Below are 55,517 nucleotides of genomic sequence, written 5' to 3'. Positions count from 1 at the left end.
GTCTTCAACGCCACCCCGTCGGCGCGCACCCAGGTCGTGGAGTCGCTGGCGGGGCAGGCGGTGTCGCTCCATCCTGTGCAGGCTGCGTCCGGCGATCCGGTCGTACGTGAGTCCGCGTTCGACCCGGCCACCGGCACGCTGAGGGTGCCGGGCCGCACGGTGGCGGTGTTCGTGTGTGTGATGCGATAGACGTATGGAGCCGCGCGAGCTGCGCGCGTTCGTGGCCGTACGCCCGGACGCGCTCTCCCGGCTGGAGTGGGTGGCCTTCCCACGCTCCGGCAGCCCCGCCTGGCTCGACGAGGTGACCGCGATCCTGCGCAGCCACGGCCTGGCCCTCGGGCCCGCCGCCCCCGAGGGCCAGGCGCTGGTCCCCGAGGTCAAGCCGGCCATGGTCAGCGCCGGGCAGGCCTTCGCGCCGGCCCAGGTCGTGGGCGGGTTCCGCGAACCCGGCTTATAGCGACCATAAGCTCCCGCGATGGCCTACCAGGAAGGACCTGGGGCCGGCCGCGGCTTTACCCCCGTGCACAGCGCAACCATCGATCAGCAAGGGGTGAAGGAAATGACCGCAGAACTGTCGGGCATCGGGGCTCTCATCACCGGAGGCAACAGCGGCATAGGGCTGGCCACGGCCCGCGCGCTGGTCCGGCTCGGGGCCGAGGTGGTCCTGTCGGGCCGGAACGCGGCACGGGGCGAGCAGGCCGTGGCGGAGCTGCGCGAGCTGGGCGGCACGGCCCATTTCGTGGCGGCCGAGCTGCATGACCAGGAGTCCGCCCGCTCGCTGGCCCGCGCCGCGACCGATCTGCTCGGCCATGTGGACGTCCTGGTCAACAACGCCGGGGTCTACCCGTTCGGCCCCACGGACCAGATGAGCGAGAAGGACTTCGACTGGGTGTACGGGCTGAACGTCAAGGCCCCGTACTTCCTGGTGGCCGAGCTCGCTCCGGCCATGGCCGAGCGGGGGCACGGCGCGATCGTCAACGTGACCACGATGGCGGCGGAGTTCGGCGTGGCGGGCATGAGCCTGTACGGGTCGAGCAAGGCCGCCGTGGTGCTGCTGACGAAGTCGTGGGCGGCGGAGTTCGGACCGCGTGGCGTGCGGGTCAACGCGGTGAGTCCGGGGCCGACCCGTACCGAGGGCACCGCCGGCATGGGTGAGGACCTGGACCAGCTCGCGTCGGCCGCTCCCGCCGGCCGTCCGGGGACGCCGGAGGAGGTCGCCGAGGCGATCGCGTTCCTGGCGTCGCCGCGGGCGAGCTTCATCCACGGGACGACGCTCCACGTGGACGGCGGCCGCACGGCCGTCTGACGCGCAGGAGTCCGGTCGGGCGCGGGGTGCCGCGTCCGACCGGCGCCCTTGGGAAATCCTGCACCGGATATGGGTGCGACTTCCCGCGTAGGGGGAACAGTAACCAGGAATGCACATCACTGGCGTTGGCGGTCGCCACAGCGCAGACTGGATGGACGGCGATCGCGTGGAGCAGTGGAGCACCCGTGGACAATCAGCTTGATCACATGCCGGTCCTGTCCCGTGGCAGACATCGCAACCCGAAACGCGGTGCCTGCTTCATGGAGCTGGCCTCCTACCTGGCAGGCGAGCGGTGGAGCGACCATCCCGCCTGCACCCACCCGTTGCTGGCCGCCCTCGCCCGCCTGGTCAACGACAACACCAGCGACGAAAGCCGCGCCAAGCTCGTCCGGCTCGTGCCGTCCATCATCGGCCTGGCCAGCGACGACCTGAGGGTGGACGCGCAGATCGCGCTGCGCTGCGCCACGACGGCCCTGCCGGTGGCGGCGGCCGAGCGCCAGCTCGCGCTGGCGGTGTCGGTGCTGGCGGCGGAGGAGATGCTGGCCCGGCTCGACGGGGCCCCGTCGGGACGGCTCAGTCAGCTGAGCCTCCGGGCGATGCAGGAGGTGCCGCACGCGGCCGAGCAGGCCCGCCGCTTCAGCCGCGCGGCCAGGATCACGGAGAAGGGTTTCCGCCGGTACGCCGCGCCGAACGCGGTGCAGCTGTCGGTGGTGGGCATCGTCCAGGCCTGCATCCCTGACCCGGACGCGCTGCTGCGAAGGCTGCTGGAAGGGGCGATCGACGACTGCACCGCCCTCATCCGCACCCCGGAGCCCGCCACCTCGGCCCCGATCCACGCCTGAACGGCTTCTCACGGCGCCCGCCGCTGCGGGCGCCGCCGCCTATGCTTCGAACAGCTCGGCGGGGTCGAAAGACACCGGGAAGGGCTTGGTCAACGTCAGCACCTCTCCCGCCTTGGCCTGGCCGACCGTCTCATAGCCTTCCGGGCCCAGCTCGAGCACCTCGACGTGCGGAACGTCGGTCCCTTCGATCTCGACCCTGATGAACACCTCGATGCCGGCTTTGGCGTATTTGGGGGGCTTGATCTCGTAGTCTCGTCGGCGATTGCTCGGCCCGGGGCTGACGACCTCGGCCACCGCCACCACCTCTGAGGCCGGGATGACGGCCGGATTTGCCATGGCCAGATCACGGGGAACCACTGCCACGTCCGGAATGAGGCTATCCTCCCCTACCCGCACGCCGACCGTCTCCAGCACCACAAGATCAGACTTCGCGGCCTTGGCCGCCGCAGTCAGGACAGCGCGCAGGCCACCGGCGCATACTGCATGCAGCGGCCTAGGCACAGGACTCACCACAAAACTCCCGTCGATCAGCTCAATGCGCTCCCCGGACTCGGGCAGCTTCAGCCAGTCCTCGACGGTGTAACCGGTGTCTTCAGCGACTGGGAACAGGGCGATCCGCCTGGGGGGTGGATGTGCGGCCAGCCAGCCTTCCATCGGCAGAGCACTCATGTCGTCTCCCATAAACCGAGTCTCGCATGCCGCATCCGCTCGCGGCCATACGCGTTCACGCGATCACACCGAGTGACGCGACGACATTACGCTAGCTTGACCCACCGGGCGCCCCGTTCACAAAAACCCGCTTCTTCGCAGGTCAGGGAAGCCTCGCCTTCGTTGCGGATCTTGGGGACATATGCCTACATTGCCTGACGAAATATCAGGAGGCATTTAATGACGATTGAGCTGACTCGGCCTTATTCGCCGGAAAAGCACCACAGCCACCGGGATGTCAACGGTGGATGGTTGAGGCCGGCGGTGTTCGGGGCGATGGACGGGCTGGTGTCCAATCTCGCGTTGATCGCCGGGGTCGTGGGCGCGGCCGGAGCGGGGCGGGGAGCGGTGCTGGCCGGGGCCGCGGGACTGATCGCGGGGGCGTGCTCCATGGCGGCCGGTGAGTACACGTCGGTCAAGTCGCAGACCGAGTTGATGCGGGCGGAGATCGCCGTCGAGCGGCGGGAACTGGTCCGCAATCCGGAGGGTGAGCAGGCGGAGCTGGCGGCGCTGTACCGGGCGCGGGGGCTGGACGACGACCTCGCGCGACGGGTGGCCGCGGGGCTGTCGGTCGATCCCGAGCAGGCATTGCGGGTGCACGTGCGCGAGGAGCTGGGCGTGGATCCCGACGATCTGCCCTCGCCTTACGTGGCCGCCGGGTCGTCGTTCTGCGCGTTCGCGACCGGGGCGCTGGTGCCGCTGGTGCCGTTCCTGTTCGGGGCGTCCGGGCTGGTGCTGGCCGTGGTGGTGAGCGTGCTGGCGCTGTTCGGGTTCGGGGCGGCGGTGGCGCGGATGACCGCGCGGCCGTGGTGGCTGGGCGGGTTGCGGCAGCTCGCGCTGGGTGTGGCAGCCGCCGCCGTGACCTTCGGCCTCGGGCACTTGCTGGGCGTCACCGTCTCATGACGCGCCAGAGGTTCATGGACGGGTGGCGGCGGCCAGCTTGACGCCGAGGGCGATGAGGGCGACGCCGGTCAGGCCGTCCACGATCCTGCGTACGGCGGGCCTGGCGAACACCTTGCGCAGCGTGCCCACCACGTTGGCCACCACCAGGAACCACACGACCGTCCCCGCCAGCGCGATCACCGACAGCACGAGGGTCTGCCCCACCGAGCCACCGGAGCCGACGAACTGCGGCACCAGCGCCACGAAGAACAGCGCCGCCTTGGGGTTGAGCACGTTCGTGAACAGGCCCTCCGCGAACGCCGCCCACGTGCTGCGCCGCCCCGGGCCGGGCAGGTCCAGCATGAGCCGGCCGCCCTTGCGCAGGGCGGAGCACAGCGCCCTGGCCCCGAGGTACAGCAGGTAGGCGGCACCGGCCACCTTCACCACGGTGAACGCCATCGCCGAGGCTGCCAGCAGCGCCCCGATGCCGGTGGCGGCGGCCACCACCCACACGAACACGCCCACGGCGATGCCCGTGGCCGCCGCCATGCCGTGCAGGCGCCCGGAGACGGCGGAGCGGCGGACGACGACCGCGAAGTCCGGGCCGGGCGACATCGCCCCGAGCAGCACGATTCCCCCGAAACCCACGATCTGCACCATAGAGGTCATGCCGTCCACCTTACGAGCACCCGCCCCTCCGGGATCAAGGTGGACCGCTCCCATGTCCAGGTCGGCACGGTGATCATCTCGGCGGGACGGTCGAGGGCGACGGGCGTGTCGAGGAGCGCCGAGTGCGGGGTGAGCGGCAGGCCGCCCTCGGGGATGACGACGGTCTCGAGCGGTGTGCGCAGGGTCGGGCCGTCCGGCTCGTCGAGGTCGCTGCGCACCCAGGTGTCCTCCCCGTCGAAGGACGTGAACGCCAGCGCCCCGCCGGGGGCGGCGCTGGAGTGGCGCAGCGCCCCGGCGGGCAGCCATCCGTGGTGCCCGGCCCGGTAGGTGATGCCGGAGACGCACAGCTCGCCCTCCAGCAGCACGAACTCCTCTCCCGCCAGGTAGTGCCCGCGTTCGGTGCGGGCCCAGCCCGGCGGGAAGCGCACAAGCCAGGCCGAACCCTCCAGCGGGGCCTGCCGCACCGGAAGGTTGGAGCCGGGAATCAGGAAGTCGCGGGCGGCCGGCTCCGCGTCGAGCAGGTCTACCAGCACGTCAGCGCCTGCGCCGCCACTTCTTGAAGATGGAGCGCATGGTCAGCGCCAGCACGATGACCACGATCTGGCCGCCGATGACGATGCGGTTGACGTCGACCGCGGGCCGCCACTGCACGTCGCCGTCCTTGAGCACGAACACGCCCGCGGGCGTGGCGCTGAGGCCGAAGCCGCCGCCGCTGCCGCTGCCGCTCTCGTCGCCCTTCTCGTCCTTGCCCTGCCCCTGCCCTCCGCCGCCTCCGTGGAGGACTCTGGCGACCGGGATGACGACGAGGTCGCCCTGCTGGATCGGCTCACCGAAGACGCGTCTGACGGTCGTGGTGTCCTGCGCCTGCTCGACCACCTTCATGATGTCCATTCCCCCATCGTTACCACGGATCGCCCGCCTGGCCACCTCAGTCGAAGGTGGTGGAGATCTCGTGCCAGCCGCCCGGCGCGATCTTCGCGGCCGGCTCCGGCCCCCAGGAGCCCCGCTCGTACGGCAGCGGCCGATCCGGCAGGTCGAGCACCCGATGGACGATCCGCCACGACTCGTCCACCAGGTCGAACCTGGCGAAACGCCGCGGGTCGCCGCTGATGGCGTCGGTCAGGATGCGCTCGTAGGCGGCCTCCAACGGCCCGAGCACCTTGGTGAAGTCGACGCTGACCGGCACCGGCCTGGTGTGCTGCTTGCCCGGCTCCTTGGCCAGCAGGTCGAAGGTGACCCCGGCGTCCGGCTGGAGCCGGAACCTGATGAGGTTGGGGCTTGGGGGCGCGTCGCCGCCGCGGAACATCGTCACCGGCGGCCTGCGCAGCTCGGCGACGATCTCCAGGTCGGTGGTCGGCAGCGCCTTGCCCGAGCGGATGCACCACGGCACGCCGGCCCAGCGCCAGTTGTCGACGTAGGCGCGCAGGGCGACGAACGTCTCGGTCGTGGAGCCGGGGCGCACACCATCGGTGTCGAGGTAGCCGTCGTACTGGCCACGTACGACGTCCGACGGGTCGATGGCCTGGACGGCGCGGAGCACCCGCCACTTCTCGTCGAGCTGGGCCCGGGCGTCGGTGGACGGCGGCGGGTCCATGGCGAGGATGGCCAGCAGCTGGAGCAGGTGGTTCTGCACCACGTCGCGGACGGTGCCGTTGGCGTCGTAGAAGGCGCCCCGGTCGCGCACGTCGAAGTCCTCGGCCATGGTGATCTGGACGCTGCGGACGTGGCTGCGGTTCCAGATGGGCTCGAGCAGGGTGTTGGCGAACCTGAAGACCATGAGGTCCTCGACCGGCTCCTTGCCCAGGAAGTGGTCCACGCGCCGCAGGTGGTCCTCGTCGAAATGCTTGAGCAGCTCGTCGTTGAGCGCGCGGGCGGAGTCGAGGTCGTGGCCGAACGGCTTCTCCACGACGAGCCTGGCGTTCTGGTGGAGCCCCACCCCGGCCAGCCCCTCGGCGACCGCGGCGAACAGCGACGGCGGGACCGCGAGGTAGTGGACGAGGAAGCCCTTGCCCGCCACCTCCTCGCGAAGCTTGGCGAACGTCTCGGGGTCGCGGTAGTCGCCCGCGACCAGCCGCAGGTTGCCTGCCAGCTTGTCGAAGGCCGCGTCGCGCACGCCGCCGACGGCCTCGCGGGCGTGCTCGCGCAGCGCGTCGAGGTCCATGTCGGTCTTGGCCACGCCGATGATGGGCACGTCGAGGCGGCTGTCGGCGGTGAGGCGGTAGAGGGCGGGCAGGAGCATCTTGCGCGCGAGGTCGCCGGTGACGCCGAACAGCACCACGGCCCCCGCCCGCTCCGTGCCGTGCGCGTGCCCTCCCTTGGACGTATGTCCCATGTCAGACGCGCCTTCCGCGCAGCTCGCGGTACTTCCGGACGAGCTGCTCGGTGGAGGCGTCGGGGAACGTGGTGGGCGGCTCGTCCGAGGTGAGCGCGGGCGCGAGGTCGAGCGCCATCTTCTTGCCGAGCTCGACGCCCCACTGGTCGAAGGAGTCGATCCCCCAGATCGTGCCCTCGACGAACACGATGTGCTCATACAGCGCCACGAGCTGGCCGAGCGTCGAGGGGGTCAGCTTGGGGACGAGGATCGTGGAGGTGGGCCGGTTTCCCGGCATCACCTTGTGGGGCACGATGTCGGGCGGGGTGCCCTCGCCGGCGATCTCCTCGGCCGTCTTGCCAAACGCCAGCGCAGACGTCTGGGCGAAGAGGTTGGCGGTGAGCTGGTCGTGCATGCCCTCGCGGTCCTCGAACGGCTCGGCGAAGCCGATGAAGTCGGCCGGCACGAGGCGGGTGCCCTGGTGAAGGAGCTGGTAGAACGCGTGCTGCCCGTTGGTGCCCGGCTCGCCCCAGAAGATCTCGCCGGTGTCGGCCGAGACGGGGGTGCCGTCGGCCCGCACGGACTTGCCGTTGGACTCCATGGTGAGCTGCTGCAGGTAGGCCGGGAAGCGGTGCAGCCGCTGGCTGTACGGCAGCACGGCGCGGGTCTCGGCGCCGAAGAAGTCGTTGTACCAGATGCCGAGCAGGCCCATCAGCACCGGCAGGTTGTCCTTGAACGGGGCGGTGCGGAAGTGCTCGTCGATGGCGTGGAAGCCGGCGAGCATCTCGCGGAACCTGCCGGCCCCGATGGCGATCATCAGCGACAGGCCGATGGCGCCGTCGTAGGAGTAGCGGCCGCCGACCCAGTCCCAGAAGCCGAACATGTTGTCGGTGTCGATGCCGAACTCGGCGACCTTCGCGGCGTTGGTGGAGACGGCCACGAAGTGCTTGGAGACCGCGTCCTCGCCCAGGGCCTCGACCAGCCAGCGGCGGGCGACCCTGGCGTTGGTGAGCGTCTCGAGCGTGGTGAACGTCTTGGAGCTGACCACGAACAACGTCGTCGCCGGGTCGAGGCCGGCGAGGTTGCCGGTGATGTCGGCCGGGTCGATGTTGGAGACGAACCTGGCGGCGATGCCCGCGTCGGCGTAGTCGCGCAGCGCCTCGTAGGCCATGGCGGGGCCCAGGTCGGAGCCGCCGATGCCGATGTTGACCACGGTCTCGATCGGCTTGCCCGTGGCGCCCTTCCACTCCTTGGACCTGACCCGGTCGGCGAAGGCGCTCATCTTGTCCAAGACGGCGTGCACGTCGGCGGTCACGTCCTGCCCGTCCACGACCAGCTCGGCGTCTCGGGGCATGCGCAGCGCCACGTGGAGGACGGCGCGGCCTTCACTGACGTTGATGTGCTCGCCGCCGAACATGGCGGAGATCCTGTCGCGCAGCCCCGCCCGCTCGGCGAGGGCCACCAGCAGCTCGATCGTCTCCTCGGTGGCGCGGTGCTTGGCGTAGTCGAGGTGAAGGTCGCCGGCGGTCGCGGTCATGCGCTCGGCCCGGCCTGGGTCCTCGGCGAACAGCTCGCGCAGCTGCTTGCCCGCCAGCTCCTCGTGGTGCTTGCCGAGAGCCGCCCACTCCTGGCTCTGGGTGATATCGCCGTTCACGCTTCCTCCTCGTGTCGCCAAACCGGATCACCATCGTGCCGTAACCCTGTACCCACCGAGATTGATTCCGCGCATGGCGCAGCGGACTCTTTGACGACCTCAGTGGGATTCGCGGCCCACGTGGTCGCCGCTGGAGCCGACGAGGAAGTCGAGGTCGGCGCCGCGGTCGGCCTGGGTGACGTGCTCGACGTAGAGGCGTTCCCAGCCGCGTACGGGCTTGGCGTGGCCGTTCATCGCGGGCTGTCTGGCGGCCAGCTCGGCGTCGGGGACGTCGACGTCGAGCCGCCTGGCGGCCACGTCGAGCACGATGGGGTCGCCGGTGCGCACCTTCGCCAGCGGGCCGCCGGCCGCCGCCTCGGGCGCGGTGTGCAGGACGACCGTGCCGTACGCGGTGCCGCTCATGCGGGCGTCGCTGATGCGCACCATGTCGCGCACGCCCTTCTCCAGCAGCTTGGCGGGCAGCGGGAGGTTGCCGACCTCGGGCATGCCGGGGTAGCCCTTGGGGCCGCAGCCGCGCAGCACCAGCACCGAGGTCTCGTCGATGTCCAGGTCGGGCGAGTCCAGCCGGGCGTACACGTCCTCGATGCTGTCGAAGACCACGGCCCGGCCGCGGTGCCGCAGCAGCTCGGGCGAGGCGGCGGCGGGCTTGATCACCGCCCCGCCGGGGGCGAGGTTGCCGCGCAGGACGGCGATGCCGGCGTCGGGCAGCAGCGGGTTCGCGCGGCGGCGGATGACGCTCTCGTCCCAGATCTCGGCGCCCGCGACGTGCTCGGCGAGGGGCCGCCCGGTGACGGTGATCGCCTCCGGGTCGAGCAGGTCCTCGACCTCCTTCAGCACGGCCGCGAGGCCGCCCGCCCTGAACAGGTCGTCCATCAGGTGCCGCCCGGCCGGCTGGAGGTCCACGAGCAGCGGCACGCCCGAGCCCGTGCGGTCGAAGTCGTCCAGGGCGAGGTCCACGCCCAACCGGCCGGCGATGGCGAGCAGGTGGACGACGGCGTTGGTGGAGCCGCCGACGGCGGCCAGGGTCACGATGGCGTTGAGGAACGAGCCCCTGGTCATCACCTGGCTCGGCCTGCGGCCCTGATGGACCAGGTCCACGGCGAGGCGGCCGGTCTCGTGGGAGCGCTCGAGCAGGCGGCTGTCAGGTGCCGGGGTGCCCGCGGTGCCGGGCAGCGTCATGCCGAGCGCCTCGGCCATGCAGGCCATGGTGGAGGCGGTGCCCATCGTGTTGCAGTGGCCGCGGCTGCGGATCATGGACGACTCGGACTCCAGGAACGCCTCGCGGGAGAGCGTGCCGGCGCGTACCTCCTCGCTCAGGCGCCACACGTCGGTGCCGCAGCCGAGCGGCGCGCCGCGGAAGTGGCCGGTCAGCATGGGGCCGCCGGGCATCACGACGGCGGGCAGGTCCACGGAGGCCGCGGCCATGAGCAGCGACGGGATGGTCTTGTCGCAGCCGCCGAGCAGCACCACGCCGTCGATGGGGTTGGCGCGCAACATCTCCTCGGTGGCCATGGCGGCCAGGTTGCGCCAGAGCATGGCGGTCGGGCGCACGTTGGTCTCGCCGAGCGAGACGACCGGCAGGTTGAGCGGGACGCCGCCGGCCTCCCAGACGCCGTGGGCGACGCTCTCGGCCACCTCGTTCAGGTGGGAGTTGCACGGGGTGAGGTCGGAGGCGGTGTTGGCGATCGCGATGTGCGGCTTGCCGCCCTCGAACGCCTCGCGGGGCAGGCCGCGCCGCATCCACGCCCGATGAATGTAGGAGTTGCGGTCATTTCCCGAATACCAGAGCGAACTCCTCAAAGCCATGTACGGCACCCTATCGGGCGATTTATGGATTCAGCACGTCCTGTGGAGGAAGCTGCAGGGACATGGACCATATCGACGCGTACTGGCGGGCGGCGAACTACCTGTCCGTCGGGCAGATCTACTTGCTGGACAATCCGCTGCTCAGCGAACCGCTGCGGCCGGAGCACATCAAGCCGCGCCTGCTCGGCCACTGGGGCACCACGCCCGGGCTGAACTTCTGCTTCGCCCACCTCAACCGGGTGATCAAAGAGCGGGACCAGGACATGATCTACATCGCCGGTCCCGGGCACGGCGGGCCCGCCGCGGTGGCGCACTCGTGGCTGGAGGGCTCGTACTCGGAGCGCTATCCGGACGTCTCTCAGGACGTGGAGGGCATGCGGCGGCTGTTCCGCCAGTTCTCCTTCCCCGGCGGGATCCCGAGCCACGTCGCCCCCGAGACGCCCGGCTCGATCCACGAGGGCGGGGAGCTGGGCTATTCGATCGCGCACGCGTACGGAGCCGCGTTCGACAACCCGGACCTGGTGGTGGCGTGCGTCATCGGCGACGGCGAGGCCGAGACGGGCCCCCTCGCGGCGAGCTGGCACTCCAACAAGTTCCTCGACCGCGACCGCGACGGCATCGTGCTGCCCATACTCCACCTGAACGGCTACAAGATCGCCAATCCGGCGGTGCTCGCCCGCATCCCCGAGACCGAGCTGCTCAAGCTCATGGAGGGGTACGGCTACCGCCCTCACATGGTGGGCCCCGACCACGGGGAGATGGCACGCGCGCTGGACACCGCGTTCGACCAGATGGCCGCCTACAAGCGCGGCGAGGCCGACCGGCTGCCGATGATCGTCCTGCGCACGCCGAAGGGGTGGACGGGGCCGCGCGAGGTGGACGGCAAGCAGGTCGAGGGCACGTGGCGGGCGCACCAGGTGCCGCTGGCGAAGGTCCGCGAGAACCCGACCCACCTGGCCATGCTCGAGGAGTGGATGCGCTCGTACCGGCCGGAGGAGTTGTTCGACTCCGGCGGCAGGCCCGTGGAGGGGATCCTCGACACCGTGCCGCGCGGCACGCGCAGGATGAGCGCCAACCCGCACGTCAACGGCGGCGAACTGCTCGTGCCGCTGCGGCTGCCCGACTTCCGCAGGCTGGCGGTCGAGGTCAAGTCCCCCGCCACGCAGTCGAGCGAGCCGACGCGCGTGCTGGGCGGGTTCCTGCGCGACGTGATCGCCGCGAACCCCCGGACGTTCCGGCTGATGGGCCCCGACGAGACCGAGTCGAACCGGCTGTCGGAGGTGTTCGAGGTCACGGACCGGGCGTGGGGCGCCGAGATCCTGCCGACGGACGAGAACCTGGCCCCCGGCGGACGGGTGATGGAGGTGCTGAGCGAGCACCTGTGCCAGGGCTGGCTGGAGGGCTACCTGCTGACCGGCAGGCACGGGCTGTTCAACTGCTACGAGGCGTTCATCCACATCGTGGATGCCATGTTCAACCAGCACGCCAAATGGCTGGAGTCGTCGCACAAGATCCCGTGGCGGCGGCCGGTGGCGTCGCTGACGTACCTGCTGTCGTCGCACGTGTGGCGGCAGGACCACAACGGGTTCAGCCACCAGGACCCGGGCTTCCTCGACGTGGTGGTGAACAAGAAGGCCTCAGTGGTACGCGTCTACCTGCCGCCGGACGCCAACACCCTGCTGTCGGTCGCCGACCACTGCCTGCGCTCACGCGACTACGTCAACGTGATCGTCGCGGGCAAGCAGCCGGTGCTGGACCTGTTCACCATGGACGAGGCCATCGCGCACAACACCCGCGGCCTGGGCATCCTGCCCTGGGCCTCCACCGACGACGGCACCGAGCCGGACGTGGTGCTGGCCTGCGCGGGCGACGTGCCCACGCTGGAGACGCTGGCCGCCGCCGCGCTGCTGCGCGAGCACATACCCACGCTGAAGGTACGGGTGATCAACGTCGTGGACCTCATGCGGCTCCAGCAGCCGTCGGAGCACCCGCACGGCATGCCGGACGCCGAGTTCGACACCCTCTTCACCACGGACAAGCCGGTCATCTTCGACTTCCACGGCTACCCGTGGCTGATCCACCGGCTCACCTACCGCCGCCGCAACCACGGCAACATCCACGTGCGCGGCTACAAGGAGGAAGGCACCACGACGACGCCGTTCGACATGGCCATGCTCAACGACATCGACCGCTACCACCTCGTCATGGACGTCATCGACCGCGTGCCGGGGCTCGGCGCCACCCAGGCGCATCTGCGCCAGCGCATGAGCGACACGCGGCTGCTGGCGCGCACCTACACGCGCGACCACGGCGAGGACGCCCCGGAGATCAGGTCGTGGACGTGGCCGGACGCATCCTCGTACTGAACACGGGCTCGTCGTCCATCAAGTACGAGCTCGTGGACATGCGCACCCGGGAACGCCCGGCCAGGGGTCTGGTCGAGCGCATCGGCGAGGAGCGGGGGCGGCTCACGCACCACGCCGGGGACGGGCCGCCGTACGTGCGGGAAGGCCCGTTTCCCGGGCACGGCGAGGGGCTGGACGCGGTCATGGAGGCCTTCGAGATGGCCGGACCGGAGCTGGACCCCGTCGCGGTCGGGCACCGCGTCGTGCACGGCGGGACCAGGTTCACCGAGGCGGTGCTCATCGACGACGAGGTGATCGGCGCGATCGAGGAGCTGGCGCCCCTCGCCCCCCTGCACAACCCGGTCAACCTCACCGGCATCCGGGTCGCGCGCACGGCCTTCCCCGGAGTGCCGCAGGTGGCGGTGTTCGACACCGCGTTCCAGCTCACGCTGCCGCCGGAGGCGTACACGTACGCGGTGCCGCGCGACTGGCGCGAGCGGCTCGGCGTGCGGCGCTTCGGCTTCCACGGCACCTCCTGCGCGTACGTCTCCCGCCGCGCCGCCGCCTTTCTCGGCCGCGACCTGGCCGGGCTGAACCTGATCGTGCTGCACCTGGGCAACGGCGCCAGCGCGACCGCGATCTCCGGTGGGCTCAGCGTCGACACCTCGATGGGCATGACGCCCCTGGAGGGACTGGTCATGGGCACGCGCTCGGGCGACGTGGACCCCGCGCTCGGCGGCTACCTGGCGCGGGTGGACGGGATGGACGCGCGGCGGGCGGAGAGCGCGCTCGACCGCCACGGCGGCCTGCTGGCGCTCGCCGGGACGGGGGACATGCGTGAGGTACGCGCCCGCGACGACGCCGAGGCCCGGCTGGCCCTGGCGGTCTACACCCGGCGCATCCGCAAGTACGTCGGCGCCTACTACGCGCTGCTCGGGCGGGTGGATGCGATCGTGTTCACCGGCGGGGTCGGGGAGCACGACGCCGCCACGCGCGCCGAGTCCCTGGCCGGGCTGGACCGCCTCGGCATCGCCGTGGACCCGGCGCTCAACGCGGCCGCCTCGCCGGACGAGCGGGCGGTGTCGCCGCCGGGCGCGGAGGTGGCCGTGCTCGTCATCCCCACGGACGAGGAGTGGGAGATCGCCCGCCAGGCCGTCGCCCTGATCGGGCCATGACGGGCCGACCGGTCACAACGGGCTGATCGGGTCATGACGAGCGCGCGGGATGGCGGGCACCCAGAACTCCACGGACGTACCCTCGCCGGGCGCGCCGCGGATGTCCCACCAGCCGCCCGCCGTCTCGGCCCGCTCACGCATCTCGATCAGCCCGAAGTGCCCGTCCTGGCTCTCCCGGTTCGCGACCCCGATCCCGTCGTCGCGCACGCGCACGTGGATGCCGCCGTCGAGCGAGGCCAGCCGCACGCTGACGGAGTTCGCCCCGGCGTGCTTGCGCACGTTCGTCAGGGCCTCCTGGCAGATGCGGAACACGGTGATCGCGGCCTCGGCGGGCGGCTCGCCGCTCAGATCGTGCGCCAGCTCGTACGCCATGCCCGCCATCTCCCGCTCCAGGTACGCGGCCAGCCCCTCCACCAGCCCGTCGCCCGGCGGGCGTAACCGGAAGGCCAGGTCGCGCAGGCGCCCCACGGCGGACTCGACGGCGTCGTCAAGCGCGCGGACGGCGGCGGCGTCCTCCTCGGGCAGCCGCTCCCCGAGGGCGCGCAGCCGCATCCCGACCGCGATCATGGCCTGGATCGTGTCGTCGTGCACGTCGGAGGCGATGCGGCGGCGCTCCCGCTCCTGGGCCTGGACGAGGTGGGCGAGCAGCAGGCCGCGCTCGTCCAGCGCCCTGGCCATGCTGCGCCGCTCGGTCAGGTCGCGCGTCACCTTCCCGAATCCGCGCAGGTCGCCGTGCTCGTCGTACAGGGCGGTGATGACCACGCTCGCCCAGAACCTGGTGCCGTCCTTGCGCACCCGCCACCCCTCCTCCTCCCACCGGCCGTCGGAGGCGGCCGTCTCCAGCTCCATGGGAGGCTTGCCGGCCGCCACGTCCTCGGGCGGGTAGAAGACGGAGAAGTGGGTGCCGATGATCTCCTCGGCGGTGTACCCCTTGATGCGTTGAGCTCCGGCGTTCCAGCTCACGATCCTGCCGCGGGGGTCGAGCATGAAAATGGCGTAATCGCGGATGCTCTGGACGAGCAGCCTCATATCCTCTTGTGGGAGATCATCCACGGCCATACCGCAGCTTTTCACGACACAGCGTGAGGTCTCAAACCGCCTTCGCGATCAGGGCTCGCAGCGGTGGCTCTGGACCGGGGCGAGGCTGGGCGCCAGCTCGCACCACACCACCTTCCCTCCGTCGCGGGGCGAGATCCCCCAGCCGGTGGACAGCAGGCCGACGACGTGCAGCCCCCAGCCGTTCGCCGGACCCGGCTCGCGCGGCTCGGGCAGCCGCTCCCCGGCGTCGCCCACCTCGACGCGCACCTGCGACGCGCTGCCCCTCATCCGCAGGGACGGCGGGCCGTCGCCGTGCACGAGCGCGTTCGTCACGAGCTCGGACACCACCAGCAGGACATCCTCGTGATGGCCCTGGTAGCCGAACTCGGCCAGGGCCCGCCGGGCGATCCGGCGCGCCGCCGTGATGCTGCCCATCTCCTTCGGCAGGGGCGTGTCCACCTGGTACGGCCCCACCTCCTCGCTGCCCACCCCTTTACTCTCGGGTAACGCGGCACCCGATCACGAGACGCAACCGCTCCAAGCCGCCTGGTACGGCTGGGGGACGCGAGATGGTGCAAATGCATCAGTCGAGCAGCCCGTCCCTGCGGGCGAGCGCCACCGCTTCCAGCTTGGACCTGGCACCGAGCTTCTCCAGGACGTGCTGTACGTGGTTGCGCGCCGTGTTGCGGGCCACGCCGAGGCGTTCGCTGATCTCGAGCGTGCCGGCGCCCTCTGCCAGGAGGAGCAGCGTCTCCCGCTCGCGAGCCGTCAGCGCCGCACCCAGCAGCCCCGCCCGTCCGGTCAGCCGGTCGAGCATCCCCGGCAGCAACCCGGGCGCGAGCACCACCCCGCCGGCCGCCACCTCCCGCACGGCCGACTCCAGCTCCCCCAGCCGGGACGACTTCACCACCAGCCCGGCGCCCCCGGCCGCCACCACCCTGGCCGCCACCGAAGCGGTCGCCTCGCCGGTCAGCACCAGCACTCGCGCCTTGGGCGCCGCCGCGGCGAGCCTCTCGATGGCCCCGATCCCGTCACCGTCGGGCAGGCGGCGGTCGAGCAGGACGACGTCGGGCTGGAACCTCCCGGTCTCGGCCACGGCCCCGGCGATGGTCCCCGTCTGAGCCACCACCTCGAAGCCGGGCGCCCTACCGAGCGCCAGCCCGATGGCCTCGGCCACCATGGCGTGGTCCTCGACGAGGACCACCCGGATCGTGGGGGGAATCGCCATCCTTCGTCATGCCTCTGTCCGTGGGTCCTGCTCCCGCACGGGCCGCCCCGGGGGAACGGCCGGCGCCACGAGAAGTCTCCCACGACCCACCGCCGGCCGCACGACCTCGCGCCGCTCCGCTCGCCCCCTCGGCTCTCGACCCGACCAGGTCCCCCGGCTCTCCCCTCAAAGGGCCACCATGCACAAGCGGGCGTAGAAGGGTGGCTTCCCGGTCACTTGCTGAATACCTGGCGCCCCTGGAACTTCGGGCGCTTGGTCTCCCAGTACTTCCAGCCCTCCACCCTGGCGGGCACGTTGGCGATCCCGCTGGCGACCTCGACGTCGCGGCACGTCCCGAGCTGCGACCAGGCCGACCAGCCGATGCGGTAGCCGAAGACCCGGTACCACAGATTGCCGTACTTCCCTTTGCTGATCTCCCGCGAGTATTCGTGGCCGATGAAGACCATGTGCCGCTCTTCGAGGTGCGGAAGCCCCATAAGGCGCAATTGCCGGACCACGTCCGCCGTGGTGAACTTCTCGGTGAACGTCCATAGCCTCTCATTCTCGGTCTCCAGGAACGCGCGTATTTCGTGCTCCCTGGTGACCGACACCGTCATCGTGCCGCCGGGGCCGTCGATGAAGCGGGTCCGGGGCAGGAAGAAGTTTCGCGGCGAAATCATATTGACCTTGAAGAAGAGATGCTCGTTGCACCTGCCGTGGGGCACGGCAATGTGGGGGAAGGGACGGACGGCGGTGGCCGTCTCCTTCGATGTCGCCGTCTCCGTCGCGGTCGCGGTCGTGGTGACAGTCGGGGTAGGAGTCGCGGTCGGGGTAGGAGTCGCCGTCGCCGTTGGGGTTGGGGTTGGGGTTGGGGTCGGGGTCCGGGTCGGAGCCGCCATCACCGCCGGGGACGGGATCGGGATCGGGGCCGGGGACGGGATCGCGACCCCGACGCGGATGTAAGAGTCGTCGTCCGCGGTCGCCGCCGGGGTCGAGGTCGCGACCAGAGCCATCGAAAGGGAGCCATATATCGCCCTTTTCATCGCGTGACGTGCCATAGGCCGGGTGGGCGTGGCTGTGGCTTTTGTCCGGGAATTGGGCGTGAACATATACCTTTCCTCTCGAAATCTGTCGCAATTGACCCGGGGGCTGTAATGCGGCCCATACCTGCCCGCCAAGCGGGCCGAACAAGATCGATACGATGTTCGCAGTAGCCTCGAGCCATGCGCACAACGCCACGCCGATGGCAAATTCCCCGTGCCCGGAAAGAGCCGGTGAAAAAGTGTCATTACCGGGCCGCGTCTTTGACAAAAGACGCATCATGGCGACCTGGCGCCACGATGGCCTGTCGCGCGGTTCGCGACGCCCCTCGTCGCCCAGGAGAGTTCGGCCGCGCGTGAAATCTGAGACTTCCTCCCAGATTTTCGAGGAGAATATCGGTTGTGTCCTCCGCGTCGTCAGTGCTGCGTCTTGGCCGGGCCGTCGTGTTCGCGACGGTCTGCGGCGCGGTGTCGGCGGGCGGGCACGCGCTGGCGGGCGGCGGGCTCGTGCCGTTCGGGGTCTACCTGGCCGGGGTGCTGGCGGCGTTCGGGCTGGCGTACCTGATCGACGGGCACGAGCGCGGCCCGGCGGCCGTGCTGGCGGCGACCACCGGCACCCAGATGGTGCTGCACCAGCTCTTCGAGCGGCTCGCACCGGCCGCGGGGGCGAGCCCGGGGCACGGGCATCCCGCGTCCGGCATGGCGCTGGTGCATCTCACGGTCGCGGCGCTGACGGCGTGGTGGCTGCATCGGGGCGAGCGCGCGCTGTGGCTCATGATCCGCCTCCACGCCGGGCCGCCGCCGCTCATCCGGCTGCTCGCCGCCGCCCCGGCCGAGGTCACTGCCGAGCTCACCACGCCCTCGTGGCGGCCGGTGACCCCCGATCTCCCCGTGTACGCCGGCAGGACCGTCTCCGGCGCGATCAGCAGGCGAGGCCCGCCCGGCGGGCCAGGGCACTTCGGCTGAAGTACATGTCCCTTGGCACGCCCCGCTGGGGCATACCCTTGCCTTTGTCCGGACGGCGCCACGCGCGGCCCGGAAGATCGTTCTGGAGACCCATCATGGCGTTCCTGCCACGTCACATCCTCGGGGCGGCACTCGCGTGCGCCCTCGCCCTGATGTTCACCGCTTCCCCGGCGCTGGCCCACGACTCGCTCAAGAGCAGTTCACCCGCCAAGAACGCGCAGGTCGGCTCGGTCGACGAGATCGAGCTCGAATACAGCGCCGGCGTCAAGTTCCCGTTCGTCGTGCTGCACGACGCGGCGGGCAAGGCGGTCCCGCTCGGCAAGCCGCGGCTCGCCGGTCCGAAGGTGCTCACCGACGTGCCCCAGCCACTCGCGCCGGGCGCCTACGTCATCGCCTGGCGCGTCGTTTCATCCGACGGGCATCCCATTGAGGGCGAAATCCCCTTCAGCGTGAAAGGATCAGCTTCTTCATCGGCCACCGGCAAGGGACCGACGGCGAGCACGCCGCCTCAGGCGGCAGCGTCCGCCGCGGTGTCTACTGCGGCCGGCGAGCAGTCCGCGGCGGCGTCGGCGGGTGTTCCCGGCTGGATCTGGGGCGGGCTGGCGGTGCTTGTCGTGCTGGGTGCGTTCGTCCTGATCTGGACCGCGCGCCGCGGCCGAGATCGGGAGGAAGTGGATGCGGATTGAGGAAGCCCGGCAGATCGCCCGGCAGTGGGTGCTTGAGGAGGGCGCCGCACTGCCGGGCTTCGACGGGGCGTTCCTGACCGGGTCGGCCCTGTGGGCCGACCCGGCCGATGAGCTGGCCCCGACCTCCGACGTGGACGTCGTCGTGGTCGCGGACAAGCCGGCCCACCTGGGAAAATTCACCTACAAGGGGATCTTGCTCGAGGTCTCCTCCGTTCCCGTGCTCGGCTCCGCGCACGACGTGCTGAGCGACTACCACCTGGCCGGCAGCTTCCACCTCCCGTGCGTGCTGGCCGACCCGTCCGGGCGGCTCACCGAGATCCAGCGGGATGTCTCACGCGACTTCGCCCAGCGGCCATGGATCCTGGCCCGCTGCACCAACGCCATGGACCGGGTGCGCGGGTTCATCAACGGCATCGACGAGCGCGCGTCCCTGCCCGACCAGGTCGCCTCGTGGCTGTTCGGCACCGGGGTGACCACACACGTCCTGCTGGTGGCCGGGCTGCGCAACCCCACGATCCGCCTCCGGTACGTCGCCGTGCGCGACCTGCTCGCCGAGCACGGGCGGCTGGACTTCCACGAGAGCCTGCTCGACCTGCTGGGCTGCGCGAACCTCAGCGCGGCGCGGGTCGAGCGGCATCTGGCCGCCCTGGAGAAGGTGTTCGACGCGACGGCCGCCGTGCGGGCGCCCTCGTACCGGTTCGACTCCGACATCTCCCCGCTGGCGCGGCCGATCGCCATCGACGGCACCCGGGACCTGATCCGGCGCGGGCTGCATCGGGAGGCGGTCTTCTGGCTGGTGGCCACGTACGCGCGCTGCCTGGCGAAGCGGTCGGCGGCCGGTGAGTCGGGCTACGAGGACGGCTTCCGCGAGCTGCTGGCCGACCTGGGTGCCGAGACGCGCAAGGACCGCCGCCGCCGGGGAGACCTCGTCCTGGCGGCCCTGCCGGGAGTGTGGCAGACCGCGATGGCCCTGTGCTGACAGGTCACGCCAGGTAAGGAGTCGCCTGCCGGGCGGTGAATTCCTGGCGAGGTGCCTTAGTCCCGCACGTCCAGCCCCAGGGCTGTGGCCACGACCGTAGCCTGGAAGGGGTCGATGATCGCGCCCTTGAGCGTGACGGTGTGCGGGTCGAGCGTGCTCAGGTCGCTGCCGCGCAGGTCGCACCGCGTCAGGTCGGCGCCGCGCAGCGACGCCCCGGACAGATCGGCCCGGCGCAGCTCGGCGCCCGCCAGCCGGGCCCCCGCCAGGTCGGCCTCCCGGAGCCGGGTGCCGCGGAAGGCGCTCCCCCGCAGGTCGGCGTTGGGCAGGCTGACGTACGACCAGTCGCCGCCCTCGACCTTGAGCAGGCCGTACGTGCAGCCGTCGAACACGCTGCCCGTCAGCTTGCACCCGTCGAACGTGGCGTCGAAGAACGAGCACCGCGTGAACGTGCAGTTGAGGAAGCGGGCGTCGTCGTGCACCGACACGTTGAAGCGCACGTTGCTGAAGTGGCACTCCTCGAACGAGCAGCCGTGGTCGGCGAGCTCGGTCATGTCCACGTCCTGGAACAGCACCCGGCGGTAACTCTCGCCGGAAATCTCGATGCTGTCCCAGTCCGTGGACCAGATCGTCTTCTCAGTGGGCTGGACCATGCGAACAAACTAGCGGATCAGGCCCGCTTCGCGATGGCCGTGATGAGAGGTTGCACCAGCTTGGCCGCCAGCGGCCCGAACGCGGCCAGGATGAGGACGTACGCCGCCGCGAGCGCGCCGAGGTCGGGATGCGCTCCCGCGCCCACCGCGAGGCCCGCGATCACGATGTTGAACTCACCGCGCGGGATGAGCGCGATGCCCGCTCGCGCCTGGCCCGCCTTGGCGATGCCCGCCCTCCTGGCCGCGTACGCGCCGGTCAGCAGCTTGGTGACCATGCTGATCAGGGCGAGCAGCGCGGCCAGCCCCGCCACCGGCAGGATCTTGGCCGGGTCGGTCTGCAAGCCGAAGAACACGAAGAACACCGCCGCGAACAGGTCGCGCAAGGGCGCGAGCAGCGCGTGCGCGTCCTCGGCGAGCTTGCCGGACAGCGCGATCCCGACCAGGAACGCGCCGACGGCCGCCGACACCTGCAGCTGCTGGGCGAGCCCGGCCACCAGCAGGGCCAGGCCGACCACCTTGAGCAGCAGCACCTCGGAGTTCGGGCTGGACACGAACGCCTCGATGTACCGCCCGAACTTCAGGGCCACGACCAGCACCACGCTCACGGTCAGCAGCGCGATGCCCACCGAGATGGCCCCGCTCACCAGGCTCAGCCCGGCCAGCATGGTCGTCAGGATCGGCAGGTAGACGGCCATCGTCAGGTCTTCGAACACCAGCAGCGACAGTACGGTCGGCGTCTCCCGGTTACCGATCCACCCCAGGTCGGACAGGACCTTGGCGGTGATGCCGGAGGAGGTGGCATAGGTGACGCCCGCCATCGCCACGGCCGCCACCGGCCCCCAGCCCAGTAGTAATGCGCAGATGGCGCCGGGCGCGGCGTTGAGCACCAGGTCGACGATGCCCGCACGGGCGTTGCCCGTCAGGCTCGTGACCAGTTCGTCGGCGTTGTACTCCAGGCCGAGCGTCAGCAGCAGCAGGACGACGCCCAGCTCCGCGCCGACGGAGATGAACTCCTCACTGGTGGCCAGCGGCAGCACACCGCCGGTCCCGAAGGCCAGGCCGGCGATCAGATAGAGCGGGATGGGCGAGATGCCGACGCGCAGCGCCAGCGCGCCCAGGACCCCCAGACCAAGTAGAACTGCACCGAACTCGAGAAACAGGACCGCGGTTTCGTGCACCCGCGGTCCTACCCGTCCGCCAGGATGCCGGCCACGTCAGCGGTGCTGTCCTCGCTGCCCACGACCACCACGACGTCGCCCGCCCTGAACACGAACTCGGGGCCGGGGCTGGCGAACACCTGCCCCGCGCGCACGACCGCGACGATGGAGGCACTGGTACGGGTCCGCACGCGCGCGTCGCCCATGGGCCGCCCGACGTAGGGAGAGCCGGCGGGGATGGGCAACTGCACGCTGACCAGGCCCTCGACCTCCCGGTGCAGCTGGTTGAGCCGCTGCACGATGCGGGGCGCGCCGAGCAGCTCGGCCAGGGCGTCGGCCTCCTCGTCGTTGAGCTTGACCACGTGGCACACGGCGTCGGGATCTTCCGCGTCGTAGATCACCAGATCCCGGCGGCCGGTGCGGTGTGACACGACGCCGACCCGTTGTCCTTTACGAGTGGTGAAATCGTGTAGTAGCCCGATGCCCGGCAGTGCTGTCTGTTCGACCTCCACCTATCCCACCCGTTCAGATCCACCTATTTGCGTCTAAACCCTACCAATGCGTAGCGGACGTCCAACCTCGTGCAGGTGGCGCATGGCCTGCGACCACGACTCGACCAGGCCGCACTCCATGTAGTCGACGCCGATCGACTCGCAGTACTCACGGACGATGGGCTGCGCCTTGCGCAGGTTCGCCGTGGGCATGTTGGGGAACAGGTGGTGCTCGATCTGGTAGTTGAGGCCGCCGAGCGCGGTGTTGACCAGCCGGCCGCCGCGCACGTTCCGTGAGGTCAGGACCTGCTTGCGGAGGTAGTCCAGCTCGTCCTCCGCGGTGAGCACCGGCATGCCCTTGTGGTTGGGCGCGAATGTGCAGCCCAGGTAGATCCCGTAACACGCGAGGTGCACGGCGAGGAACACCAGCGCCTTGCCGGGTGAGAGCACCAGGAACGCCGCGCTCAGGTAGGCCACGTTGTGCGCGATCAGCAGCAGCCCCTCGGTCTTGCGGCCCTTGAGCGACTCTCGGCGCAGCCCGCGGAAGCTCGCCACCTTCAGGTTCAGCGCTTCCAGGGTGAGCAGGGGGAAGAACAGGAACGCCTGCCAGCGCCCGATGAAGCGGGGCAGCCCGCGGGCGACCTCGGCCTGGTTACCCGACCAGAGCAGCACGGCGGGCGAGACGTCGGGGTCGTGATCCTCGTGGTTGGGGTTGGCATGGTGGCGGGTGTGCTTGTCCATCCACCAGCCGTAGCCGAGCCCGATCGCCAGGTTGCCCACCAGCAGCCCGGCGATCCGCGACATGCGCCGCGACCGGCAGATCTGACCGTGCGCCAGGTCGTGGGCCAGCAGCGTCACCTGGGCGAACGCCACGGCGAGCAGCATCGCCACGAGCACCTGCCACCAGGAGTCGCCGACTGCGGCGAACAGCGCCCAGCTCCCCGCGAACAGCCCCCCGACGAGGCCGATCCTGGCCGTGTAGTAGCCTGGCCGCTTGTCGAGCAACCCCGCCTGGGCGATGCGGCGCGACAGCTTCGCGAAGTCGCTGCCCCGCTCCCTCGATGCCCGGTTACGGGGAGTTTCGACCACAGTCACAGTGTGTCTCCGATGCTGGTGATTCCCGAACGCGAATACTCATCAGCATCGCTGTGGCGGAGTCTATGCGAACTCCCGCGCTCACCCATCTTTTGGTAAGGCTGGCCCTACCAAAAGGCTGCCCCCGCCGCCTGGGGACAGGGCCGGCCACCGCACTCAGCGTGGCACTGGACGACCTCACCTGGTGGGGAATGGCGGGCGGCGGGGGCGCCGGCTCAGATCGGCTGCAGGGCCGGCAGCTCCGTCACGGGCATGGCGGCCTCGCCGTAGACGTGCAGGTCCGGGCGGAAGGCGGCGAGATAGGCGTCCCGGTCGCGGAAGGTCGCGATCAGGGCGTCACCGTAGTCGATGAGCTGGCCGTGGGCATGCTTGCGAGGCTCGTAGTGGGCGGACAGCAGCCGGTCGAGCAGCTCCTTGTCGCCGCCGGCCGCGCAGATGACGTCGGCCAGGATCTCCGCGTCATGGAGCGTGTAGCTCATGCCCATCCCGGTCATGGGGTGGCAGGCGAACGCGGCCGAGCCCAGCAGCGCCGCGTTGCCCTTGTGGTACGCCCCCAGCCGCAGCGAGGAGACCTTGATCCGCTGCCAGGTCGCCGACTGGAGCGAGTCGAAGGCGTCCGAGCTGTCGGTGACGAACTTCTTCAGCGCGTCGACCAGCGCCGGGATGCCGTCCTGGAAGATCTCCCTGTCGTCCTCCGGGGGCAGGCCGACGAACACCCTGGCCTGGTCCCTGTTGAGCGGATAGAAGTAGGTGAACCAGCCATCCGAGCTGAAGTACAGCCGGTTGAGCTGCGCGATGCTGGCGGTCAGCGGCACGGTGGCCACCCGCATCACCACCCGCTCGTACGGCACCGTGCACGGCTCGATGTCGAGCGCCTGCCGCACGGCCGACTTGGTGCCGTCCGCGCCGATCACGACGCCGGCCCGCAGCCGCCGCCCGTTCGACAGCGCCAGTTCTTCGACACGGCCGTCATCCATCGCGATGTCGTCGATGCTCGCATCGAACCAGAAGTCGACGCCCTCCATGGCGCAGCACGTGTAGATGAGCTCGACCAGCTCCCGGTAGGGGCGGATGAGGAACCCGTCCGGGAAGCGGCAGTCCTGGATGGGCTCGCCGTCGTGGTAGTAGCGGATGACGTCGCGCCTGAGGCCATGGCGTCCGGCGAGGTCGGCCAGCCCGTGCCGGGCGAGAACCCGGAGCCCGGGGGGCTTGAGGAAGTCGGCGCCCGCGCTGGGGACCGAGGGTCCCTGCTCGATGACGACGACGCGCTGGCCGCGGCGGCTCAGCAGTAAGGCGAGGAAGCAGCCGCCGAGTCCGGCGCCGACGATGGCTACGTCGCACGATGTGGTTGCCATGACGAGAGCCCTTTCAAATGGTTGAACTAGTTCGTGTGCCCGCGGGTGGAGGCGAGCGGGCCCGGCTCGGCCGCTCGCTGCCGCGGGACAGTGTCCATGGCGGGGTCGACGGCGGGCTCCATGGCGGGGTCCGCAGCGGTGTCCATGGGGGGTGTGCGGGTCTCGACCGGCAGCAACGCGTCGGCCTCCGCCGCCACGGTGGCGAGGGTCATGCGCAACTCCAGCAGCATCCGGCGCGGCACCTTGATCATGACGTCGCCCGGGTCGGTCCGCAGCCGGGTGATCTTGGTGAGGGCCAGTGCGCCGATCAGCACCGAAATGGCCACGCACAGCGCGAGCGCGCCCGCCAGGCCGGCGAAGGGGCCGGTCATGAACGGGTGGTCGATGACGACCGACACGACGGCGACACCCACGGCGCCGCCGACCATGCGCGCCATGGTGGCCGCGCCGACGGCGGAGGCGTACTGGTGGGGACGGGCGGCCAGGGTGGTGGCGACGGAGGTGCCGGGCGCGAGCGCGCCGACGCCGACGCCGACCACGACGCTGGCGACCAGGCCCCACACGGTGGGCCCGGCCTGGGTCAGCACGAGCACGCAGGCGCCGCCGCAGAGCAGCGAGCCGGCGTAGATCAGGCCGTACGCGCCGACCCGCTTGACGAGGCGGCCGGCCAGGAAGCTCGTCACGACGACCGCCACCGACGTGGGCGTCAGCCACATGGCCACTTCGAGCATGGGGTAGCCCAGGTGGAGCAGGTACAGCGGCTGCACGGTCAGCAGGCCGTACGACAGAGCGCCGAAGCCCCAGGTCGCCAGCCAGCCCCAGACGAACCTGGGGCGCCGCCACAGGGCCAGGTCGATCGCGGGCAGGCGGTGGTGCTTGGCCTGCGCGAGCGCGCCGCCCAGCAGGGCCAGCGCGGCCAGCGCCAGCCACACCACGTCCATGCCCCAGGCCATCGCCTTGGAGATGGCCAGCACGATGACCGCGATGCCCGCGGCGAGCAGCCACGCGCCCAGCATGTCCGGCACACCCCTGGCCCCGGCGCGCTTACCCGGCGGAAGCCCGAAGCAGGCGATCAGGAGCGCGACGCCGATCACGACGTCGGGGACGAACAGCGACCGCCAGCCGACGGTGGCGGCCAGCCAGCCGCCGCCCGCCTGCATGAGCAGGCAGCCCAGCCCGGAGGCCGAGCTCCACAGCGCGATCGCGCCGCGCCGCTGGGACTCCGGCAGCTCCCCGAGCAGCAGCCCGAGGCTGGCCGGGATCATCGCCGCGGCGCCTGCGCCCTGGACGGCCCGCGCCGCCAGGACGTACGACCAGGAGTCCACCAGGACGGTGGCGATCCCGCCCAGCACGAACACCACGAGCCCGACGGCCAGGACCCGCCGCCGGCCGCACAGGTCCGCCCAGCGGCCCGCGGTGGCCAGCAGCGCCGCGATCGGGATGAACGCCGCGCTGGTCAGCCAGACCAGGTCGCCCAGCGGCATGGCGGCGCCGGCGGGTGTGTACCGCAGGACTCCGACTGCCAGGGTGGTGGCCGTGGTGTCGGCCATCACCGTCAACATGACACCCGCGCCGACCAGCCGCAGCATCACTGCGTGACGGCGGTCTACGGTGCTCGTCCCCCGCGCTGGTGACGAACGCACGTGGTCACCTCCAAGCTATGAGTGGTCTCCGCCGACCGGCACACTCCGGCTGTGCGACCGGCGGAGTCGGGACAGATCGTTCGAAGTCCGGTTGGTCAGGCGCCGTAACGGCCGGGAGAGAGCAGGCCGTCCGGGTCGAGAGCGGTCTTGAGCCGGTGCAGCATGCCGAGGCTGGCGGTGCTGGTCTCCGACCACACGTCGGCCGCGGCGTGGTCGATGTCGGAGCGGTAGATGGCGCACCCGTGCCCGCGCAGCAGGCAGTTGCCGTCGTTGCGGAGCTGGTGGGCGCGGTGGGGGGCGTCCGGCGCGCCCCGGTCGAAGAAGATCTGGATGACGCCGTTGGCCATGTGCCGGCTGACGAGGTTCCACTCGACCATGAGGGCGGTGCTGTGCGCGTCCACGGCCGTCTGGAGTGCGGTCAGGATGTGCTCGGTCCGTCGCGCGTGCATGGGCATCAGCGGCATCAGCGCCAGGAAGCCCATCTTGCCCTCGTCGATCTGGTCGCACGAGGTCACGCCGAGCGCGTTGCGCACGCCCAGGCAGGTGGGGATGCCCTGCGCCATGAGCGCCCTCACGTAGAGCGGGTCACTGGGTGCCACCTCGGCGGCGTCCACCACGCGCAGCGCCTCGGCGCCCTCGACCTCGATGAGCGCCTTGCGGAGCAGTTCCTCGGCCAGCTCCACGGCGGCGTCGCTACCCAGGAGCGGCCCGAGGATGCTGAACAGGCTCGGGTCGACCCCCTTCGGCAGCCTCCAGTCGCCGTGGCTGGGCGTGAGCGACAGCTCGCGCACGCGCAGCAGCCCGTCGGCCGGGTTGCCGCGGCGCAGGAAGCCGGTCATCGCGCCGATCGCCGTCCCGACCTGGTCGCGCTGGAAGCGGCCGTGCACGAGGGCGATGGTCTGCGGGCGCGGCACCAGGGCGACGGCCATGGCGGTGACGATGCCCAGGTTGTGCTGGACGAACGCGGGCGTCAGGTCGGGCCCGGCGACCCGGCCGTGGTAGCGCCCCACCGGGTCGAGCCCGCCGGTGGTGACCACGCTGCCGTCGGCGAGCACGGCCTCGATCCCGGCGACGTCGTGGACCCGCGAGCGGAAGCAGCCGTCGCCGCGGTCGAGCGCGTTGCCGACGACGGAGGTGTCGGCGCAGGAGGCGGTGACGTTCAGCATCCACGGGGTGTCACGCAGCACCTCGGAGAGCTGCGCCTGGGTGACTCCCGGCTCGATGACCGCGTAGCCGGCCTCCAGGTCGAGGCTGCGGATGCGGTTCATGCCGCTCAGGTCGACGACCAGGTTGTCGTCGGTGACCGGCATGGCCGAGCCCATGCCCCAGTTCCTGCCGGTGCTGATCGGGTAGAGGCGGCGCGCGGACGCCGTGGCCCGCCGTACGAGCGCGCGTACCTCGTCGAGGCTGCGCGGCGCGTCGATTCCCGCCACGGAGCGCGGGTGGTGGCCCCCGACCTCGTGCGACCTCAGCTCCAGTCGCTCTAATTCCTGCATGACTCTCCTCTTTCGGCTCACGCGGTGTGCTGGAGCAGGTCGTCGATGGAGCCGATGGCCTGGTTGGACATCTCCCTGATGCCGAGCAGCCGCTGCTCGACGAACACGTCGGGCACGTCGGGCACATCTGTGGTGTCGGCGAGTTCGAGGGTCCCGCGCGGCGGCGCCTGCACGGGGACCTCGTGCAGGCCGTACGGGTGCCGGCGGCCTCTGGAGGTGTCGGTGTCTCGAGTGTCACGCCTGGTTCTGGTGGGCAGGTGCGGGGGGGTTCGCATGACGGGGGCTCTCCTACCGGACTCGAACGGGTTCTTCCGGGCGACCGCTCGCCGTTGAGCGGATCTGATTCAGCGTGCGCCCTCCGGGTGGTCGAGGTGCTCGACCAGCGGAGTGACGGCCGCGGGGTTGGCCCGCGGCACGCCGTGGTTGATGACGCTCGCGGCGATGCGGCGCTCCGCCAGCCCCATGTGGGGACGGCCGGCGGTGCCGCCCGAGCTCGGCCGGGCGCCGGCCGAGCCGCGGATCATGGAGCTGGCATGCACCCATCGGCGCGACTCTGCCAGCACGTCCCGCTGCGCGCGGGACAGGTCGGAGTGCCGGGCGTACTGCTCGCACACGGCTCTGGCCAGCACCCGCGCCATGACGAGGTGCTCCTCGCAGGCGGCCGCGACCTTCGACTCCAGGCCGAGGACCTGGGCGAGGAGCAGTTGCAGGTGCGCCAGACCCGAGCTGCGCTCGAACCCTTCGAGCTCGGCCAGCCGCTCCGGCCAGCGCAGCCGCCGCTCGATCGAGGCGCACACGGCCGCCACGACCTGCGCGGGGGGCTGGTCCGGGCGCTGCCCGTCGAGCTGCACGGCCCGCTGTGCGGTCGCTTCGAAGTCGGTCAGCCGGCGCAGCCCGCTCTGGAGCAGGCGTACGCGGTTGTGCAGGCAGGCGGCGCTCCATCCGAGGACCAGCAGGCGGTCAGCGTCGGCCTCGCAGTGCCAGCCGACCAGGGCCACCTCGCGGGCCATGCGGTGGTAGAGCACCCAGGACTCCTGCCGGCCCACCGGCACCGGGGTGTCGATCCACACCTGCAGGCCGCCCGGGGGCACTTCGTCGACGCCGACGTCCATGCCGCCGGGCGCCACCCTGGCGCAGATCCCCTGGACCACCCGCTGCTGGGCGGCTGTCTCCGGCGCCAGGGGCACCGGGCCTGGCAGCACTCGCTCTGGGGCCACTCTCGCCCTCGGCTCGATGCTCATCTGGGGCCACCTCCTGACCCGTGGCCTTCTGCGGCCTACGTAAATTGACACTTAATAGTGCCGTCCCGATAGTCGTCACGGGGCGGATTTCTGTCAACTGTCACTTAACGAAGACGGTATGGATCGTGGGGAGGGCGCGGGCCCCGCCCGGTGAACCGGCGACTTCCCGCTGGTGAATGCCGTGTTACGGAGCGTGGATCATCTAGAGTCCGTACGGTTCCGCTAGCGCGGTGATTCGGGGGAGGAACGGGACGGTGCCGATGGCAAGATCCATGGTCGTGGCCCTGTCGGTGGCCGTGGCGGCGCCCACGTGCTCGGGCGTGGCGCAGGCGGAGACCGGTTACTGCCGGCTACCGGATCAGCCCGTCGCGAGCGAGGCTAACCCGATCGCCACTACTTCCTCACTCGGCTGGATTCATCCCCTTCCGCCGCCCGCCAACCGGGAGCCGACGGAGTCCGAGCGGCTGGACTTCGCGGGCTTCCCCAACGTGTCGGCTCTCGACGTCGTGGGGCACGACGGCGCTCCTCGCCAGAAGGTGCTCAGCACCTTCACCACGAACGTGGACGAGATCGTCACCCTCACCAACGCGGCGGCGGTCTCCGACGACGGCGGGCTCACGTTCGGCCCGGCGAGCCGGACGCCGCTGCGCGAGGCGCCCATCGAACTGCTCGACGGCCGCTACTTCGCCACGGAGTACTACCTGCAGCGGACCGGCCCGCACACGACCCGGCTGGGCGTGCTCACCTCGAGGTCGCCGGACGACCAGGAAAGCTGGGAACGCTCGGAGTCGACGCTGTCCACCCCCGGCGACCTGATGCCCGGCGGGGCCTCGCACGGGGTGCCGATCCAGCTCGCCGACGGCACGATACTGATCACGGTGTACGCCCGTTACAGCGACACGGGGACGTACCAGGCCGAGGTGTACGCCAGCCGCGACGGCGCGCGCACGTTCCAGCGGCGCGGTGTGATCGCGCGGCCTTCGGAGGGGTTCGTCTACAACGAGGCGGCCGTCGAGCAGACGATGGACGGGAGCCTGCTGGCGGTGCTGCGCCGCGACGGCGGCCCGTACTCCACGCTGCACCAGAGCCGCTCCACCGACGGCGGCCGCACCTGGTCGCCGGTCAGCGAGCTGCGCTTCTCGGGCCCAGCGGGTCCGATCGACTGCGTGGTGCGCGGCGTGGCCCCGCGGCTGCTGCTCACCCCCGGCGGCGTCCTGGTGCTCAGCGCCGGGCGCCCGGACAACTGGCTGGCCGTCTCCCCCGACGGGCTCGGCGGCGAATGGCTCTGGCCGCAGGTGACGTACCACAACCGCGACGGCATCTGGGACACGCACGGCTCGTCCGGCTACACCGGGATAGCGGCGCTGGGCGCGCACAAGCTGATCCAGGTGTTCGACAACTGCAAGCTGCCCGGAGTGCGTCCCGACGGGCTGCTGAACGAGACGACCTGCCCGGCCCACGGGCGCTTCGAGAACGGCGGCTGGTACGCGATCAAGCGCCGGCTGTTCACGATCGCCGGACCCGCGCCGGGCCTGCTGGACCTGGCCGCCATGCGCCGGCGCGGGACGCTCGGCATCGAGACCACCATGCGCTGGACCGGCCGGCCGAGGTCGCGCCCCAGCGCGGCCTTCGACGGCAGCACCGGCTACTGGTCGAGCGCCGTCGCCGCCGGCCGCGGCCGGTACGTGCTGCACCTGGACCGGCAGTACTCGCTCACCCGCATCGGCCTCAGCCTGCGCCCCGGCCACGCGGCCGGCGCCCGCGTGTACGTCTCCGAGGACGGCCGCTCATGGGGCGAGCCGGTCATGACGATCACCGGCAGGACGGACTACGCGCTCCACTACTCGGAGATCGCCGCCACGGGCCGCCACATCAAGATCGTCACCGACCCGACCTCCCGCTGCGACCCGGAGATCGGCCGGACGTGCAGCATGCTCAACGAGATCGAGCTCTACTCGTGACCGGTGGGCGTCATCGGCGACCGGGGCGTCTCCGACCCTGGGGACGGTTGCGGCGCCGGGCTGGCGCTCTGGGCCTGCTGGAGCGCGGACAGGTGCTTCTGCAGTGACGGCACCGCCACCTTGGCCAGCGCCACCACCGCGGGCGACGACCCGTGGGCCACCTCCGTCTGCGTGGCGGCCAGCGCCTGCGTGTGCGCGTTGATCATGCCGGCGATGAACTCCTGGTCGAAGTCCTTGCCCGTCGCGTCCTGCAGCCGGACGATTTCGGCGCGCTGATCGGCGCTCGGGGACGCGGGGAGCTTGATGCCGAGCTCCGTGGCCGCCTTGGTGACCTTGGTGTCGAGGTCGGTGTGGTCCATGACGAGCATCTTCCCGATCGCCTTGACCCGCCGCGCGCCGCCTTTGCCCTGCGCGAGCTGTCCCGCCTGCATCTCGGCCAGATTGCCCTCATGGATGGCCCGCATCCAGGCCCTGTCCTGCTCGGATGGCTGGGTGCCGGTATGCGGCGCCAGGCCCGCGGTGTCCGTCGGCACGCCGGCGCACCCCCCGAGAGCGGCGACGGTCAGGGCGGTCAGCAACAAAGTGCGCATGAGTTTTTTCCTATGACATAGCGATACGTCTCCCTTACAGAGGGTAATCGCCGCCCTCGCGGCGCCTCGGCATTCCGGATATTCGGGCGCGTCAGGCTTTCAGCCGGGCTCGGTCGCATTCCTTGCCCGTGGGCCGTCGACAATATGACGAGCATGAGACCGATGTGACTGGAGCCCCGAATGACCCGCCCTGCCCCTCGCTCCCCCGAACAACACCCTGGACCGGCTCGAACACGACGTGGACGCCTGGGTGGCCACGGCGGACGAGGGCGGGGTCCCGTACATGGTGCCGCTGTCGTTCCTCTGGGGGGACAGCCGGAATACGACAGAAAGACACCGCGGCCGGGTGTTCCTACTGGTTAGTGGCGTCGGTGGGGTGGGGCGAGGTGTTCGGTGACTGCGGCGATTGCTTCGCTGCCTGGCCGGATGTAGCGCATGGCGGTGCGGGGGTTCTTGTGCCGGGTCTTGGCCATGATGAGCTGCAGGGAACTTCGGCGTCGCCGAGGTGAGTGGCGGCGGAGTGGCGGAGCTGGTGGAGGTTGAGTCCGGCGTGCTTCTCTAGCAGCACGCGGGCGCGGTCGTAGCCCAGGCGGGCCCGGCCGGTATATGGACAGATGTCGGCGGCCGCGGGCCGACGGGCAGGGACGGGGCGACGTTCGGACAGGAACAGAGGCCCCCGGGCGCGCTGCGTCCTGTTGGGCAGCCGGAGCAGCCGGGGCAGGAGATGGGCGGCGCCGGTGTCCCAGTGCACCCATTCGATCGCGCCGCCCTTGGATCGGATCGGTGCGCGGCGTCCTTCCAGGTCAAGGTCTTCGACGTTGAGGGCGAGGATCTCGGCAGCACGGGCGGCGGTTTCGTAGAGCATCCGCCACAGGGTCTTCTCACGCAGCGGCACGTCCCGGCGCGACAGCAGCCGGTGGATCGTCGTCTTCGTGACCGCCTTGGTTTCGTCCGGGGTCTCGCGGCGCCGTTCGGCATCGCCCGGCACCGATGGGGCCGCCCACCGCTTTTTCGTCGTGCACCAGGTGAACCAGGAGGAGACTGCGGCCCGGTTGCGGTTCCACGTCGCTGGCGCGCACTCACCCCACAACCGGGTGAGCGCAGCTCCGACCTCGTCGTCGGCGACGTCAGTCAACAGCCGGCTCGCACCCAGAACCGCGACGGTCCGGTCGATCGCCGAAGCGTAGGCGCGATGCGTGTTTGGATTGCCGATCCTGTTCGTCGACAGAAACTGCTCGGCGGCCGCGGCGAGGTCGACGCCGTCGCCGCGCAGCGGCGAGACCTTCCGGCCCGCGACCGCCATCACACCGACGTCCGGATGATGTACCGGATAACGTGCGCTGGTCGCGCACTGTCCTGGGGAACGAATCTCCTGCTCGACCACGGCGGCTTGCAGCTCATGTACGCCTGCTATCACGTACATCCCGTGGCGCGCGGGACGAAGTGCGCCCGGCACTGACTCGAAGATCGGTCGGTCAGTGGGCAGGCGGTAGCGAACCTCAACCTGGTGATCATGGGTTGGTATCAGGAGGCGACGCTGAGCACGATCTTGCCTTGGGTGTGTCCTGTCTCGCTGATCGCGTGCGCCTGGGCCGCTTCTTTGAGAGGCAGCACTTCCTGGATGGTGACCTGGAGCTTGCCGCTTTCGACCAATGTGTTGATGTCCTGCAAGTCGGCTCTGGAAGGGGTCACGTAGAACTCGGTGAATCGGATGCCACGCGCTGTGGCAATGTCGCGGGCCCGGTCTCGCTCGATGCCGGCGCCGGTAGTGCCCATCACGTCGATCAGTAGTCCGCCGGGCGTCATGGTGTCCACGGAGCGGAGTCCGTAGTCGCCGCCGACTGTGTCGAGCACGACATCAACATCGTGTACGACAGCGGCGAAATCCGTACGGGTGTAGTCGATGAGCTCGTCTGCTCCGAGCTCGTACAGGAAGGGGTGATTGACCGCCCGCGCGGTACCGATGACGTAGGCGCCACGGCTCTTGGCGATCTGGACCGCGAGGTGACCGACTCCGCCGGCTGCGGCGTGGACAAGTACGCGCTGCCCCGCGGCGAGCGCGGCGGTGTTGACCAAGGCCTGCCAAGCAGTCAGAGCCGACAGAGGCAGCGCCGCGCTCTGGATGTGATCGAGACCGGCAGGCGGGATGGCGAGCGCGTCTGCCGACGCGACCACATATTCGGCGTACGCTCCGCGTGGCGGGAAGACCATGCCGTAGGCCTTGTCGCCGGGAGTGAACTGGACGACCTGATCACCGGTAGCCTCCACGACGCCGGCCACATCCACTCCCACGGTGAATGGCGGATCACCGAACACCGGCACCTTGCCGGCACGGACCTTGCAGTCTGATGCGTTGACGCCGGCTGCGTGGACCCGGATCAGCACCTCGCCCGGGCCCGGCTCGGGCCGACGGGTCTGCACCAACTCCAGCACCTCCGGGCCCCCAAAAACGCGCTGGCTCACAGCGCGCATCCACTCAGGCATCGACGATGTTCCTCTCGCAGAGCCAACATTTCTCGATGATGATCCTGGAAGAGGTCAGTACCATTTGGGAAGAAGGCACCTTCCTGACATCTAGGTTCCCCGGAGATACTATGAGTGCTGAAGTCCCGTCGGACGCGGTCGGGCCCTACCGGCCAGACTGCCCCTCACGCACCGTTATCGAGACGTTTGCCAACAAGTGGTCCATGCTCGTTCTCGGCATCCTCAGGCTGCAGGAGCGTCCGCTGCGGTTCAACGAGCTACGACGTCGTCTTGATGGCATCACGCAGAAGGTCCTCACCCGGACACTGCGCGCTCTGGAACGCGACGGCCTGGTACGCCGCACCGTTTACCCCACCGTGCCACCTCGAGTGGAATACACCCTCACTGAACTCGGAGTCAGCGCAGGGCACCTGGCCAACGCGATCGCCGAATGGTCAGTCGAACACGTGCCCGACATCATAAAAGCGCGCGAGGACTTCGACCACCGAGGCACGGCAGAAGCCCTCTAACTAGAGCGGGACCGTACCGGTCATTGACTGGACGGACCTGTATATTTCGCCGCCATCAGGTGGGTGAGGCGCCGAACAGGACACGTGGTTCCAGGTCCAGCCGGGTGGCGGGTGCCTGGTCGGGCGGGTTGAGGTTGAGGGTCCAGATGCCGAACCGGCGGATGGTGTGGGTGATGTAGGGCGAGATGGTGGCCGGGTCGTCCAGGTCGATGGGGTGGCCTTCGGCGGCCAGGGCGTTGGCGGCGTCGGTGAGGTCGCAGGCGTTGGAGTAGATGACGCAGTTGGCGAGCAGCTCGTTGAACTTGACGACCTTCTCGTGGTGGTCGGGGTCGTTGTGGCCGATCAGCTTGCCGCCGAACATCAGCCAGTCGGCGAAACCGTGGAAGGCCTCGGTGCGGTTGGTGATGGCGGTGATCTGCTCGCGCAGGGCCGGCTCGGACAGGTAGCGCCAGCAAGGTGATGGTGCGGATGGCGCGCCCGAGCTCGCGGAAGGCGCGATACAGGCGGTTCTTGCGGGAGTGGTTGCCCAGACGGCGCAGCAGTGTCACCGACGACAGTTTGTTCTCCCGGATCGAGATCGCGGTGCGCAGCAGGTCGCTCCAGTGGGCCTCGATCAGCTTCCAGTCGACCGCCTCCTCCCCGAATAGGGAGTCGATGTGCCGATAGCGGGTCTGCTCATCGGGCCGGTAGAAGACCAGATCGTGCCAGTTGCGGACGCGTGGTAACAGGTCGAACCCCAGCAGGGCGCCGAGACCGAAGACCGGCAGTGACTGGCCTTGGGTATCGGCGTGGACGGTGTCGGGCTGGATGTCGGAGGCGTTCTTCAACAACCCATCGATCAGGTAGACCGCCTCCCACACCCCGCAGGGGATGAAGCGGGAGAACAGCGCGATGTAGGTGTTGGAGACGAGTCGGTAGGCGATGCCGCCATGGCCGCCGTAGCGGATGGAGGTCTCGGCCAGCAGGTTGTCCTCCCAGGTGTCGATCTGGGAGCCGTCGGCCGCAGCGGTCCTCCCGTCACCCCAGACTCCGGCGACGTCGAGCTGGTTGAAGGCGTTGATGACATCGACCGACGCGGCGTCGATTTTGCTGGCGGTGGTGTGCTTGTTGCCCGCCGGGCTCAGCTCGTGCACGCTGACCTGGCCCCGCATGTGCGCGGCGACCTGAGTAGGGCCCAGCAGCGTGCCGTGAGAGAAGGTGGTCAGCACATACCGGCCCATTGCGTCGCGGATCTTGGGATCGGAGCCGGAAGCCAGTCCGAAGTGGCGGTGCCATTTCAACAGGTAGGCGGTGCGCGTGAGGATGTCCAGCAACGCTCGCTGAGGTAAGCGCTCGTGGATGGCCGCTTCCAAGGCCAGCGCCGAAGGGCGCCGCTCGGCGCCTTTGCGGCGGCGCAGTACCGGCCGCCCGCCTTCGAGCAGCAGATCGGTGTTGCCGGGGCATCCGGCGTCGACCGCTACGGCGACCTCAGCGAGCTTGGAGCGGTAGTGCGCGGTCAGCTCGCCGGGCTCGGCCGGGATTCCGGCCTGGGCGCAGAACGCGGCCACCAGCGGCTGGCACTCCTGCCATGACAGGAGCTGATCGTGCAGGTTGGCGTAGGAGTCCGATCCGGCCACCGCGATGTCGCCCGAGCGTAACTCGGCCGCCAGGTAGGAGAACACGCACACCTCCAGGTGACGACGTACCAGCATGCCGGGCCGCTTCTTGTCCCGCAGGATCTTGCGCCACATGCCCGAGGCGAACGCCTCCACGTCGATCGACAGCGTCACCATGACCGGCTCGCCGTCCGGGCCCGGCTGCTGCAGCGTCATTCGCTCCGGCACCAGCGCTGCCTTCGCCCCGCGCAGCGCCCGCAGGAACAGCACCGCTTCAAGCACGCTGCGATCGGCGCTGGTGGATTCCAGCTCGATCGCCTCCACCAGCGTGAACAACGCTGACCGGTGGGAGCGGTAGTGCTGGTCCAGCAGCGGCAGATAGTTGTTGCCGTGATGGGCCGAAACGGCCTCGTGCGCAGCCTCCAGCGCGTCCAGCCCACCGGACCCCCGAAGGTCCATAGAGCCGCAGCGCAGTCGGCAGCCTCCACCGGGATAGCGCTTTCCTGCTGGATGCGGTGAAATACAGATTGGCGTGATGCGGTGAAATATCAGCATCCCTCTACAGGCTGGAGATTCCGTGCCACTGTTCGACCTGCCGCTTGAGCAACTCCGCGGCTACCTCCCCGATCGCGACGAGCCCGCCGACTTCGACGAGTTCTGGTCACGCACCCTGAACGAGGCCAGAGAGCTCGACCTGCGCGCGGAGTACGTCCCGTACGACCTGCCCTTCGCCTCCGTGGACGTGTTCGACGTCTCCTACGCGGGCTGGGGCGGCCACCGGATCAACGGGTGGTTCCTGGTGCCGCGTGGCGTGGAGGCTCCGGTGCCGTGCGTGATGCACTACATCGGCTACAGCGGCGGGCGCGGGTTCCCCAAGGACCACCTGTTCTGGCCCACCGCCGGGTACGCCGTGTTCGTGATGGAGACCCGTGGCCACGGCGGCGCGAACCCCGGCAGCCCCGGCGCCACCGGCGACCCGCACGGCAGCGCCACGCCGCAGGCGCCGGGCATGATGACCCGCGGCATTCTCGACCCGGACGACTACTACTACCGGCGCGTCTTCACCGACGCCGTCAGGGCCGTGGACGCCGCCCTCGAGCACCCGCTGGTCGACGCGGGCCGCGTCGTCGTCTCGGGCGGCAGCCAGGGCGGCGGCATCGCCCAGGCCGCGGCCGCGCTGCACCCGTCGGTCAAGGCGGCGCTCATCGACGTACCGTTCCTGACCCACTTCCGGCGGGCCGTCGAGATCACGGGGAAGGACCCGTACCAGGAGCTGGTCCGCTTCCTCTCCACCCGCAGGGACAGCGCCGACCAGGTGTTCCGCACGCTGTCGTACTTCGACGGCCTCAACTTCGCCGCCCGCGGCCAGGTGCCCGCGCTTTACTCCGTGGCGCTGATGGACGACATCTGCCCGCCGTCCACGGTGTTCGCCGCGTACAACCACTGGCAGGGCCCGAAGGAGATCAGCGTCTGGCCCTGGAACGGCCACGAGGGCGGCGGCGGCTTCCAGTCGGAGGAGCAGCTGCGCTACCTGCACAAGCTCCTCAGCGAAGTCTGACGGGTACGCCCGCCGTGCCGCGCCCAGGCACGGCGGGCGCCCGGCTCACGCGGGTTGTTCCTTGACCAGGAAGGACACGCTCCCCTGGTCATCGGCTCCGGCATCCAGGGACTTGTCCTCCAGCACGGTTGCGGCGACGGGGTCGAGGTAGACCCGGGCTCCCTCGGCCTCGACCACCTCGTCCGCCGGCTCGGGCGCGGTGGCCAGCGTCAGGGTGAGCGAGCTCGATCCCTCCCCCTGAGACGAGATGCGGATCCCGCTCTGAGAAGGCTCGGGCGCGGCCGCGGTCAGATCGCGGATCGCCTGGGCGGCGTTGGCTGTCAGGGTGAGCACTACGGCTCCTCCTCACGGTCGACGTTCAGGAATTGCCTGCCCTTCCCCCTGTCTCCGCACTCAACCCTTCTTGACTCGTTCTTTACCAAGTTTTCCTCGCGAGGCCCGTGGACAATGGGGGTCATGGACTTCGCGGAGCAGAGGCGGGCGATGGTGGAGCTGCTGCGCGAGCGGCAGGAAATCAGCGACCGCGTGGCCGCCGCGCTGCTCGCCGTGCCGCGCCACCTGTTCGTGCCCGACGTCGCCCCCGAGGACGCCTACCGCGACGAGCCCATCGTCACCAAGCGTGACGACGCGGGCCGGCCCATCAGCTCCTCCTCGCAGCCCGCCATCATGGCGGCCATGCTCGACCAGCTCGGCGTCGAGCCGGGGCAGCGGGTCCTGGAGATCGGCGCGGGCACCGGCTACAACGCGGCGCTGCTGGCTCACCTTGTGGGGCCGGAAGGGCGCGTGGTCACCGTGGACATCGACGAGGACATCGTCGCGCAGGCCGGGCGCAACCTGGGCGCCGCCGGGCTGTCCCAGATCGAGACGGTGTGCGCCGACGGTGCCCAGGGGCACCCCGCCCTGGCCCCGTACGACCGGGTGATCGCCACGGTCGGCGTGTGGGACCTCGCCCCGGCCTGGCGGGAGCAGCTGGGTGCGGGCGGGCGACTGGTGGCGCCGCTCGACCTGCGCGGCGTGCAGGCGTCCGTGGCCTTCGAACGCTCCGGCGACCACTGGGCCGGCCTGTCGGTCGTTCCCTGCGGGTTCATGCGGATGCGCGGGCCGTTCGCCGGGCCCGAGGCGGTCGTGGTGCTGCGCCGCGACCCCGACCTGATGCTGGCGCTGCCGGAGCGGCGCGAGGTCGGCGACGTGCTGGCCGCGCTGGACGCCGTCCCTGTCGACGTCGCCGTCGAGGGAGTGGAGCCGGCCCGCGCCCACAACGTCGCCCTGTGGCTGGCGCTGCACGAGCCTCGTCTGTGCGCCCTGAGCGGGAAGCTGGGCGGCGGGTACGGCATGAGCATCGGCCTGGTCGACGGCGACGGCATCGCGCTGCTCGCCGCCGAGGGCTCGCAGGTGGCGCGCGGCCAGGGGCCCACCGGCCCCGGACTGTCGGCCCAGGGCTACGGGCCCGGCGGCGCCGAGCTGGCGGCCGAGCTGGCCGGGCACCTGCGGGCATGGGACGAGGCCGGCCGCCCGCACATGGGCGACCTCCGCGTGGTGGCGTACCCGGACCCCGCCCGGGCGGTGGGCGGAGGGATGCTCATCCGCAAGCAGCACACCACCCTGGTGCTGAGCTTCAATGCTATCTAGAGAGGAGCCCCGCGTGTTTGCACCCGAGAGGAAGCGCTTCCCAACCTCGGGGTCGAACGCTCGGACGTCAGTCTGGGCGTTTCTCCTGCTCGATGCATTCCTGATGATCGACAGTGGTCCGCCGCCACATGAGGCGACGAAGTAGGACAATGACGAGAAGTGCCCATCCCCGGGCTCCCGGCCGGCCTTGAGCAGACTGGACGCTGAAAGGGGCAGGGCGGGGTAGGGGGATCATGTGAGCACATACGTCATCGAGATCCCCTACTCCCACCTCTATCCCGGCCTGGTCCTCGACGCCCCGGCCGACACCGACGACTTCCTCGTGCAGTTCGGCGACGACTCGGAGTCCCGGGCCCAGCTGCTGCGCGACGACACGGGCAGGCCGGTGCTCCGGATGGGCGGTTACATGACGGCCAGGGGCACGGTCATCGACGAGCGCGTATGGAGCGTGCACGAGGCCGTACGCCACGGGGACCGCCTGCGCCTGCGCCTGGGCCGCTCACTTCCCTGACCGGAAAGGCACGGGTGCACTAGCGTCCCCTTATGGCTTCTTTCGCCAGGCTGGCCGGGCGGGCGGCGGCGGGTGCCGGGGTGCTGGCCCTGTCGCCGGTGCTGGGGCTGGCCGCGCTGGCCGGGATGGCGATGGTGGGCGCGGAGCCGATGGCGTTCGCGGTCACGGGACTGGCGGGGTTCGCGTCCGTCTCCTTCCTGGGGCTGCTGCTGTGCGTGCCGAGGCCGAGGGCTGCGTGGGGGCGCTGGTTACGGAGCGTGGTGATCCTCGGAGTGGAGATCGCGGTGGTCTGGCACGTGACCGCGGCGACGTTGCGGCCGACTCCGGTCCATGCTCCCGCGGCGCCGGTGGCCGGGCAGCGGGAGTGGCGGCTGCCGACCGGCTCGGAGCTGGCGTACGTACGGCTCGCCCCGAAGCGGGTCACCCGGCCCGATCCCGTGGTGTTCCTGCACGGCGGACCCGGTGTGGCGGACCTGGCGGCGTCCTCGGCGTTCTTCCGCGAGCTGACGGCGGACGGCTACCAGGTGTACGTCTACGACCAGCTCGGGGCCGGACGCTCCGAACGGCTGCGGGACCCGAGCGGGTACGGCCTGACCCGTGACGTGGCGGACCTGGAGGCCATCCGCCAGACCGTGGGCGCCGGACGCCTGAACCTGATCGCCCATGACTACGGCGCCCAGCTCGCGACCGCCTACCTGGCCGCCCACCCCGACCGGGTGGCCAAAGCGGTCCTCGCCTCCCCCACCGGGCTGGTCCCGGGCTCCCCAGCGGGGTCGCCCACCGGGCCGTCCCTCGCCACGGAGCCTCAGGGGCCGCAGGCGGATGGCAAGGTGGAGGCGGCGGCGGTGTTCGGCCGCGACGGCTCGCCGGATCCGCGCCTGCTCGCCGTCTCCACGCTGCTTCGGGTGGACCCCCTGGCGGCGCACGCGTTCGCGGGAGATCGGGAGCTGGACGCCTACCTGGACCTCGTCCGCCGGGGCGCTCCGCACTCCTGCCCCGCCGCCGCGACGACCGGTTCCGGCGGTTACGTCGGCCTGATCGGGCGGGCCGCGCCCCGCTCCCTCGGGTCGAGCCTGACCGAGGCGACGGCGCCCGTACTGATCGTCAAGGCGGCGTGTGACGAGCAGAGCTGGGCATCGGCCATGGACTACCGGCGGGCGCTGCCCTCGGCCGCACTCGCCTACATCGGCGGCGGCACGTACCGGAGTGAGGCGTATCTGGGGCTCCTGCGCGCGTTCCTGACCGGCCGCCCGGTGCACGCCTACGAGGGCGATGTCCCGCCTCCGGACTACCGCGGCCCCCGCTGACCGCAACGCCTGACTCACGAAATAGGCGAGCAGAATTCGCGCCCCGGTTCAAGTGGTCCCCCACGGAACAAATAGCATCGAATAACCGCCAGACGTATGCGGAAAATTCGGCGCGACATGCAGTATCTCGTGCACGCCCCTCGATTACGAGGATGCCCTGCTATTGTGGCGGACGGCGCCTATTGGGTGGCGTTCTGTACGTGGAGAATTCGGGGAACAGTAAGCAATGCGCTGGCTGATCGGTTTGGTAGCCTGCGCGGTCCTGGCCGGGCTGTTGTCACTGGACAAAGCCTCCGCGGCTTTCCGTGCGATCACATCGACCACAGGTACGTGGACTTCTGCCGCGGTTTATCCGGGCGGCAACCTGAGCGACTGGGGTCAAAACAGCTCCGGCCAGCTCGGCATCGGGAGCACCACCGACAGCCCCAGTCCCGTGCACGTCGGATCCGCCACCACGTGGGCCAAACCCGCCGCCGGTGGTGCGTTCGCCTGCGCCGTCCGCACCGACGGCACACTGTGGTGCTGGGGCGACAACTCCAGCGGCCAGCTCGGGCTCGGCGACACCACCAACCGCACCACCCCGGCCCAGGTCGGAACCCTCACCACCTGGTCCCTCGTGTCCGCCGGCGGTGCCTTCGCCTGCGCCGTCCGCACCAACGGCACACTGTGGTGCTGGGGCGACAACTCCAAAGGTCAGCTCGGGCTCGGCGACCTCGTCAACCGCACCAGCCCGGCCCAGGTCGGCACCCTCACCACCTGGCAGTCGGTCTCAACGGGAAAGGCTCACGCCTGCGGCTGGCGCGACGGTAACACGTTGTGGTGCTGGGGCGACAACTCCAGCGGCCAGCTCGGGCTCGGCAACGCCATCAACCGCAGGCTCCCTGCCGAAGTCCTTGCGATCGGGCCGACGAACTCAGTCAGCGCGGGCGGTGCGCACACCTGTGCCGTACGCGTCAGCCAATCCCTGTGGTGCTGGGGCAACAACGCGAGCGGCCAGCTCGGGCTCGGCGACACCAGCAACCGCCTCAGCCCGGTCCAGGTCGGCACTCTCAACGTGTGGGAGGTACCCGCCGCGACGGGCGGGGCGCACACGTGCGCCCGGCAGATCGACACAACCCTGTGGTGCTGGGGCGACAACTCCAGCGGCCAGCTCGGGCTCGGCGACACCACCAACCGCACCAGCCCGGTCCAGGTCACGACTCCTGGCACCTGGTCGGCCGTGACGGCCGGCGCCGCTCACACGTGCGGCAAGAGGACCACCGGCAACTCGGTGTGGTGCTGGGGGAACAACTCTTTCGGGCAGCTCGGGCTGGGCGACCATACCAACCGCAAAACCCCGGCACAGCTGAGCGGGTTTTCGTCCATCTCGGTCGCCACCGGGCCGACCGCTTTTTTCACGCTGGCGGCTTCTTGATCGGAAATAGTCATTGTTTTGCACGATCCTCCCGTTCGCCGCGATTTCGCATGGGGAAAGTGCTGGGACAGGGGCGATCAACTATGACGACCGGGGGGACTCACTATGACAAAAACGGACAAAGTGCGAAACATATCCCGATTTCTAGCGATGCCCGTCGGGCTGATGCTCAGCGGGGCGCTTGTATGGCACGCATCGAACGCGACTTTCGTCGGCAGCACGGTCAACGCCGGCAACAACTGGACAGCCGGATCCGTCGGGCTGACGAACGACAGCGGCGGCGTTCCGATGTTCCAGATCACGAACATGGTCCCGGGCAACTCCGGGTCCCGCTGCATCAAGGTCACCTCCAGCGCCAGCGTGCCCAGCACGGTCAAGCTCTATTCCGACTTCTCCGCCGTGCCGACGAACGACATCAGTTCGTACATCAACCTCACCATTGAAGAGGGCAACGGCGGCACGTTCGCCAGCTGCGCGGCGTTCACGCCCGTGGGCGGGGCCGCCTACACCGGCACCCTCGCCAATTTCACCTCGACCAAGACGAACTTCGGCAACGGAGTCGGGCCATGGGCGCTGACGGGAAACCCGCCGGAGAGCCTGTCGTACCGCATCACCTGGACGTTCGACTCCTCAGCCCCCAACTCGACCGAGGACGGCTCCACGCCACATGTCTCCTTCATCTGGGAAGCGCAGAACACCTGATCACGAGGTCGTCATGAGGGCGCGGCGTGCGGCGTTCGCGATCCGGCTCATCGGATTCGCGGCGGCGCGCGCCGCGCTCGGCGTGCTCATCGGCCTGCTGACGTGGTCACAGCTGCCTGCCCTGCTTCCCGCCTGGCAGGCGGCCGTGATCCTCACCGGCTCGATGGGCCCGCGGATCATGGCGGGCGACGTGGTGGTCTACCAGGACGTGCCCATGAACACGCTCAGGCCGGGCCAGGTGGTGCTCGTACGCGACCCGGCCCATCCGGCCCAGCTGCTGTCGCATCGCGTACACAAGCTCCTGCCCAACGGGCACATCATCACCTCCGGCGACGCGAACCGGACGCCCGACTCCACCTCCACGCCGCCGCAGAATGTCCTCGGGCTGGGACGGCTTCACGTTCCCTGGATCGGCCTGCCCGTTCTGTGGTGGCATCGGGCGTGGTACTGGACGATGGCCCTCGCCGCGCTCGGCCTGGCTCTCCTCGCATACCTCGCCGCGCCCCCGCGCACGGCGGCGCTCGACGTGGCCGCCCCTCACCCGGGCGGGCCGGCCAGTCGGCGCGCGTGATCCAGGTCCTAGCGGGACTCGGGGCCGTGGGTGTTGTGATCGGCGGCGCAGGAGCCGGCGTTGGCGCCCGCGACCTTCCACTCCGCCCCCGGGAACGGGCTCATGAAGTGGGTCAGCAGGTCCACCGCGTAGTCCGGCACCTGGCCCCCGGGATCCAGCAGGGACACCATCTGGGGCCCGTCGGCGCCGCGTAGCGTGATGGTGTTGGTGCCCGCCCCGGCGGCGAAGCCGGGCTTGGCGTCCACCGTCACGCACGCCAGGCTGATCCCGGCGGCCTTGATCTCCTGCTTGGCCCCGATCCGGCGCATTCGCTGGTCGTAGCGGCGCAGCGCGAGCGAGCCGGTGGGCGCCAGCCGGACCGAGTCGTGGAAGACGTCATTGCCGACCTCCCTGCTCAGCCGGACGTCCAGGGTCACGTCGGGCCGCAGGTCCACGCCCTTGGCGGACAGCTTCACCTGGCCGTAGTTCCCCTCGAAGCCGGGTGCGAGGTACCCCAGCGCGGGGGGCGCCTTCAGGCCGAACGGGATCTTGCCGGGCCGGATGCGGAGCCACGAGACCCGCTGGGCCTGCAGCGAAACGTCCTTGACCGCGCTCGGCGCGAGCCCGAACTTGCCACCGACGTTGTAGGTGAGGAAGCCGGTCGTGTACGGGACCTGCTTGCTCACGGCGATCTGCTGTGGCGCGACCGCGTCGACCCGGAGCCCCGCGTGCAGCGCGACGAGACCCGTGGGGACGGGACGCGAGACCAGGTCGAGCGACTGGTCGGGGTTGAGCCGGATCGTGGTGTCGGCGGCCAGGTCCTTGACCGAGAACGACACGTCCCCGAGCCGGCCCTGCGGGTCCACGAGGCCGCCTTCCACGCCGAGGTAGCCGTCGAGCGTGCTGACGTTCGACTTGTACGTGACCGCCGGCACGCTCAGCCCGGCGGCCGAAGCGTCGGCATCGACCCCGAACACGGCGGGGACGTCCGCGAACCGCAGCTCCCCGGTGCCCTTGCCGGCCAAGGTGACCTTGGCGTCGAGGCGCTTGACGGCCGCGGAGTTGTTCACGCGGATGCGGGTCTTGGCGCCGTACGTGCCCTGGACGGACACCGACGCGGGCACGGGGTCGATCGCCACGTGGCCGCGCAGGTCACCCGTCTCGGCCTGCACGTCGAGCGAGCCGAGCGTGGCGGGAGGCTCGATGCGGTACGCGGCCTGCACGACATTGCCCTGGGCCACGCCGAACGGCCCCATCGACATGCTGGTGATCTTGGAGGGCAACCCGGTCAGGGTGGCCCTGGCCTTGACGGGCACGGGCGACAGGACGCTGCTGGCCAGATAGACGCCAAGGCTCTTGCGCCGCGGGCTGAAGCCGGAGAACGCGAACGTCTTGCCCGTCATGTCCACCGTCACCTGGTCGGGCAGGCCGGTCACGTCCAGGTAGCCCTGCAGGCCGAAGCAGCCACGGTCCGGCGTGCAGAAGGGACCCTGCGCACAGCCCGGCGATCCGGCCGCGCAGCCGCCGTCCACCAGCGACACCCCGCCCGCCACGGCCGGAGCGGCACGCATGCGGTCGAGCGCCCCGGTCTTGCCGAGCCAGGCGCGAGCGCGCACGTCCAGGTGGGAGCCCGCGTAGGTGAGCTTGCCGCCGTCCGAGGTGACGGCCAGGCGGCCGGGCACAGGGCCGAGCGTGCCGATCAGGCCGTAGCGCGTGTCGCCCTGCGTGACGTCGGTGTCGACGGCGAGCGTCTGCCTGGCCGAGCGGAAGTCGGCGGTGAAGCCCTGCGCCGCCGTGCCGGCCGAGGGGCTGAACTCGACCTGCTTCAACCCCTTCACCAGCACGCTGGCGTCCAGGTCACCGGTGGCCTGGCTGTAGTGCGCCGCGAGGTGCGGCCCCGTGGGCGACTGAGCGCCGTCGTGGTTGGTGAAGGCCAGCTCCGCCGACCCGACCGGCCCCGACAGGCCGCGGAAGCGGTACGAGGCCGCGGCCCACGAGGCGTCGAAGCGGGCCGGCACGCCGGTCACCTCGGCGGCCACCCTGGCGTACCGGTCGCCGAGCTTGGCCCTGGCCAGGGCGGAGACCTTGCCGACCGGCTCGTCCGAGTTCCAGGTGAGGGTCCTGGCGTTCGTGTCGGCGACCAGCTCGACGTTCTTGTGCACTCCCTCGACGGTCGCCTGCAGGTCCTCCCCGGACGGGGAGGTTACGTACCCCTTATTGGCATAAATGTGGATCTGGTCAATCTTGGAGGACGTCGCCACCTTGACGGTCGAGTGCTCGCCCAGCTCCCATGACGCCTTGACGTCGTCGTGCACGCCCAGGACGGTGCCGTCGATCGTCGGGCCGGACTTGAGGTTGGCGTAGGCGGCGCGGAACTTCCGGATCACTCCGCTGGCCTGGTAGACGGCCTTTCTGCGGGCGGGGTCGAGCGTGACGTCCACGGCGGAGGGCGTGTTGGAGATCTCCAGCCGGGCCAGGTGGGTGCCGTCGATGCTGGCCGCGCCCACGAACGACCGCCCGCTGGAGCCCACCTCCAGGTGGGCGTGCGGCACGTCCCCGTACGTGACGTCGAACCCGGACAGCTCGGACAGCAGCCCGGAGACCCCGAGTGCGTCGCCCTTCTTGATCATGGTGACGTGGCCGCCGCGCGGGCTGGAGATGGCGCCCTCGTTGCGCTGCAGCACCACGGCGAACCTGCCGATGGGCGAGCTGGTCGTGTGCGTGACGCGGTGCTCGGCCAGGTCGTTGACCAGGCGCACCTTGGCCGGCAGGTCGCTCAGCTCGGTCTTCACCACGGTCTTGTCCGCGGCGCGGTCGTAGTAGAGCAGCGTGCCGCCCCCGGCCCGGCCCTTGCCGGAGTCGATGGTCAGGGTCTGCTTGCCGTTCGCGGTGCCGTACTGGGCGGTCAGGGACGGCGGCACCTTCGTGAGCTCTGCGCTCAGCACCCTGGCCAACTTGCCGTCGCGGTAGGTGAAGTTGTGCACCCGGGCGCGGGCGATCGAGGACGGGCCGGTGAAGCGGATCTCACCACCAGACAGCCGCACCTTGGCACGGGCGGGCATCCGGTCGAGCACCGCCTCGGTGAACTGGCTGCCGGTCACGGCCAGCGCCTCCAGCTTGGCGGGTCCTGAGGCGTCGACGTCCAGGAAGGGCGAATCGAGCGCGGCGGTCACGGCCAGCTTCTCCGTGGCGGGCGACTGCCGCAGGCTCACCGCGCTGCGGCCGGTCAGCCCCGCGATCACCGCCGCTGACTTCCCCGGCTCCGTGCGCTTGAGGCTGGCCTTTACCTGTTTGCCCGCCAGGTCGACGGTGAAGTTCCCCCAGTCGAAGGCCGACAGCGACGAGCCGCGCCGCAGGCCGTCGAACCCGACCGACACCTTGCCGTCGTACTCGGCCCAGACCTGCGCCTTGAGGCTCTCCTGCGACAGCCGCTTGACGGCGAACCCCAGCCCGACCGACCCCTCCGTGGGGTTGGCGGTGGGCACGAGGTCGGCCGCCAGGTCGGGCTTGCCGTCGCCGGTGACGTCGGCGGCCGCCGGCGTGGCGACGGGCTGTGAGATCGTGCAGGAGACCCGCACGGCCTCGCTCTCGACGCAGAGCCGGTACGTCAGCCCGGGCAGGGCCTTCCCCAGCACGTCGAACGTCTTGACGACGCCCGCCAGCGGCTTGATCAGCGTCAGCGTCTCGGCCTGCGAGGTGTCGGGCAGGATGTTGCGCACGACGGGCGCCTGCCTGCCCAGGCCCTGCTTCTCCTGGATGGACGCGGCCTCGGCGGTGATCTCGTCGATCAGTCCCGGCCCGGCGGGCGTGGTGACCTCGGGCTCGCTCGGCCCCACGCGCCCGTTCCCCGCGGGCCGGACCGCCAGCGACGGCCGCGTGGGAACGCTGACCGTGGCGGCCGGCGGCTCCTGCACGGCGGGCACCGGCTGCACCCTTACCAGGGGCTGAGGCTGAGCCTGAGCTTGGGCGCTCGGCGGCACGGCCACCAAGATTGTGGCGCTTGCGATGGACGTCGAAGCGAGCACGCGCAGAAGGGCGTGCGGCATGAAACGTTCTCCCCCGGACCGGTGTAATTCATCCCATCAGAAACATAGGTCACGATGCGACCATATTTCCTCACTGGTAGTCAAACTTGTCCGGACATGGGACCCCAATTTTCACGAACGGTACGGATGCACGGTCGGCCACCAGCCGGGAACGCGGGCCTTGTACCGCTCGTAGTCGGCGCCGAACGTCCTGCTCAGGTGCGGCTCCTCGTACCAGTGGACGAACGCGTAGACGGGGATCGCCATCACGGCGACGTAGACGAGCAGCCACGGGTCGCCGAAGATCATGGCCTGGCCGATGACTGCGCCGAAGATCGCGACGTACATGGGGTTGCGTACGTACCGGTAGAGCCCGCCGACCACCAGCCGGTCGGGCGGCGCGACCGGGACGGGCGTCCCGAGCCCTTCCACCACGAACCTGACGAAGGCGTTGACCAGCACGGCCAGCCCCGCGAGCGCGAGGATCGCGCCGAGCGCCCTGATCGGGATCATGACCGGGTCGGGGAAGGGGTCGCGCAGGCGCCACCCGCTGATCCAGTACGGGACGAGGACGGCGACGGTGCCGGGCGCGACGACGAAGAAGGCGGAGCTGACGACGGCTGCAGGCGTTTTGCGCATGGCTCGCTCCTTAATTCACTACTTAATGAGTTTAATAAGTGGCACAAAACACCGTCAACCGGTTGAGTCTCCATTTAGGGGAGACACGAAGGTGGGGGCATGGCGCACTACTCGATCGGCGAGCTGGCCCGGCGCACCGGGCTGACCGTCAAGACCATCCGGTTCTACTCCGATCGCGGGATCGTGCCGCCTGCCGACCGCAGCCCCGCCGGATACCGCCGCTACGGCGTCGACGCCGTCGCACGCCTGGAGCTCGTACGGACACTGCGCGACCTGGGGCTCGACCTTCCCACGATCCAGCAGGTCGTGGACCGGGAGGTCTCGCTCTCCGAGGTCGCCGCGGCGCACGCCGACGCGCTGGCCGTGCAGATCCGCACGCTCCACCTGCGGCGCGCGGTGCTCGCGGCGGTGGCCAGGCGCGGCTCCAGCCCCGAGGAAATGGATCTCATGCACAGACTGGCCCGACTCTCCGAGGACGAACGCCGCCGCCTCGTCGCCGACTTCCTGGACGCCGCCTTCGACGGTCTGACCACCGTCCCGGGCTTCGCCGGGATCATGGGCTCGATGACGCCCGAGCTGCCCGACGACCCGTCGCCCGAGCAGTTGGAGGCGTGGGTGGAGCTGGCGGAGCTGACGCAGGACCCGGACTTCCGCACCGCCCTCCGCCGCACGGCCGAGCACCACGTGGGTTCGCAGGCTCCTGCTCCCCCGCGCCCCGGCGCCGCCGCACTGGCTCGCGACCACGCCCGTCCCGCCCTGTCGGCAGGCATCGATCCGGCCTCACCCCAGGCGGATCGCGTGGTGGCGGCGGTCGCTGCCCGGTACGCGCACGACCGCGGCCTCCCCGACTCCCCCGCGCTGCGGCGGCGGCTGCTGGCCCAGTTGGAGAGCGCGAACGACCCGCGCAGGGAGCGCTACCTCGAGCTGCTGGCGGTGATCAACGGCTGGGCCGCCCCCGAGAGCCTGGTCCCCGCCCTCGACTGGTGCACCGCGGCCCTCCGCACCCGGCTACCGGCCGAGGACGGCGCGGCCTCCCGGTGAGGAGGTCCCGTACGGTTTCGCCCGCGGCCGCCACGTGGAGGCCGTCCTCGCCGAGGCCGGGTTCGACGAGCGGCAGGCGGTCAGATCGTAAGGCGGCTTGCAGAAGTTTTGTAAGACGCCTTACGATCTTCGGATGATCGACGCCGAACGCCCCCCGTACGACGAGCTGGTGGCCCGCCACGGCGCCCCGCTCGGCGTCGAGGACGCCCGCGCACGCTGGGGCGCCCTCGTGAGCGGCGCCAGGAGCGGCGCCACCACCCTCATCACCCGTGAGCGCTGGGAGTGGGCCGCGCTGGTCCCGCTTTCGGAGGTGTCGGGGATGCTGAGCGGCCTGCCCGTGCTGTCGCTCTCGACGGCCCGCGGGAAGCTGGGAGACCTCGTACGGCAGGTCGCCCAGCCGTACGACGAGACGCCCGTGCTGCTGACCCGCCACCGCACCCCGGTCGCCGGCCTGATCGCTGCCCGCCGCCTGCTCGACAGGCCGGCTCCGCGACGCCGCGCGGACCCCGACGCGCTCCTGCGTGCCGGCCACACCATCACCCTGACCCTCGATCCCTGGGAACGGGTCATCGCCACCGCCTGCGACGGGGACGGCAACGAGATCGCCATCGGCTCGGCCGGCAGCGCGGCCGGAGCGCTCAGGTCGCTCGGCTATGAGGGCTCGGGCGGGTGGACCACGGCGTCGGGTCCCGGGTAGACGAGCTCTTCGTGCCCGTCGTCGAACCGGACGAAGAACGGCGGCGCCCCGTTCTCGCCCCGGACCTCGATGATCTCGCCCTTCCTGTCTCCCTGGCCGACGATGTGACCGTGGACGATCAGGATGTCACCGACGCTCGCGTGCATGATGGGTCCTCTCAGTCGGACTGTGGCAACTTCGAGGTTCCTTCCCACATTGCACCAGGGAGGATCGCGACGCCGTCGACGCGGCGGGGCCGGTGCTGTTAGCGTCTGCCGCCATGCGCGCCTTCGTCATCACAGGTCCGGGACGTGCGGAGGTCCAGGAGGTCGAGCCGCCCGCACCGCACGAGGGCGAGGTGGTGGTCGAGGTCGAGCGGGCCGGGGTGTGCGGCACGGACATGGAGTTCTACTCGGGCGCGATGACGTACCTGAGCACGGGAGAGGCACGTTATCCCGTACGGATCGGCCACGAGTGGGCCGGGATCGTGCGCGAGGTCGGCGACGGCGTGGATCCCGCCTGGCTGGGCCGCCGCGTCACCGGAGACACGATGCTGGGGTGCGGGCGGTGCACGCGCTGCGGGGCGGGCAGGCAGCACCTGTGCGCCGGCCGGTACGAGATCGGCGTCCGCCACGGCTGGCCCGGCGCGCTGGCCGAACGCCTGCCGGTGCCCGCCCGCGCGCTCCAGCCGCTGCCCGGCACGGTCGATGCCACGCTCGGCGCGCTGGTGGAGCCGGGCGGGAACGCGCTGAGGGCCGTACGCGCCGCCGCCCTGGCGCCCGGCGAGCGCCTGCTGGTCATCGGGCCGGGCACGATCGGGCTGCTGGCGGCCCTGATCGCGGCGGCGCAGGGCGTGGAGGTCCACCTCCTGGGCCTCACGGAGCGTTCGCTGGACTTCGCCCGCTCGCTGGGCTTCCCCCGCACCTGGACGACCCCGCCCTCCGAGCCGTTCGACGCGGTGATCGACGCCTCGAACGGCCCCGGCTCCCCCGCCCTCGCCCTGGAGCTCGTCGAGCCGGGACGGCACGTGGTCTTCATCGGGCTGTCGGCGGACCCCAGCCCGGTCGACACGCGGCGGCTCGTGCTGAAGGACGTCACGGCCGTCGGGATCCTCAGCGCGTCCGGCGGCCTGGCAGGGGCCACCGACCTGTACGCGTCCGGCCAGGTCGATCCCCGGCCCCTGGTCGCGGCCACCGTCTCGCTGGACGAGGCGGCCATGGTGCTGGCCGGGGAACGGCTCCCGCAATGGGGCGGCGCCCCGAAGATCCACATAGACCCTCGCCTCCGCCGTCCCCGGTAGCCTCCGTGCGCGTGAAGGTGGTCCTCTTCGAGGCGATGGGCGTCCTGTACCGGTACGGGAACGTACAGGGGCTACCGGGCTGCGCGCTGCCGAAAACCTGTCGAGCCGCCGCCTCCGGGTGTCTAGCGTTTTGCGGGTGGACATCTACCTGGAGACCGAGCGGCTGATCCTGCGCCGCTTCACCGAGTCCGACGCCGACGACCTCTTCGCGCTCCACAACGACCCGGAGGTCATGGAGTTCCTCAACGGCGGCAAGCCCACGCCGCGCGAGGAGATCGTCGAGGAGACGCTGCCCTGGTTCATCACGCACGGCTTCTTCGTGGCCGTCGAGAAGCCGTCGGGAACGTTCCTCGGCTGGTTCCACCTGCGGGCACGCAAGGACGAGCCGGACGACGAGCCGGAGCTGGGCTACCGGCTGCACAAGTCCGCCTGGGGCAAGGGGTACGCGACCGAGGGCTCGCTCGCGCTGGTCGACAAGGCGTTCCGTGAGCTGGGCGCGCGCCGGGTCTACGCCCAGACGATGGCCGTGAACGTGCGGTCGCGGCGGGTCATGGAGAAGAGCGGGCTGCAGCACACCCGCACGTTCCACCTGGAATGGGACGAGCCACTGCCGGGCACCGAGCACGGCGAGGTGGAGTACGAGCTGACGCGCGCCGATTGGGAGACCCGCTGACCCCAACCTGGTGCACTGGTCGGACCAGTCGCTAGGGTGCCTCCATGGGATATGACGCGCTGTTCCGCCTGGATGGGCGGCGGGCCGTGGTGATCGGGGCAGGAAGCGGGATCGGCAGGGAGGCGGCGCTGGCGCTGGCCGCCCACGGGGCTTCGGTGGTGTGCGCCGACCGCGATCTGGACTCGGCGGAGAAGACCGCGGCCGCATGCGGTGGGGCCGCCCGGCTGCTCGACGTGCTGGACGCCGCGGAGGTGCGCAGGGCGGCCGAGGAGGAGCCCGCCGACGTGCTGGTGTTCACCGCCGCCACGAACGTCCGCAAGCGGCTGCTCGACTACTCCGGCGAGGAGTTCGACCGGGTGGTCGGCCTGAACCTGCGCGCCTCGTTCGACGTGGTGCGCGCGTTCGGGGCGGGCATGGTCGAGCGGGGGCGCGGGTCGATCATCGGGTTCGCGTCGATCCGCGCGTCCGTGACCGAGCCCGGGCAGAGCGTCTACTCGGCCACCAAGGCGGGCCTCGTGCAGCTGCTGCGCACGGCCGCCGCCGAGTTCGGGCCGCACGGGGTGCGGGTCAACGCCATCGCGCCCGGCGTCGTGGAGACGCCGCTGACCAAGCAGATCAAGGACAACCCCGGCTGGTACGACGCGTACGCCGCCAAGAGCGCCCTCGGCCGGTGGGCGAGGGCGGAGGAGATGGCCGGGGCGGTGGTCTACCTGGCGAGCGACGCGGCGAGCTTCGTGACCGGCTCCGTGCTGTACGTGGACGGCGGCTGGACGGCCGTGGACGGCCGCTTCGACCCGCCCAACTAGGCGGCGGCAGAACGCCGGTCGTGCACGGTCCCGGATTTCCACGACCGTGCACGACCCGGCGGAACGCGGGTCCGATGCCCGCTATGAGGGCCGGATGATGGCCATTCTGGTCACGGTCAGCTCCTCGATGGCGAACCGCGGACCCTCGCGCCCGATGCCGGAGTCCTTCACGCCGCCGTACGGCATGTTGTCCGCCCTGAACCCCGGCACCTCGTTGACCACCACTCCCCCTGCCTCGATCCGCTCGATCGCGGCGAAGGCCGTGGCCAGCGACCGGGTGAAGACCGCCGCGTGCAGGCCGTACCTGGACCGGTTCACGGCGGCGAAGGCGGCGTCGAGGTCGGGCACCGAGCGCACGACCACCACGGGCCCGAAGATCTCCTCGTCCCAGGCTGCGGCCCCGTCGGCGACGCCGGCGAGCACGGTCGGGGCGATGGCCCGGCCCTCGCGGTGCCCGCCCGTGACCGGCTCGCCGCCCGACTCGGAGATCCACTCCAGGACGCGGTCGGTGGCGGCCTGGTCGATCAGCGGGGCGACGCGGGTCTCCGGCAGGCGGGGGTCGCCGACGGTGACGTTCTTGACGCGCTCGGCCAGCAGGGACACGAACCGCTCGCGTACGGGCTCCTCGACCAGCACCCGCTGGACGGAGATGCACGCCTGGCCGGAGGCGTAGTAGCCGCCGCGCACGACGGCGTCGGCGGCGGCCTCCAGGTCGGCGTCGGCCGCCACGACGAGCGCGGCGTTCGACCCCAGCTCCAGCAGGACCTTCGTGGGGGCGGCGTTGCGGGCGATGGCGTGCCCGGCGGCGGCCGAGCCGGTGAACGAGACCGCGCCGATCCGCCGGTCCTCCACCAGCGTCCGGCCGACCTCGACGTCCCCGGTGACGAGCTGCACGGCTCGCGGGGGGAGCGCGTTCGCCGAGCGGATGAGGTGTACCAGCCAGAGCGTGGCCAGCGGCGTCGTGGGGGCGGGCTTGACGATCACGGGGCAGCCCGCGGCCACGGCGGGGGCGATCTTGTGGGCGGCGAGGAGCAGGGGGTAGTTGAAGCCGGTGATCCCGACGACCACCCCGATCGGGCGGCGCGTCCAGAACCCGATCAGGCCCTCGCCCGAGGGCAGGAGGTCGAGCGGGACGGTCTCGCCGTGCAGCCTGGCCACCTCCTCGGCGGCCGTGACGAGGGTGACGAGCGTCCTGGCGACCTCGACCTTGCAGTCGGCCAGGGGCTTGCCGGTCTCGAGCACCAGCAGGCGCTCGAACTCCTCGCGGTTGGCCTCGACGGCGTCGTGGGCCTTCATGAGGGCGGCACGGCGGGCGTGCGACGGCAGCGCCGCCATGGCGGGCGCCACGGCGAGCGCCTCGTCCAGGGCCCGCTCGGCGAGGGCCTTCGTGCCCCTCGGGGCCTTCGCCACCGGGGAGCCGTCGTAGGGGAAGGTGATGTCGTCGGTCTCCGCCGTCTCCACCCATCCGTCGCCGATGGGCAGGCCGGACGGCCATGCGATGTCGATGGTCATGGCTGCTTCCGTAGAGCGCTGGGGAACACGTCGAGGTACGCGGGCGCGTCCTCGCGACCGGTGGCGGCGAGGACGGCGTGCGCGATGGCGCGGCTGAACACGTCGGCTCCGGCGGCCAGGACCTCTTGGAGGGTGTCGTGGCCGGGCTCGGGGCGGGCGCAGGTGGCCAGGCCGAAGATCGTGTCGCCGTCGGTCATGGTGTGGGCCGGTCTGATCGCCCTGGCCAGGCCGTCGTGGGCGACCGCTGCGAGCTTGCCGCACTGGGCCTTGGTGAGGGTGAGGTCGGTGGCCACCACGCCGATGGTGGTGTTGAACGACGGGGCGTTCTCGGGGTGCCATGCGTCGAGCTCCGCCTGGCGTGGGGGTTGGAGGTGGTCGAACTCGCCGGGGAGACCGTACCTGGCGCCCGCGACGGTGCCGTCCCGGGGGTCGAGGACCGCGCCCACGGGGTTGGCGACGACGAGCGCGGCCACAGTGGTGCCGTCCTGGAGCACGACGCTCGCCGTCCCCACGCCACCGGCCAGGCCACCCGCCCGTGCCCCGGTGCCCGCTCCGATCGACCCGCTCGCCGCCGGGGTCGCCGTCCTTTCGGAGAGCCCCCCGGCGCCGTCCGGCGACCCGCCGTGCAGAGGCCCCTTCCTCTTTCTTCTCCCCAAGGGGACACCGGCCGCCAGCGGCGGGAGAGCGTCCACCTGACCGTCCGGGGTCGCGGTTCCGAGGGGGAAGGGTGCGGCGGCGTCGTAGGCGGCCGTGCCCAGGGACGCGTCGGGGACGGCGCGGAACGTGCCACCGCGCCCGAGGTCGAAGATGACCGCGGCCGGGACGATGGGCACCACGCCGCCGGCCACCGGGTACCCGATGCCCGCGTCGGCCAGCCGGTCCACCACCCCGCAGGCCGCCGACAGCCCGTACGCGCTCCCGCCGGTCAGCACCACGGCATGGACACGCGACACGAGGTTGCGCGGATCCAGGAGCTCCGTCTCGCGAGTCCCAGGCGCGGCGCCCCGGACGTCAACCCCCGCCACGGCCCCTGAGGGAGGGGTCAGGACGACGGTGGTGCCCGTGAGGTAGCCGCCCCCGACCCGCTGCGCGTGGCCGACCCGGAGGCCGGCCACGTCGACCAGCGAGTTGGAGGGCCCGGGACGCATCAGAAGTCACCGTTCAAGAACCGCCGGGCCGCCTCGGCGAAGACGCGGGTGCACTGGACGATCTCGGCGACCTCGACGAACTCGTCCGCCTGGTGCGCGATCCACTTCCCGCCGGGCCCGTACACGACCGACGGGATCCCGCCCC

Annotated in this window: 56 protein-coding genes and 1 pseudogene (2 of these 57 cut by a window edge); 25 read left to right on the top strand and 32 right to left on the bottom strand. The window is 70.7% G+C overall.

All coding sequences use genetic code 11. The features are described from left to right. From pulA to ACQPWU_RS25045, 4 genes are all read left to right on the top strand, one after another. Positions 1 to 189, top strand: partial view of a pullulanase-type alpha-1,6-glucosidase gene (gene pulA, locus ACQPWU_RS25060; protein ID WP_433444149.1) — the end only. Its footprint begins 2,313 nt before the window's first position; only the last 189 of its 2,502 coding nucleotides appear in the window; the start codon falls outside the window, past its left edge; it ends in the stop codon at positions 187 to 189. A 4-nt stretch (positions 190 to 193) separates the two neighbouring features. Continuing rightward, positions 194 to 457, top strand: a complete 264-nt coding sequence (locus ACQPWU_RS25055; RefSeq protein WP_433444148.1) for a hypothetical protein — start codon at positions 194 to 196, stop codon at positions 455 to 457. A gap of 102 nt (positions 458 to 559) precedes the next feature. Beyond that, on the top strand, positions 560 to 1,306 hold the full coding sequence (locus tag ACQPWU_RS25050) for an SDR family NAD(P)-dependent oxidoreductase (RefSeq protein ID WP_433444147.1): 747 nt from the start codon (positions 560 to 562) through the stop codon (positions 1,304 to 1,306). Positions 1,307 to 1,491: 185 nt separating this feature from the next. Then, positions 1,492 to 2,148, top strand: a complete 657-nt coding sequence (locus ACQPWU_RS25045) for a hypothetical protein (RefSeq protein ID WP_433444146.1) — start codon at positions 1,492 to 1,494, stop codon at positions 2,146 to 2,148. A gap of 39 nt (positions 2,149 to 2,187) precedes the next feature. On the opposite strand, the gene ACQPWU_RS25040 is transcribed toward ACQPWU_RS25045, so the two are convergent. After that, entirely contained in the window at positions 2,188 to 2,817 is a 630-nt protein-coding gene (locus tag ACQPWU_RS25040) for a Uma2 family endonuclease (protein ID WP_433444144.1), read from the bottom strand. Positions 2,818 to 3,108: 291 nt separating this feature from the next. On the opposite strand from ACQPWU_RS25040, the gene ACQPWU_RS25035 reads away from it, so the two are divergent. After that, on the top strand, positions 3,109 to 3,759 hold the full coding sequence (locus tag ACQPWU_RS25035; RefSeq protein ID WP_433444142.1) for a VIT1/CCC1 transporter family protein: 651 nt from the start codon (positions 3,109 to 3,111) through the stop codon (positions 3,757 to 3,759). Between the two features lie 12 nt (positions 3,760 to 3,771). Here the strand turns inward: ACQPWU_RS25035 and ACQPWU_RS25030 are convergent, their stop codons facing one another. The 6 genes from ACQPWU_RS25030 to ACQPWU_RS25005 form a co-directional block, all read right to left on the bottom strand. Further along, positions 3,772 to 4,407, bottom strand: a complete 636-nt coding sequence (locus ACQPWU_RS25030) for a LysE family translocator (RefSeq protein WP_433444140.1) — start codon at positions 4,405 to 4,407, stop codon at positions 3,772 to 3,774. Next, positions 4,404 to 4,940, bottom strand: coding sequence for a hypothetical protein (locus ACQPWU_RS25025; RefSeq protein WP_433444138.1), 537 nt, complete (start codon positions 4,938 to 4,940; stop codon positions 4,404 to 4,406). The genes ACQPWU_RS25030 and ACQPWU_RS25025 overlap by 4 nt, the downstream gene beginning before the upstream one ends. 1 nt (position 4,941) lies before the next feature. Further along, entirely contained in the window at positions 4,942 to 5,298 is a 357-nt protein-coding gene (locus tag ACQPWU_RS25020; protein WP_433444136.1) for a spore germination protein GerW family protein, read from the bottom strand. A gap of 37 nt (positions 5,299 to 5,335) precedes the next feature. Beyond that, entirely contained in the window at positions 5,336 to 6,739 is a 1,404-nt protein-coding gene (gene zwf, locus ACQPWU_RS25015; RefSeq protein ID WP_433444134.1) for a glucose-6-phosphate dehydrogenase, read from the bottom strand. 1 nt (position 6,740) lies between these two features. Beyond that, positions 6,741 to 8,372 (bottom strand): glucose-6-phosphate isomerase, encoded by a 1,632-nt coding sequence (gene pgi, locus ACQPWU_RS25010; protein WP_433444132.1) that lies wholly within the window; start codon positions 8,370 to 8,372, stop codon positions 6,741 to 6,743. A 99-nt stretch (positions 8,373 to 8,471) separates the two neighbouring features. Further along, positions 8,472 to 10,178 (bottom strand): IlvD/Edd family dehydratase, encoded by a 1,707-nt coding sequence (locus ACQPWU_RS25005; protein ID WP_433444130.1) that lies wholly within the window; start codon positions 10,176 to 10,178, stop codon positions 8,472 to 8,474. Positions 10,179 to 10,240: 62 nt separating this feature from the next. Here ACQPWU_RS25005 and ACQPWU_RS25000 point away from each other — a divergent pair, with 62 nt between their 5' ends. Together ACQPWU_RS25000 and ACQPWU_RS24995 are read left to right on the top strand one after the other, a co-directional pair. Then, positions 10,241 to 12,544, top strand: a complete 2,304-nt coding sequence (locus ACQPWU_RS25000; protein WP_433444128.1) for a phosphoketolase family protein — start codon at positions 10,241 to 10,243, stop codon at positions 12,542 to 12,544. Beyond that, positions 12,520 to 13,698, top strand: coding sequence for an acetate/propionate family kinase (locus ACQPWU_RS24995; RefSeq protein WP_433444126.1), 1,179 nt, complete (start codon positions 12,520 to 12,522; stop codon positions 13,696 to 13,698). The genes ACQPWU_RS25000 and ACQPWU_RS24995 overlap by 25 nt, the downstream gene beginning before the upstream one ends. Before the next feature lie 12 nt (positions 13,699 to 13,710). On the opposite strand, the gene ACQPWU_RS24990 is transcribed toward ACQPWU_RS24995, so the two are convergent. The 4 genes from ACQPWU_RS24990 to ACQPWU_RS24975 form a co-directional block, all read right to left on the bottom strand. Next, a complete protein-coding gene (locus ACQPWU_RS24990; RefSeq protein WP_433444124.1) occupies positions 13,711 to 14,727 on the bottom strand; it encodes a PAS domain-containing sensor histidine kinase in 1,017 nt (338 codons plus the stop codon). Between the two features lie 78 nt (positions 14,728 to 14,805). Next, a complete protein-coding gene (locus ACQPWU_RS24985; protein ID WP_360707179.1) occupies positions 14,806 to 15,225 on the bottom strand; it encodes an ATP-binding protein in 420 nt (139 codons plus the stop codon). 94 nt (positions 15,226 to 15,319) lie between these two features. Continuing rightward, positions 15,320 to 15,964 carry a response regulator transcription factor gene (locus tag ACQPWU_RS24980; protein ID WP_433444122.1) on the bottom strand — a complete coding sequence of 215 codons (645 nt, stop codon included), beginning with the start codon at positions 15,962 to 15,964 and terminating at the stop codon, positions 15,320 to 15,322. Between the two features lie 212 nt (positions 15,965 to 16,176). Then, positions 16,177 to 16,623 (bottom strand): hypothetical protein, encoded by a 447-nt coding sequence (locus ACQPWU_RS24975; protein ID WP_433444120.1) that lies wholly within the window; start codon positions 16,621 to 16,623, stop codon positions 16,177 to 16,179. 7 nt (positions 16,624 to 16,630) lie between these two features. On the opposite strand from ACQPWU_RS24975, the gene ACQPWU_RS24970 reads away from it, so the two are divergent. The 4 genes from ACQPWU_RS24970 to ACQPWU_RS24955 all read left to right on the top strand — a co-directional run bounded on the left by ACQPWU_RS24970 (position 16,631) and on the right by ACQPWU_RS24955 (position 19,614). After that, positions 16,631 to 16,906, top strand: a complete 276-nt coding sequence (locus ACQPWU_RS24970) for a hypothetical protein (protein WP_433444118.1) — start codon at positions 16,631 to 16,633, stop codon at positions 16,904 to 16,906. Between the two features lie 479 nt (positions 16,907 to 17,385). After that, a complete protein-coding gene (locus ACQPWU_RS24965) occupies positions 17,386 to 17,949 on the top strand; it encodes a hypothetical protein (RefSeq protein ID WP_433444116.1) in 564 nt (187 codons plus the stop codon). A gap of 95 nt (positions 17,950 to 18,044) precedes the next feature. Beyond that, positions 18,045 to 18,635: a copper resistance CopC family protein gene (locus tag ACQPWU_RS24960; protein WP_433444114.1), complete on the top strand. Its 591-nt coding sequence runs from the start codon at positions 18,045 to 18,047 to the stop codon at positions 18,633 to 18,635. Next, complete coding sequence (locus ACQPWU_RS24955; RefSeq protein WP_433444112.1) at positions 18,625 to 19,614, top strand: hypothetical protein; 990 nt, start codon at positions 18,625 to 18,627, stop codon at positions 19,612 to 19,614. Before ACQPWU_RS24960 ends, ACQPWU_RS24955 begins: the two co-directional genes overlap by 11 nt. A 56-nt stretch (positions 19,615 to 19,670) precedes the next feature. Here the strand turns inward: ACQPWU_RS24955 and ACQPWU_RS24950 are convergent, their stop codons facing one another. The 9 genes from ACQPWU_RS24950 to ACQPWU_RS24910 form a co-directional block, all read right to left on the bottom strand. After that, on the bottom strand, positions 19,671 to 20,264 hold the full coding sequence (locus ACQPWU_RS24950; protein ID WP_433444110.1) for a pentapeptide repeat-containing protein: 594 nt from the start codon (positions 20,262 to 20,264) through the stop codon (positions 19,671 to 19,673). A gap of 17 nt (positions 20,265 to 20,281) precedes the next feature. Next, positions 20,282 to 21,442 (bottom strand): cation:proton antiporter, encoded by a 1,161-nt coding sequence (locus ACQPWU_RS24945; protein ID WP_433444108.1) that lies wholly within the window; start codon positions 21,440 to 21,442, stop codon positions 20,282 to 20,284. A gap of 8 nt (positions 21,443 to 21,450) precedes the next feature. Beyond that, the gene (locus ACQPWU_RS24940) at positions 21,451 to 21,852 is read right to left on the bottom strand and encodes a TrkA C-terminal domain-containing protein (protein WP_433444106.1); all 402 of its coding nucleotides are present in this window, start codon (positions 21,850 to 21,852) and stop codon (positions 21,451 to 21,453) included. A 114-nt stretch (positions 21,853 to 21,966) separates the two neighbouring features. Then, complete coding sequence (locus ACQPWU_RS24935; RefSeq protein ID WP_433444104.1) at positions 21,967 to 23,007, bottom strand: fatty acid desaturase family protein; 1,041 nt, start codon at positions 23,005 to 23,007, stop codon at positions 21,967 to 21,969. Between the two features lie 215 nt (positions 23,008 to 23,222). Continuing rightward, positions 23,223 to 24,362 (bottom strand): FAD-dependent oxidoreductase, encoded by a 1,140-nt coding sequence (locus ACQPWU_RS24930; RefSeq protein ID WP_433444102.1) that lies wholly within the window; start codon positions 24,360 to 24,362, stop codon positions 23,223 to 23,225. A 26-nt stretch (positions 24,363 to 24,388) separates the two neighbouring features. Continuing rightward, complete coding sequence (locus ACQPWU_RS24925) at positions 24,389 to 26,005, bottom strand: MFS transporter (RefSeq protein WP_433444100.1); 1,617 nt, start codon at positions 26,003 to 26,005, stop codon at positions 24,389 to 24,391. 95 nt (positions 26,006 to 26,100) lie between these two features. Beyond that, a complete protein-coding gene (locus ACQPWU_RS24920) occupies positions 26,101 to 27,501 on the bottom strand; it encodes an FAD-binding oxidoreductase (protein WP_433444098.1) in 1,401 nt (466 codons plus the stop codon). 17 nt (positions 27,502 to 27,518) lie between these two features. After that, on the bottom strand, positions 27,519 to 27,776 hold the full coding sequence (locus tag ACQPWU_RS24915) for a hypothetical protein (protein ID WP_433444096.1): 258 nt from the start codon (positions 27,774 to 27,776) through the stop codon (positions 27,519 to 27,521). A 69-nt stretch (positions 27,777 to 27,845) separates the two neighbouring features. Continuing rightward, on the bottom strand, positions 27,846 to 28,742 hold the full coding sequence (locus tag ACQPWU_RS24910) for a hypothetical protein (protein ID WP_433444094.1): 897 nt from the start codon (positions 28,740 to 28,742) through the stop codon (positions 27,846 to 27,848). Positions 28,743 to 29,002: 260 nt separating this feature from the next. Between ACQPWU_RS24910 and ACQPWU_RS24905 the strand changes: the two genes are divergently transcribed. Next, complete coding sequence (locus ACQPWU_RS24905; RefSeq protein ID WP_433444092.1) at positions 29,003 to 30,703, top strand: exo-alpha-sialidase; 1,701 nt, start codon at positions 29,003 to 29,005, stop codon at positions 30,701 to 30,703. Here the strand turns inward: ACQPWU_RS24905 and ACQPWU_RS24900 are convergent. The 3 genes from ACQPWU_RS24900 to ACQPWU_RS24890 all read right to left on the bottom strand — a co-directional run bounded on the left by ACQPWU_RS24900 (position 30,694) and on the right by ACQPWU_RS24890 (position 33,777). Continuing rightward, entirely contained in the window at positions 30,694 to 31,293 is a 600-nt protein-coding gene (locus ACQPWU_RS24900; RefSeq protein ID WP_433444090.1) for a DUF4142 domain-containing protein, read from the bottom strand. The two genes, ACQPWU_RS24905 and ACQPWU_RS24900, sit on opposite strands and share 10 nt — an antisense overlap. Before the next feature lie 352 nt (positions 31,294 to 31,645). Then, entirely contained in the window at positions 31,646 to 32,677 is a 1,032-nt protein-coding gene (locus tag ACQPWU_RS24895) for a tyrosine-type recombinase/integrase (protein ID WP_433444088.1), read from the bottom strand. A gap of 140 nt (positions 32,678 to 32,817) precedes the next feature. Then, positions 32,818 to 33,777 (bottom strand): NADP-dependent oxidoreductase, encoded by a 960-nt coding sequence (locus ACQPWU_RS24890; RefSeq protein WP_433444085.1) that lies wholly within the window; start codon positions 33,775 to 33,777, stop codon positions 32,818 to 32,820. A gap of 35 nt (positions 33,778 to 33,812) precedes the next feature. Between ACQPWU_RS24890 and ACQPWU_RS24885 the strand changes: the two genes are divergently transcribed. After that, on the top strand, positions 33,813 to 34,286 hold the full coding sequence (locus ACQPWU_RS24885; protein WP_433444083.1) for a winged helix-turn-helix transcriptional regulator: 474 nt from the start codon (positions 33,813 to 33,815) through the stop codon (positions 34,284 to 34,286). A 55-nt stretch (positions 34,287 to 34,341) separates the two neighbouring features. On the opposite strand, the gene ACQPWU_RS24880 is transcribed toward ACQPWU_RS24885, so the two are convergent. Together ACQPWU_RS24880 and ACQPWU_RS24875 are read right to left on the bottom strand one after the other, a co-directional pair. Next, positions 34,342 to 34,692 (bottom strand): Tn3 family transposase, encoded by a 351-nt coding sequence (locus ACQPWU_RS24880; protein WP_433445284.1) that lies wholly within the window; start codon positions 34,690 to 34,692, stop codon positions 34,342 to 34,344. Between the two features lie 55 nt (positions 34,693 to 34,747). Next, a pseudogene (locus ACQPWU_RS24875) lies at positions 34,748 to 35,977 on the bottom strand (Tn3 family transposase); the annotation flags it as partial. A gap of 481 nt (positions 35,978 to 36,458) precedes the next feature. Here ACQPWU_RS24875 and ACQPWU_RS24870 point away from each other — a divergent pair. Beyond that, the gene (locus ACQPWU_RS24870) at positions 36,459 to 37,439 is read left to right on the top strand and encodes an acetylxylan esterase (protein ID WP_433444081.1); all 981 of its coding nucleotides are present in this window, start codon (positions 36,459 to 36,461) and stop codon (positions 37,437 to 37,439) included. A gap of 45 nt (positions 37,440 to 37,484) precedes the next feature. Here the strand turns inward: ACQPWU_RS24870 and ACQPWU_RS24865 are convergent, their stop codons facing one another. Further along, positions 37,485 to 37,772: a HesB/IscA family protein gene (locus tag ACQPWU_RS24865; protein WP_360714186.1), complete on the bottom strand. Its 288-nt coding sequence runs from the start codon at positions 37,770 to 37,772 to the stop codon at positions 37,485 to 37,487. A 123-nt stretch (positions 37,773 to 37,895) separates the two neighbouring features. Between ACQPWU_RS24865 and fxlM the strand changes: the two genes are divergently transcribed. From fxlM to ACQPWU_RS24835, 6 genes are all read left to right on the top strand, one after another. Continuing rightward, a complete protein-coding gene (gene fxlM, locus ACQPWU_RS24860; RefSeq protein WP_433444079.1) occupies positions 37,896 to 39,068 on the top strand; it encodes a methyltransferase, FxLD system in 1,173 nt (390 codons plus the stop codon). A gap of 235 nt (positions 39,069 to 39,303) precedes the next feature. After that, entirely contained in the window at positions 39,304 to 39,579 is a 276-nt protein-coding gene (locus ACQPWU_RS24855) for a hypothetical protein (RefSeq protein WP_433444077.1), read from the top strand. Between the two features lie 32 nt (positions 39,580 to 39,611). Further along, the gene (locus ACQPWU_RS24850) at positions 39,612 to 40,886 is read left to right on the top strand and encodes an alpha/beta hydrolase (RefSeq protein WP_433444075.1); all 1,275 of its coding nucleotides are present in this window, start codon (positions 39,612 to 39,614) and stop codon (positions 40,884 to 40,886) included. 226 nt (positions 40,887 to 41,112) lie between these two features. Further along, complete coding sequence (locus ACQPWU_RS24845) at positions 41,113 to 42,300, top strand: RCC1 domain-containing protein (protein ID WP_433444073.1); 1,188 nt, start codon at positions 41,113 to 41,115, stop codon at positions 42,298 to 42,300. A gap of 150 nt (positions 42,301 to 42,450) precedes the next feature. After that, positions 42,451 to 43,002 carry a hypothetical protein gene (locus ACQPWU_RS24840; protein ID WP_433444071.1) on the top strand — a complete coding sequence of 184 codons (552 nt, stop codon included), beginning with the start codon at positions 42,451 to 42,453 and terminating at the stop codon, positions 43,000 to 43,002. Positions 43,003 to 43,015: 13 nt separating this feature from the next. Further along, entirely contained in the window at positions 43,016 to 43,573 is a 558-nt protein-coding gene (locus ACQPWU_RS24835) for a signal peptidase I (RefSeq protein WP_433444069.1), read from the top strand. Between the two features lie 8 nt (positions 43,574 to 43,581). Here the strand turns inward: ACQPWU_RS24835 and ACQPWU_RS24830 are convergent, their stop codons facing one another. Both ACQPWU_RS24830 and ACQPWU_RS24825 read right to left on the bottom strand, forming a co-directional pair. Further along, on the bottom strand, positions 43,582 to 47,475 hold the full coding sequence (locus ACQPWU_RS24830; protein WP_433444067.1) for a hypothetical protein: 3,894 nt from the start codon (positions 47,473 to 47,475) through the stop codon (positions 43,582 to 43,584). A 234-nt stretch (positions 47,476 to 47,709) separates the two neighbouring features. Next, on the bottom strand, positions 47,710 to 48,216 hold the full coding sequence (locus tag ACQPWU_RS24825) for a methyltransferase family protein (protein ID WP_433444065.1): 507 nt from the start codon (positions 48,214 to 48,216) through the stop codon (positions 47,710 to 47,712). Positions 48,217 to 48,315: 99 nt separating this feature from the next. Here ACQPWU_RS24825 and ACQPWU_RS24820 point away from each other — a divergent pair, with 99 nt between their 5' ends. Both ACQPWU_RS24820 and ACQPWU_RS24815 read left to right on the top strand, forming a co-directional pair. Continuing rightward, positions 48,316 to 49,257: a MerR family transcriptional regulator gene (locus ACQPWU_RS24820; protein WP_433444063.1), complete on the top strand. Its 942-nt coding sequence runs from the start codon at positions 48,316 to 48,318 to the stop codon at positions 49,255 to 49,257. Between the two features lie 133 nt (positions 49,258 to 49,390). After that, entirely contained in the window at positions 49,391 to 49,954 is a 564-nt protein-coding gene (locus ACQPWU_RS24815; RefSeq protein WP_433444061.1) for a type II toxin-antitoxin system prevent-host-death family antitoxin, read from the top strand. On the opposite strand, the gene ACQPWU_RS24810 is transcribed toward ACQPWU_RS24815, so the two are convergent. Beyond that, positions 49,909 to 50,100 carry a DUF1918 domain-containing protein gene (locus tag ACQPWU_RS24810; RefSeq protein ID WP_433444059.1) on the bottom strand — a complete coding sequence of 64 codons (192 nt, stop codon included), beginning with the start codon at positions 50,098 to 50,100 and terminating at the stop codon, positions 49,909 to 49,911. The two genes, ACQPWU_RS24815 and ACQPWU_RS24810, sit on opposite strands and share 46 nt — an antisense overlap. Before the next feature lie 113 nt (positions 50,101 to 50,213). Here ACQPWU_RS24810 and ACQPWU_RS24805 point away from each other — a divergent pair, with 113 nt between their 5' ends. From ACQPWU_RS24805 to ACQPWU_RS24795, 3 genes are all read left to right on the top strand, one after another. Further along, on the top strand, positions 50,214 to 51,233 hold the full coding sequence (locus ACQPWU_RS24805) for a zinc-dependent alcohol dehydrogenase (protein ID WP_433444057.1): 1,020 nt from the start codon (positions 50,214 to 50,216) through the stop codon (positions 51,231 to 51,233). 136 nt (positions 51,234 to 51,369) lie between these two features. Then, entirely contained in the window at positions 51,370 to 51,906 is a 537-nt protein-coding gene (locus ACQPWU_RS24800) for a GNAT family N-acetyltransferase (RefSeq protein ID WP_433444055.1), read from the top strand. Between the two features lie 44 nt (positions 51,907 to 51,950). Continuing rightward, on the top strand, positions 51,951 to 52,712 hold the full coding sequence (locus tag ACQPWU_RS24795; RefSeq protein WP_433444053.1) for an SDR family NAD(P)-dependent oxidoreductase: 762 nt from the start codon (positions 51,951 to 51,953) through the stop codon (positions 52,710 to 52,712). Positions 52,713 to 52,793: 81 nt separating this feature from the next. On the opposite strand, the gene ACQPWU_RS24790 is transcribed toward ACQPWU_RS24795, so the two are convergent. The 3 genes in view from ACQPWU_RS24790 to ACQPWU_RS24780 are tightly spaced (each overlapping or abutting the next) and all read right to left on the bottom strand, a layout consistent with a single transcriptional unit that may run on beyond the window. Next, positions 52,794 to 54,224, bottom strand: a complete 1,431-nt coding sequence (locus ACQPWU_RS24790) for an aldehyde dehydrogenase family protein (protein WP_433444051.1) — start codon at positions 54,222 to 54,224, stop codon at positions 52,794 to 52,796. Beyond that, complete coding sequence (locus tag ACQPWU_RS24785) at positions 54,221 to 55,372, bottom strand: P1 family peptidase (protein WP_433444049.1); 1,152 nt, start codon at positions 55,370 to 55,372, stop codon at positions 54,221 to 54,223. Before ACQPWU_RS24785 ends, ACQPWU_RS24790 begins: the two co-directional genes overlap by 4 nt. Beyond that, positions 55,372 to 55,517, bottom strand: the end of a protein-coding gene (locus ACQPWU_RS24780) for a M20 family metallopeptidase (RefSeq protein ID WP_433444047.1). It continues 1,027 nt past the right edge of the window; only the last 146 of its 1,173 coding nucleotides appear in the window; its start codon lies off the right edge, out of view; it ends in the stop codon at positions 55,372 to 55,374. The genes ACQPWU_RS24785 and ACQPWU_RS24780 overlap by 1 nt, the downstream gene beginning before the upstream one ends.

The sequence above is a fragment of the Nonomuraea sp. CA-141351 genome, from assembly GCF_050944675.1.
Classification (GTDB): domain Bacteria; phylum Actinomycetota; class Actinomycetes; order Streptosporangiales; family Streptosporangiaceae; genus Nonomuraea.
The sequence above is the reverse complement of the archived record's forward strand: the minus strand, read 5'-3'. Positions and strand labels throughout refer to the sequence as shown.

What these genes read in the sequence shown, in the direction of transcription:
- ACQPWU_RS24990 (WP_433444124.1), bottom strand. Translation starts at nt 14,727, where the DNA reads ATGAGGCTGCTCGTCCAGAGCATCCGCGATTACGCCATTTTCATGCTC.
- ACQPWU_RS24820 (WP_433444063.1), top strand. Translation starts at nt 48,316, where the DNA reads ATGGCGCACTACTCGATCGGCGAGCTGGCCCGGCGCACCGGGCTGACC.
- ACQPWU_RS25030 (WP_433444140.1), bottom strand. Translation starts at nt 4,407, where the DNA reads ATGACCTCTATGGTGCAGATCGTGGGTTTCGGGGGAATCGTGCTGCTC.
- ACQPWU_RS24890 (WP_433444085.1), bottom strand. Translation starts at nt 33,777, where the DNA reads ATGCCTGAGTGGATGCGCGCTGTGAGCCAGCGCGTTTTTGGGGGCCCG.
- ACQPWU_RS24815 (WP_433444061.1), top strand. Translation starts at nt 49,391, where the DNA reads ATGATCGACGCCGAACGCCCCCCGTACGACGAGCTGGTGGCCCGCCAC.
- ACQPWU_RS24905 (WP_433444092.1), top strand. Translation starts at nt 29,003, where the DNA reads ATGGCAAGATCCATGGTCGTGGCCCTGTCGGTGGCCGTGGCGGCGCCC.
- zwf (WP_433444134.1), bottom strand. Translation starts at nt 6,739, where the DNA reads ATGGGACATACGTCCAAGGGAGGGCACGCGCACGGCACGGAGCGGGCG.
- ACQPWU_RS24810 (WP_433444059.1), bottom strand. Translation starts at nt 50,100, where the DNA reads ATGCACGCGAGCGTCGGTGACATCCTGATCGTCCACGGTCACATCGTC.
- ACQPWU_RS24915 (WP_433444096.1), bottom strand. Translation starts at nt 27,776, where the DNA reads ATGCGAACCCCCCCGCACCTGCCCACCAGAACCAGGCGTGACACTCGA.
- ACQPWU_RS25050 (WP_433444147.1), top strand. Translation starts at nt 560, where the DNA reads ATGACCGCAGAACTGTCGGGCATCGGGGCTCTCATCACCGGAGGCAAC.
- ACQPWU_RS25000 (WP_433444128.1), top strand. Translation starts at nt 10,241, where the DNA reads ATGGACCATATCGACGCGTACTGGCGGGCGGCGAACTACCTGTCCGTC.
- ACQPWU_RS24955 (WP_433444112.1), top strand. Translation starts at nt 18,625, where the DNA reads ATGCGGATTGAGGAAGCCCGGCAGATCGCCCGGCAGTGGGTGCTTGAG.
- ACQPWU_RS24805 (WP_433444057.1), top strand. Translation starts at nt 50,214, where the DNA reads ATGCGCGCCTTCGTCATCACAGGTCCGGGACGTGCGGAGGTCCAGGAG.
- ACQPWU_RS25020 (WP_433444136.1), bottom strand. Translation starts at nt 5,298, where the DNA reads ATGGACATCATGAAGGTGGTCGAGCAGGCGCAGGACACCACGACCGTC.
- ACQPWU_RS24785 (WP_433444049.1), bottom strand. Translation starts at nt 55,372, where the DNA reads ATGCGTCCCGGGCCCTCCAACTCGCTGGTCGACGTGGCCGGCCTCCGG.
- ACQPWU_RS25040 (WP_433444144.1), bottom strand. Translation starts at nt 2,817, where the DNA reads ATGAGTGCTCTGCCGATGGAAGGCTGGCTGGCCGCACATCCACCCCCC.
- ACQPWU_RS24950 (WP_433444110.1), bottom strand. Translation starts at nt 20,264, where the DNA reads ATGGTCCAGCCCACTGAGAAGACGATCTGGTCCACGGACTGGGACAGC.
- ACQPWU_RS24835 (WP_433444069.1), top strand. Translation starts at nt 43,016, where the DNA reads ATGAGGGCGCGGCGTGCGGCGTTCGCGATCCGGCTCATCGGATTCGCG.
- ACQPWU_RS24845 (WP_433444073.1), top strand. Translation starts at nt 41,113, where the DNA reads ATGCGCTGGCTGATCGGTTTGGTAGCCTGCGCGGTCCTGGCCGGGCTG.
- ACQPWU_RS24790 (WP_433444051.1), bottom strand. Translation starts at nt 54,224, where the DNA reads ATGACCATCGACATCGCATGGCCGTCCGGCCTGCCCATCGGCGACGGA.
- ACQPWU_RS24850 (WP_433444075.1), top strand. Translation starts at nt 39,612, where the DNA reads ATGGCTTCTTTCGCCAGGCTGGCCGGGCGGGCGGCGGCGGGTGCCGGG.
- ACQPWU_RS24885 (WP_433444083.1), top strand. Translation starts at nt 33,813, where the DNA reads ATGATGATCCTGGAAGAGGTCAGTACCATTTGGGAAGAAGGCACCTTC.
- ACQPWU_RS24900 (WP_433444090.1), bottom strand. Translation starts at nt 31,293, where the DNA reads ATGCGCACTTTGTTGCTGACCGCCCTGACCGTCGCCGCTCTCGGGGGG.
- ACQPWU_RS24825 (WP_433444065.1), bottom strand. Translation starts at nt 48,216, where the DNA reads ATGCGCAAAACGCCTGCAGCCGTCGTCAGCTCCGCCTTCTTCGTCGTC.
- ACQPWU_RS24975 (WP_433444120.1), bottom strand. Translation starts at nt 16,623, where the DNA reads ATGATTTCGCCGCGAAACTTCTTCCTGCCCCGGACCCGCTTCATCGAC.
- ACQPWU_RS24980 (WP_433444122.1), bottom strand. Translation starts at nt 15,964, where the DNA reads ATGGCGATTCCCCCCACGATCCGGGTGGTCCTCGTCGAGGACCACGCC.
- ACQPWU_RS24795 (WP_433444053.1), top strand. Translation starts at nt 51,951, where the DNA reads ATGGGATATGACGCGCTGTTCCGCCTGGATGGGCGGCGGGCCGTGGTG.
- ACQPWU_RS24960 (WP_433444114.1), top strand. Translation starts at nt 18,045, where the DNA reads ATGGCGTTCCTGCCACGTCACATCCTCGGGGCGGCACTCGCGTGCGCC.
- ACQPWU_RS24910 (WP_433444094.1), bottom strand. Translation starts at nt 28,742, where the DNA reads ATGAGCATCGAGCCGAGGGCGAGAGTGGCCCCAGAGCGAGTGCTGCCA.
- ACQPWU_RS24920 (WP_433444098.1), bottom strand. Translation starts at nt 27,501, where the DNA reads ATGCAGGAATTAGAGCGACTGGAGCTGAGGTCGCACGAGGTCGGGGGC.
- ACQPWU_RS25005 (WP_433444130.1), bottom strand. Translation starts at nt 10,178, where the DNA reads ATGGCTTTGAGGAGTTCGCTCTGGTATTCGGGAAATGACCGCAACTCC.
- ACQPWU_RS24930 (WP_433444102.1), bottom strand. Translation starts at nt 24,362, where the DNA reads ATGGCAACCACATCGTGCGACGTAGCCATCGTCGGCGCCGGACTCGGC.
- ACQPWU_RS24840 (WP_433444071.1), top strand. Translation starts at nt 42,451, where the DNA reads ATGCCCGTCGGGCTGATGCTCAGCGGGGCGCTTGTATGGCACGCATCG.
- ACQPWU_RS25055 (WP_433444148.1), top strand. Translation starts at nt 194, where the DNA reads ATGGAGCCGCGCGAGCTGCGCGCGTTCGTGGCCGTACGCCCGGACGCG.
- fxlM (WP_433444079.1), top strand. Translation starts at nt 37,896, where the DNA reads ATGGACTTCGCGGAGCAGAGGCGGGCGATGGTGGAGCTGCTGCGCGAG.